The following is a 57671-nucleotide window of genomic DNA, read 5'->3' on the forward strand; positions in this document are numbered from 1 at the left end:
GCACCGCGCGCCGCGAGACGTTGCGCGTCATCTTCGGCGGCTTGCCGAGCAGCACCTTCATGTCCATGTCCACCGGCTTGTTGCCGAAGTGGCGATCGGACACGGTGAGGTGGCCATCGGCGGTGGCGGTGCCAAGCACCGCGAAGGGGCAGCGCTCGCGCTCGCAGAAGGCCTGGAACATCGGCAGGCTCTCGGGCGCGATCGCGAGCACGTAGCGCTCCTGCGATTCGTTCGACCAGATCTCGCGCGGACTCATGCCCGGCTCTTCGATGTGCACCTCGCGCAGCTCGAAGTGGGCGCCGAGGCCGGCGTGATCGGCGAGCTCGGGCATCGCGTTCGACAGGCCGCCGGCACCGACGTCGTGGATGGCGATGATCGGATTGTTCTCGCCCTGCTGCCAGCACGCGTCGATGACCTCCTGGCAGCGGCGCTGGATCTCGGGGTTGCCGCGCTGCACCGAGGCGAAGTCGAGGTCGGCGGTGTTGGTGCCGGTCGCCATCGACGAGGCCGCGCCGCCACCCAGGCCGATGAGCATGCCCGGGCCGCCAAGCTGGATCAGCAGCGTGCCCGGCGGGAAGGTGGGTTTCTCGGCCTGCCGAGCCTGGATGCTACCCAAGCCGCCGGCGATCATGATCGGCTTGTGGTAGCCGCGCACCTCACCCTGCACTGCCTGCTCGAAGGTGCGGAAGTAGCCGGCGAGGTTGGGGCGGCCGAACTCGTTGTTGAAGGCGGCGGCGCCGATCGGGCCCTCGATCATGATGTCGAGCGCGGAGGCAATGCGCTCGGGCTTGCCGTAGGGCTTCTCCCAGGGCTGGCCAAAGTCGGGGATGTTGAGGTTGGAAACCGTGAAGCCGGCCAGGCCGGCCTTGGGACGAGAGCCGCGGCCGGTCGCACCCTCGTCGCGGATCTCGCCGCCGGCGCCGGTGGCCGCGCCCGGGAAGGGCGAGATCGCGGTCGGGTGGTTGTGGGTCTCGACCTTCGCGAGGATGTGGGTGTCCTCGTCGTGGTAGCGGAACGCGCCGTCCGAGTCCGGGTACAGGCGGGCGATGCGCGCGCCCTCGATCACCGAGGCGTTGTCCGAGTAGGCCACCACCGTGCCCTCGGGGTGGGCCTTGTGCGTGTCCTTGATCATGCCGAACAGCGACTTCTCCATCGGCCGCGCGTCGATCACCCAGTCGGCGTTGAAGATCTTGTGCCGGCAGTGCTCGGAGTTGGCCTGGGCGAACATCATCAGCTCGACGTCGGTGGGGTTGCGCCCCATGCGGCTGAAGTTCTCCACCAGGTAGTCGATCTCGTCTTCGGACAGCGCGAGGCCGAGCTCGCCGTTGGCACGCTCGAGCGCGGCGCGACCACCGGCGAGGATGTCCACGGTCGTGAGCGGCTGCGGCTGGTAGTGGTGGAAGAGCGCCTCGGCCGCCTGCATGCTGTCGAGCACCGACTCGGTCATGCGGTCGTGCAGCAACGCCGCCAGCGCGGTGTTGCCGTCCACCCCGCGCGCGTCGATCGAATAGGCGATGCCGCGCTCGATGCGCACGATCTTATCGAAACCGCACTGGTGCGCGATGTCGGTGGCCTTGGACGACCACGGCGAGATCGTGCCCAAGCGCGGCACCACCAGGCGCAGCGTGCCGGTGGGGGCTGCCGTGCTTGCCGGCCCGGCGTCGAGCAGATCCACCAGACGCGCACGCTCCGCCTCGTCCAGCGCAGCCGAGACTTCGACGAAGTACCAGTGCTCCGCGGCCAGTCCGGCCAGCTTGGGCAACACCTCGCCGACGGCGCGGGAAAGACGTTCCAGACGGGAGGAGGATAGCGCCGGGGCGCCACGCAGCTTGAGGATCGAAGTCATGTTCTCGAGAACCGGGTCGGATACGGGCAGTGCGGAACAGGCGCCAGAACGGGCCACCGTGCCCCCCGATGGGGTGTCCGCGGGCAGGCCCGCATTATAACCGAGCCCCTTCGGCCGCCCCGGTCGTTGTAGACTCCGCGGCTCGATGGTCAAGAGGCCCGAAATGCCCGAAATCAACTACCTGTGGACGCCCCCGGCGCCCGTGTCCCTGCCCGTCCGCGGTACCGGCGCCCGCTTCCCGGTCAATCGCCTGTTCTTCGTCGGCCGCAACTACCAGGCCCACGCGATCGAGATGGGCAGCTCGGTCGACAAGGCCAGCATGCGCCCGGTGTACTTCACCAAGTCCTCCGCCAACCTCGCCCTCTCGGGCGGTACGGCGCCTTACCCACCCGAAACCCGCGACTACCATCACGAGATGGAACTCGTGGTTGCAATCGGCGAGCCCGGTTTCCGCGTCAGCGAATCCTCCGCCCGGCGCATGATCTACGGCTATGCCTGCGGCCTCGACATGACCCGGCGCGACCTGCAGGCCACGGCCAAGGCCAGGGGCAATCCCTGGGATCTCGCCAAGAACGTGGAGAGTGGGGCCGTGTGCGGCGAAATCCAGCCCGCCGCCGGCCAGGTCCTGCGCAACGGGGAGATCGTGCTAAGGGTCAATGGTGAAGTCCGCCAGCGTGCCGATCTATCCGACATGATCTGGAGCATCCCGGAGATCATCGCCGATCTGTCGTCCTACTACCACCTGCAGCCTGGCGATCTGATCTACACCGGCACACCGGAAGGCGTCGGCCCCGTCCGACCGGGAGATCGCCTGGAAGGCTCGGTGCAAGGGGCGGGCAAAATAGAGTTCGAGATCGGCCAGGCCGAATAAGCCACGGAGGAAGTCCGCCGTCACCTCGGCGCAGTCGTCATGCCATCACGGCCACATTCTTGCCTTGCGGCGGTCCTGCACCGTAACGTTTGCAGGCCGGCTTCGTTCGCAGCCCGGGTCGGCGCCCGGCGCTGGCGTCGCGGGCTGCCGTTGCGTTCTGCGTAGACGGCACGACGCCCCAGGCACGGATGTGTGCGTGGGGCGTTGTGTTGGTGTGGTTAGTCTGACGATGACCTACTTTCACGAGGGCGGACCTCACTATCATCGGCGCGTGTGCGTTTCACGGTCCTGTTCGGGAAGGGAAGGGGTGGTTCCACACAGCTATGGTCGTCAGACTTTGACTTGTTGCCTGCGTGGTTTGCAGGCCAAAGTTAGGAAGAAGTGTTGTGTGATTGTCTGGTTGCGTTGTTTTGGCAACCAGGGGGTTGAGTTCGTTTTGTTTTGAAGGTTATAGGATCAAGCCACACGGGCAATTAGTACCGGTTAGCTGAACGTGTTGCCACGCTTACACACCCGGCCTATCAACGTTGTGGTCTTCAACGACCCTTCAGGGGGCTCGAGGCCCCGGGGAAGTCTCATCTTGAGGCGAGTTTCCCGCTTAGATGCTTTCAGCGGTTATCTCTTCCGCACATAGCTACCCGGCGATGCGACTGGCGTCACAACCGGTACACCAGGGGTGCGTCCACTCCGGTCCTCTCGTACTAGGAGCAGGCCCTCTCAAACTTCCAGCGCCCACGGCAGATAGGGACCAAACTGTCTCACGACGTTTTAAACCCAGCTCACGTACCACTTTAAATGGCGAACAGCCATACCCTTGGGACCGGCTACAGCCCCAGGATGTGATGAGCCGACATCGAGGTGCCAAACTCCGCCGTCGATGTGAACTCTTGGGCGGAATCAGCCTGTTATCCCCAGAGTACCTTTTATCCGTTGAGCGATGGCCCTTCCATACAGAACCACCGGATCACTATGACCTGCTTTCGCACCTGCTCGACTTGTGGGTCTCGCAGTCAAGCCACCTTTTGCCATTGCACTATCAGTACGATGTCCGACCGTACCTAGGTGACCTTCGTACTCCTCCGTTACCTTTTGGGAGGAGACCGCCCCAGTCAAACTGCCCACCATGCACGGTCCCCGACCTGGATTCACAGGCCTGGGTTAGAACCTCGACGACACCAGGGTGGTATTTCAAGGTTGGCTCCACCGGAACTGGCGTCCCGGTTTCAAAGCCTCCCACCTATCCTACACAAGTCCCGTCAAAGTCCAATGCAAAGCTACAGTAAAGGTTCATGGGGTCTTTCCGTCTAGCCGCGGGGAGATTGCATCTTCACAAACATTTCAACTTCGCTGAGTCTCAGGAGGAGACAGTGTGGCCATCGTTACGCCATTCGTGCAGGTCGGAACTTACCCGACAAGGAATTTCGCTACCTTAGGACCGTTATAGTTACGGCCGCCGTTTACCGGGGCTTCGATCAAGAGCTTGCACCCCATCACTTAACCTTCCGGCACCGGGCAGGCGTCACACCCTATACGTCCACTTTCGTGTTTGCAGAGTGCTGTGTTTTTAATAAACAGTCGCAGCCACCGATTCTCTGCGACCCCGTTCCGCTCCGGCCGCGAGGGCCTTCACGTACCAGGGGCATACCTTCTCCCGAAGTTACGGTATCAATTTGCCGAGTTCCTTCTCCTGAGTTCTCTCAAGCGCCTTGGTATTCTCTACCAGCCCACCTGTGTCGGTTTGCGGTACGGTCACTCTTAGACTGAAGCTTAGAGGCTTTTCCTGGAAGCTGGGTATCACTCGCTTCGGATCCGAGGATCCTCGTCATCACGCCTCATCTAAGCCACGCGGATTTGCCTACGCGGCACGACTACACGCTTAAACCACCTATTCCAACAGATGGCCGAGCTAACCTTCTCCGTCCCCCCATCGCATCTAAGAGCGGTACAGGAATATTGACCTGTTTCCCATCGACTACGCATTTCTGCCTCGCCTTAGGGGCCGACTCACCCTGCGCCGATGAACGTTGCGCAGGAAACCTTGGGCTTACGGCGAGGGTGCTTTTCACACCCTTTATCGCTACTCATGTCAGCATTCGCACTTCCGATACCTCCAGCATCCCTTACGAGACACCTTCGCAGGCTTACGGAACGCTCCCCTACCACGTGTCAAAGACACATCCGCAGCTTCGGTTCATGGCTTGAGCCCCGTTACATCTTCCGCGCAGGACGACTCGACTAGTGAGCTATTACGCTTTCTTTAAAGGATGGCTGCTTCTAAGCCAACCTCCTAGCTGTCTATGCCTTCCCACCTCGTTTGCCACTTAGCCATGCATTTGGGACCTTAGCTGGCGGTCTGGGTTGTTTCCCTCTTGACACCGGACGTTAGCACCCGATGTCTGTCTGCCGTATATCACTTTGCGGTATTCGGAGTTTGCTATCGCGGGGTAGATCGCAATGACCCCCCCAACGATTACAGTGCTCTACCCCCGCAAGTGTCCGTACGACGCACTACCTAAATAGTTTTCGGGGAGAACCAGCTATTTCCGGATTTGTTTAGCCTTTCACCCCTATCCACAGCTCATCCCCTAACTTTTCAACGTTAGTGGGTTCGGACCTCCAGTACCTGTTACGGCACCTTCATCCTGGCCATGGATAGATCATCCGGTTTCGGGTCTACGCCCAGCTACTCTGACGCCCTTATCAGACTCGCTTTCGCTACGCCTCCCCTATTCGGTTAAGCTCGCAACTGAACGTAAGTCGCTGACCCATTATACAAAAGGTACGCAGTCACCCCTTTCGAGGCTCCCACTGTTTGTATGCATGCGGTTTCAGGATCTATTTCACTCCCCTCCCGGGGTTCTTTTCGCCTTTCCCTCACGGTACTGGTTCACTATCGGTCGATCACGAGTATTTAGCCTTGGAGGATGGTCCCCCCATCTTCAGACAGGATTTCTCGTGTCCCGCCCTACTTGTCGCACGCTCAGACCCGCCACCGGCTTTTCGCATACGGGACTATCACCCTGTATCGTCGGACTTTCCAGACCGTTTTGCTAAGCTGATGGTTTAGTCGTGCAGGCTCTTCCGTGTTCGCTCGCCACTACTTACGGAATCTCGGTTGATTTCTTTTCCTCGAGCTACTTAGATGTTTCAGTTCGCTCGGTTCGCCTCTACACACCTATGTATTCAGTGTGAGATGACCCTTGCGGGCCGGGTTTCCCCATTCGGACATCGTGGGATCAATGCTCTATTGCCAGCTCCCCCACGCTTTTCGCAGGCTTACACGTCCTTCATCGCCTGTGATCGCCAAGGCATCCACCACATGCACTTAGTCGCTTGATCCTATAACCTTGGACCCTCTTCGATGTTGCCATCCCGAAGGCCCGCGTACAGGAACGAACTCGTTTGTGCGATCCAGCCTGCGCTGACAAGCTCAGCCTGGATCGATGCAATCACACAACTTGCAGTACGCACCGGCTCGGTACGTACTACACTTCTTCCACTTTGTTAAAGAGCAAACCTCTACGCGCGACAGCCGAAGCTGCCGACCAAGAAGTAAGAGATGACGACGCCACGATCTTCGAGCGCCATCGACATCTCTTACTTCTCGAACCTGTTGCTTGGACAGTCCTGGTGGAGCTGGTCGGGATCGAACCGACGACCTACGGCTTGCAAAGCCGCCGCTCTCCCAGCTGAGCTACAGCCCCCCTGTCTCGAGCAACCCTTGATTGGTGGGTCTGGTTGGGTTCGAACCAACGACCCCCGCCTTATCAAGACGGTGCTCTAACCAGCTGAGCTACAGACCCTCATCCGAGGCTCTTCTCGCCTGAACAACCGATAAGTTGTGGATACTTGGCCATCATGGCCTGATCTCTTGAAAGGAGGTGATCCAGCCGCACCTTCCGATACGGCTACCTTGTTACGACTTCACCCCAGTCATGAATCTCACCGTGGTAAGCGCCCTCCCGAAGGTTAAGCTACCTACTTCTGGTGAAACCCACTCCCATGGTGTGACGGGCGGTGTGTACAAGACCCGGGAACGTATTCACCGCAGCATGCTGATCTGCGATTACTAGCGATTCCGACTTCACGTAGTCGAGTTGCAGACTACGATCCGGACTACGATCGGCTTTAAGGGATTGGCTCCACCTCGCGGCTTGGCAACCCTCTGTACCGACCATTGTATGACGTGTGAAGCCCTACCCATAAGGGCCATGAGGACTTGACGTCATCCCCACCTTCCTCCGGTTTGTCACCGGCAGTCTCACTAGAGTGCCCAACCAAATGATGGCAACTAGTGACAAGGGTTGCGCTCGTTGCGGGACTTAACCCAACATCTCACGACACGAGCTGACGACAGCCATGCAGCACCTGTGTTCTGGCTCCCGAAGGCACCCTCGCCTCTCAGCAAGGTTCCAGACATGTCAAGGGTAGGTAAGGTTTTTCGCGTTGCATCGAATTAATCCACATCATCCACCGCTTGTGCGGGTCCCCGTCAATTCCTTTGAGTTTTAACCTTGCGGCCGTACTCCCCAGGCGGTCGACTTCACGCGTTAGCTGCGTCACTCAGTGCATTGCTGCTCCGAACGACTAGTCGACATCGTTTAGGGCGTGGACTACCAGGGTATCTAATCCTGTTTGCTCCCCACGCTTTCGTGCATGAGCGTCAGTACAGGCCCAGGGGGCTGCCTTCGCCATCGGTGTTCCTCCTGATCTCTACGCATTTCACTGCTACACCAGGAATTCCACCCCCCTCTGCCGTACTCTAGCCTTGCAGTCACAAACGCAGTTCCCAGGTTAAGCCCGGGGATTTCACATCTGTCTTACAAAACCGCCTGCGCACGCTTTACGCCCAGTAATTCCGATTAACGCTCGCACCCTACGTATTACCGCGGCTGCTGGCACGTAGTTAGCCGGTGCTTCTTAGTCCGGTACCGTCATCCATGGCCTATGTTAGAGACCACGATTTCTTCCCGGCCGAAAGAGCTTTACAACCCGAAGGCCTTCTTCACTCACGCGGCATGGCTGGATCAGGCTTGCGCCCATTGTCCAAAATTCCCCACTGCTGCCTCCCGTAGGAGTCTGGGCCGTGTCTCAGTCCCAGTGTGGCGGATCATCCTCTCAGACCCGCTACGGATCGTCGCCTAGGTGAGCCTTTACCTCACCTACTAGCTAATCCGACATCGGCCGCTCCAATCGCGCGAGGTTCCGAAGAATCCCCCGCTTTCCCCCTCAGGGCGTATGCGGTATTAGCGTAGCTTTCGCTACGTTATCCCCCACGACATGGGCACGTTCCGATGCATTACTCACCCGTTCGCCACTCGCCGGCAGGCCGAAGCCCCCGCTGCCGTTCGACTTGCATGTGTAAAGCATGCCGCCAGCGTTCAATCTGAGCCAGGATCAAACTCTTAAGTTCAATCCAGCAAAGTACTCAAAATACTGACTTACATCAGCATGAGCACCAATCATTGTGATACCTATGCGACCAAAGTCGCCGACCACAACAACCAAGCACCCACACTTATCGGTTGTCCAAGTTTTTAAAGAATCGCTGCGCTGCCGCAGCGAAGAAGCGAGATTATGTAGAACCTACATCACCCTGTCAAGCATCTCGCGAATCTTTTTTTGCGCCGCCCCGCCAAAAACACGGAACAACAAGACCCGCAACACCCGACTGCCTCTCCCTTCCCGCCCCGCTGCGCCTGAACTCAAGCACCGCTGCGCTGGAAGAGGTGCGCATTATAGACAACCAAATCCTGAAGTCAAGAAAAAACAACAAAAAACCTCTCCGACCAATCCAGGAACACCCGCACCAGCACACCAGCCCCAAGCACCACGCCGCGCAAAACCACAGGCCATCCACGCCAAGCACACTCGACCTGCGTCGCCCTCGCACGACGCCAACCAAAGAAATCCCCGCCCCCCTTGCATCCGACAACCGCGAACGGCCGATCGGATCGGCACCACGCTCCAATGGCAATTGCGCTCCTAAGCCCGACTTGCGTCGTACCTGCATCGCGAGAGTTGCTTTGCAGCCCCCGGAGGTCGATGCCAGGCGCTCTAAGCTTCGCGACGATGGCGCGCGCGGACGCATCCGTCGCGGTTGCGGCACCGTGGGGCAAGTGATATCGTCCGCGCGACACGCGGGAGAGAACTCCTCGATGGAGTCGCCGAAGGCGCAACCCCCGGAACCGCTCAGGCAAAAGGACCGCGTGCGCAGCAAAAGTCTGGAGAGCGGTACGGGCGCAAGGCGCCGGCGTATCCACCGAAGGGGCACACCGTCGTCAGCCGTAACATCGCATACATATATGTCTGCAGATGCCACGCGATCACGGGAAAATCTCTCAGGTAAAAGGACAGATGGGGCGTGCTCGGTGACAAACCGTACCCGCCCCTTTCTCGTTCACCCTGACGGAGCGCCTTCGCGATGACTATCGCTGCCAAACAGACCCCCCTCCACGCCGCCCACGTCGCCGCCGGCGCACGCATGGTCGACTTCGCCGGCTGGGACATGCCGGTGAACTACGGTTCGCAGATCGAGGAGCATCACGCCGTGCGCCGCGACGCCGGCATGTTCGACGTCTCGCACATGCTCGCCCTCGACCTCGCCGGCCCCGACGCAACCACCTGGCTGCGCGGTCTGCTCGCCAACGACGTCGCCAAGCTCAAGGATAACGGCAAGGCGCTCTACTCCTGCATGCTCAACGAGCGCGGCGGCGTGATCGACGACCTGATCGTCTACCGCTTCAGCGATGCCGACTACCGCATCGTCGTAAACGCCGGCACCGCCGACAAGGACGTCGCCTGGATGCGCCAGCGCATCGCCGCGACCGGTGCCAACGTGACCCTGCAGGCGCGCCGCGACCTGGCGATGATTGCCGTCCAGGGTCCGCGCGCGATCGAGCGCGCCACCTTGGCCCTGCCGGAGCTCTCCACCGCCAACGGCGTGCCCGCCCCCTTCTTTGGCGCTCGCGTGGGCGACCTGCTGATCGCACGTACCGGCTACACCGGCGAGGACGGACTGGAGATCGCCGTCCCCGCGAGCCGCGCCGAGGCGATGTGGAATGCGCTCGCCGCCGCCGGTGTGCGTCCCTGCGGCCTGGGCGCGCGCGACACCCTACGGCTGGAAGCCGGCATGAACCTCTACGGCCAAGACATGGACGACCACGTTTCCCCCCTGAATGCCGGCCTGTCGTGGACGGTGGACATGAAGGACGAGGCGCGCGACTTCCTCGGTCGCGCCGCGCTGCAGGCCAACCCTGCCAGTCAGCGCCTGCTTGGCCTCATCCTCGAGGACAAGGGCGTGCTGCGCTCGCACATGAAGGTCTTCACCTCCGGCGGCGAAGGCGAGACCACCAGCGGAAGCTTCTCGCCCACGCTGGAAAAGTCGATCGCCTTCGCACGCGTCCCTCTCGCGACGCAGCCGGGCGAAGCCGTCGAGGTGGACATTCGCGGCAAGCGCCTGAAGGCACGCACCGTCAAGCTGCCCTTCGTACGTAACGGCAAGGCCCTCGTCTGACCCGATGTCCGAGGGCGGCCATCGAGCCGCCCTTCATGTCGCAGCCGCACATCACCGACGAGCCGGACGCAACACTGCATTTCTTCACCCGCACACCCCATCTTCCCGACCGGAGAGCACCATGAGCAACGTTCCCAGCACCCTCAAGTACACCAAGTCCCACGAATGGATCCGCGTCGAGGACGACGGCACCCTGACCATCGGCGTCACCGACCACGCCCAGGAGGCCCTCGGCGACATCGTCTTCCTCGAACTGCCGGAAGCCGGCCGCGCGCTGTCCGCCGGCGAAGCCTGCGCGGTGATCGAATCGGTCAAGGCTGCCTCCGACATCTACGCCCCCGTGGCAGGTGAAGTGATCGCCAACAATCAGGACGCGATCGACGCCCCCGAGAGCGTCAACGCCGACGCGTACTCCGCCTGGCTGTTCAAGCTCGCGCCGGCCAACGCCGCCGACGTCGCCGCGCTGATGGACGCCGCAGCCTACGAAGCGGAAATCGCCCAGGCCTGACCATGACCGACACCCTGCTCTCCGCCCCGCTCGCCCGCCTCGAGCAGCGCGACGCCTTCGTCCACCGCCACCTCGGCCCCGATGCGGGCGAGATCGGGCGCATGTGCGCGAGCATCGGCGTCGCCGACGTCGACGCCCTGATCGCGCAGACCGTGCCTGCCGGCATCCGCCTCGCGTCGCCGCTGCCGCTCGCCGGCGCGATGCCCGAGCACGAGGCGCTTGCCCGCCTGAAGGCCATCGCCGGCCGCAACGTGGTGAAGAAGTCCCTGATCGGTCAGGGCTACTACGGCACCCACGTCCCCGCGGTCGTGCTGCGCAACGTGCTCGAGAACCCGGGCTGGTACACCGCCTACACGCCCTACCAGGCCGAGATCTCCCAAGGCCGCCTCGAAGCCCTGCTGAACTACCAGCAGATGGTGATCGACCTCACCGGCCTGGAGCTCGCCAACGCCTCGCTGCTCGACGAGGCCACCGCCGCCGCCGAGGCGATGACGATGGCCCGGCGCGTATCGAAGTCGAAGTCGAACGTGTTCTTCATCGACGAGGCCTGCTTCGCGCAGACCATCGACGTGGTGCGCACCCGTGCGCACTACTTCGGCTACGAGCTGGTCTACGGCAAGGCTGCCGAGGCTGGCAGCCACGACTGCTTCGGCGCGCTGCTGCAGTACCCGAACGCACGCGGCGAGGTCGTCGACCTCACGGCCCCGATCGCAGAACTCAAGGCCAAGGGCGCCGTGGTCGCGGTCGCCAGCGATCTGATGGCCCTGGTGCTGCTCAAGAGCCCCGGCGCCATGGGCGCCGACATCGCGCTCGGTTCGGCGCAGCGCTTCGGCGTGCCGATGGGCTTCGGCGGCCCGCATGCCGCCTTCTTCGCGACCCGCGAAAGCTACGTGCGCTCAATGCCCGGCCGTATCATCGGCGTCTCCAAGGACGCGCGTGGCAAGACCGCGCTGCGCATGACGCTGCAGACCCGTGAGCAGCACATCCGCCGCGAAAAGGCGAACTCCAACATCTGCACCTCGCAGGTGCTGCTGGCCAACCTCTCCGGCTTCTACGCCGTCTATCACGGCCCGCAGGGCCTGCGCACCATCGCCGCGCGCATCCACCGCCTCGCCGCGGTGCTCGCCGCCGGCCTGCGCGAGGCCGGCTTCGGCCTGCACGACCGTGCCTTCTTCGACACCGTCGAGGTCGAGGTCGGCGCGCGCGCGCCCACCATCCTGCGCGCGGCCGAGGAAGCCGGCTTCAACCTGCGCAGCGTCTCCGGCACCACGCTCGGTCTGTCGGTGGATGAGACCACCACCCGCGAGGACATCGCCACGATCCTCGGCTGCTTCGGCGCCTCCACCGACGTCAGCGCGATCGACGCCCGCGTCGCGGCCGCAGGCGGCGCCCTGCCGGCGGAACTGCTGCGCAGCGACGCCGTGCTCGCGCACCCGGTGTTCAACACGCACCACACCGAGCACGAGATGCTGCGCTACCTCAAGAAGCTGCAGAACCGCGACCTCGCGCTCGACCACTCGATGATCTCGCTCGGCTCGTGCACGATGAAGCTGAACGCCACCAGCGAGATGATCCCGATCACCTGGCCGGAGTTCGCCAACCTGCACCCGTTCGCGCCGCGCGAGCAGGCCGCCGGCTACCTCGAGATGATCGAGGGCCTGGCCGACTACCTGCGCGCGGTCACCGGCTTCCCGGCGATCAGCATGCAGCCGAACTCGGGTGCGCAGGGCGAGTACGCCGGCCTGGTGGCGATCGCGCGCTACCACGCCAGCCGCGGCGAGGCCAACCGCAAGATCTGCCTGATCCCGAAGTCCGCCCACGGCACCAACCCGGCGACCGCTCAGATGTGCGGCATGCAGGTGGTGGTGGTCGAGTGCGACGACAACGGCAACGTCGACGTCGCCGACCTCAAGGCCAAGGCGGAGAAGCACGCCGCCGACCTGGCCGCACTGATGATCACCTACCCGTCCACCCACGGCGTGTTCGAGGAGTCGATCCGCGAGATCTGCACCATCGTCCACCAGTACGGAGGTCAGGTGTACATGGACGGCGCCAACCTCAACGCGCAGGTTGGCCTGACCTCGCCGGCGACGATCGGCGCCGACGTGTCGCACATGAACCTGCACAAGACCTTCTGCATCCCGCACGGCGGCGGCGGTCCGGGCATGGGGCCGATCGGCCTGGCGGCGCACCTCGCGCCCTTCATGGCCGACCACGTGATCCAGCCCACCGGCGGCGCCGGCCGGCCCAACCTGGGCCAGGGCGCAGTCTCGGCCGCGCCCTTCGGCTCAGCGAGCATCCTGCCGATCTCGTGGATGTACATCACGATGATGGGCGGCGAAGGCCTCAAGCAGGCGACCGAGGTGGCGATCCTCAACGCCAACTACCTGGCCGCACGCCTGAAGGATCACTACCCGGTGCTCTACACCGGCAGCAAGGGCCGGGTCGCGCACGAGTGCATCCTCGACATCCGTCCGATCAAGGCGACCACCGGCATCTCCGAGGTCGACATCGCCAAGCGCCTGATGGACTACGGCTTCCACGCGCCGACCATGTCGTTCCCGGTGGCAGGCACGATCATGGTCGAGCCGACCGAGTCGGAAGACCTCGGCGAGCTCGAGCGCTTCGTCGCCGCGATGATCGCGATCCGCGACGAGATCCGCCAGATCGAAGCCGGCAACTGGCCGGCCGAGGACAACCCGCTCAAGCACGCGCCGCACACCCAGGCCGACTTCCTCGGCGACTGGAAGCGGCCCTACTCGCGCGAGCAGGCGGTGTTCCCGTTGCCCTGGGTGGCCGAGAACAAGTTCTGGCCCAGCGTCAATCGCATCGACGACGTCTATGGCGACCGCAACCTGTTCTGCGCCTGCGTGCCGATGAGCGACTACGCCGAGTGAGCGCCGCCCGCAGCGGCGAACCACGCCCCGAGCGCTGGTAGAATCCGCCAGCCTCGGCAGCAAGAGCCACGCCCGCGGGTGTGGCTCTTTTTTTGCCGCCAGCCCTCCCCACCACCTACCCCCCCGAACCTGGAAGGAACCGGACACGGTGATCTTCGCTCCGCGCACCAACCGCAGCCAGCTCTGGCTCGCCCTGCTCATCGCCAGCACCACCATGCTCCTGCTGCTCGCCGCCATGCTGTGGCTGCAGACGCGCCCGGTGCGCATGCACGACCTGCACCTCGCCGAGGGCGAGAAGCTGCGCTGCGTGTCCTACGCCCCCTATCATCGCCCGGGGCAGACCCCGCTCCTCGAAGACACCCGCATCGAGCGCGAGCAGATCGCCGCCGACCTCGCCGCGCTGGCGAAGATCACCGACTGCGTGCGCCTGTACTCGATCGACCAGGGCCTCGAGCACGTCCCCGAGCTCGCCCGTCCGCTCGGTCTGAAAGTGCTGCTCGGCGCCTGGATCGGCTACGAGAAGACGAAGAACGCCCGCGAACTCGAGCGCGCGATCGCGCTCGCCAACGCCAACGCCGACGTCGTGCGTGCGCTCATCGTCGGCAACGAGGTCCTGCTGCGCCGCGAGCGCACCGAGGACGAGATGCGCGAACTCATCCGTCACGCCAAGGCGCATGCGAAGGTGCCGGTCACCTACGCCGACGTGTGGGAGTTCTGGACCCGCCACGACAGTCTCGCCAACGAGGTCGACTTCGTCACCGTGCACATCCTGCCCTTCTGGGAGGACGAACCGGTCGACATCGAGCTCGCGCTCCAGCACGTGGCCGAAACGCGGCGCCACGTCGGTGAGCACTTCGCCGGCAAGAAGATCCTCATCGGCGAGACCGGCTGGCCGAGCGCGGGCCGCCAGCGCGAGGAATCGAAGCCCTCCCGGGTCAACCAGGCGCGCTACATCCGCGAGTTCGTCCATCGCGCGCATGCCGAAGGCTGGGACTACAACCTCATCGAGGCCATCGACCAGCCCTGGAAGCGCCGCCTCGAAGGCACGGTGGGCGGCTTCTGGGGCATGCTCGACGCCGACAGCCTGGAGCCCAAGTTCCCGCTCGCCGGTGCGGTGGCCGAGCGCGAAGGCGTGGCCGGTCCGGTCGGCGGCGCTGCGGTCGGCGGCGTGCTCGCCTTCCTGCTCGCGACCACCGGCCGACGCACGCGCTGCCTGCGCGCAAGCGCGATCGCCGCCGCAGGCACACTCGGCGGAATGATCACGGTGCTGCACTGGGAACACGCCCACCTGGCCTACCGCGATGCGCTGGAGTGGAGCCTGCTCGGCGGTGTCGCCGCGCTCGGCGCCCTGCTGCCGCTCACGCTCGCGCGCTGGCATGGCGAGCCCGTGCCCGCCACCGGCCGCGCCGCGCGCATCCTGCGGCATGGCGAACCCCTGCGCGCCAAGGCCGGCGCGCTCGGCCTGCTGCGCGGCCTGCTGCTCTTCGCAGCCGCGGTGGCCGCGCTGCTGCTGTGGGTCGATCCGCGCTACCGCGACTTCCCCACCCTGCTCTACCTGGTGCCGGCGGTGGTGCTCGGTGTCGTCGGCTGGTGGCGCGCCGACACCACGCGCAGCGAGATCACCCTCGCGCTGGTCATCCTCATCGGCGTGGTCGCGCGCTGGTCAAGCGAGCCGGCCAACCCCCAGGCGGTCGCCTGGCTGCTCACCGGGCTCGCGCTGGCCCTGCCCGTGCTGCTGGTGCGCTCGCACCAGCACGAGCAGCGCGAGTAGGGCGCCGACCGCGGCCGGGTCGTAGCTGTACAGCACCAGGCCGGCCACTCCACACAGCCAGCCCGCCCAGGCCAGGCCGCGACTGGCACGCACAAAGGCGAGCACGCCCGCGACGAGGCTCACCCAGCCGATGCGCTGGTCGAGGAAGCTGTGCACGAAGGCCTGCTTGAACAGGCAGGCCAGCGCGGGCGCATCGGCGGCCGTGCAGTCGCGCGGCAGCACCCCGGCCTCGAGCACGCCGTGGCGCAACCAGAGCGCGAGTGCGGCGAGCGCGAGTCCGGCAAGGAGCGGACGGGCGACGCCATATTTGAGCAAATTAGTTGGCATTGGGATACGCTTTCCCTTCAAAATCAGCACACGCCGACAAGACGTGCAAAGTGTTGCAAATTGCCACCCCGAGCGGCTCGTAAGGGGCTGAAATGGCGAATAAAATGCGCGCCGTCGGTGTGAAGGGCGGACGCCCTGCCGGGCGCGCGCATTTTGTCACAGTGCGGCCGGGTCGGCGATCGTGGCGGCGCAGCGCCTTCATGGCCTGCCCGCCGCAGCCGCCCGGTGTCACCCCGACACGCGGCCCACGAGGCCCTCGCAATACATCCGCGCCGTACCTGCAGGACGGCGCCCAGGAACCACGATGAAGAACGCCGCCTCCTTCGCAATCCGCATCCTCACCGCAATCGCCATCGCCGCGGTGGTCGCCTTCGCGCAATACTGGATCTGGCAGCAGCTCAACCGCAGCACCGAGTTCATCGGCACCAACCAGAGCATCAAGGGCTTCGCCTACAACGGCTTCCAGCGCGACCAGAGCCCGCTCAAGGGGACCTACCCCACGCGCGCCGAACTCGCCTCCGACCTCGACCTGCTCGGACGCTACTCCGACGGCCTGCGCACCTACGGCGTCAACGACATGCCCGAGCTGCTCGATCTCGCCGGCGAGCGCGACATGCTGGTCACGGCCGGCGCCTGGATCGACGCCCGCCCCGAGTCCAACGCGCGCGAAGTCGCAGCCCTGATCGAGGCGGCACGCAAGATGCGCCACATCGAGCGCGTCATGGTCGGCAACGAGGCCATCCTGCGCGGCGACGTCACGGTCGACGAGCTCATCGTCTATCTCGACGAGGTGCGCAAGGCGATCCGCAAGCCGGTCTCGACCGCCGAGCCCTGGCACGTCTGGCTGCGCTATCCGGAACTCGCCAAGCACGTCGACTACATCACCGTGCACCTCCTGCCGTACCACGAGGGCCTGCCGGTGGACAAGGCGGTGGAGTACGCCTTCCAGCGCTACGACGAGGTCGCGCGCGCACACCCGCGCAAGAAGATCGTGGTCGGCGAAGTGGGCTGGCCGAGCCGCGGCCCGACCATCGACGCCGCCATCCCCTCGCTCGACAACCAGGCGCGCTTCGTGCGCGAGTTCCTCGCCCATCCGCGCACCGCACGCATCGACTACTTCCTGATGGAAGCGATCGACCAGCCGTGGAAGGTGGACGTCGAAGGCTGGGCCGGGCCCTACTGGGGCATGTTCAACGCCGACCGCGAGCCCAAGTACCAGCTCGAGGGCGTGGTCGAACGCGACCCGCACTGGTCGCACAAGGCCAGCAACGCCGCCGCACTCGCCTTCATCCCGATGATGCTGGCGGCCTTCTTCCTGCCCGGCTGGAGCATCGGCGGCCGCCTCTTCCTCGCCGCGCTGATCCAGGCCTGCATCTCGACGCTGATCATCGGCATCAACGTGCCGGTCGAGTACTACCTCACCCAGCGCGACCTCATCGGTCTGGTGCTGCTGATCGGTGCCACCTGCATGACCGCGGCGGTGCTGCTGTCGCACGGCTTCGAGTTCGGCGAGGTGCTCTTCAAGAAGAAATGGGCGCGCCGCTTCACCCCGCTGCCGCCGCACCCGCCCGAGCAGCAGCCCTTCGTGTCCATCCACCTGGCCTGCTACAACGAGCCGCCCGAGATGGTGATCGCCACCATCGACAGCCTGGCGCAGATGAATTACCAGAACTTCGAGGTCCTGATCCTCGACAACAACACCCGCGACGAGGCCCTGTGGAAGCCGCTCGAGCGCCGCTGCGCCGAGCTCGGTCCGCGCTTCCGCTTCTTCCACCTCGCCAACTGGCCCGGCTTCAAGGCCGGCGCGCTCAACTACGGCCTCAAGGTCACCGACCCGCGCGCCGAGGTGGTGGGTGTCGTCGACGCCGACTACGTGGTCGATCCCGACTGGCTGGCCTGCCTGGTGCCGCACTTCGACCAGCCCGAGGTCGCCGTCGTGCAGGCCCCGCAGGCCCACCGCGACTGGGAGGGCCAGCCCTTCAAGCGCATGTGCAACTGGGAGTTCGACGGCTTCTTCCGCATCGGCATGCACCACCGCAACGAGCGCAACGCGCTGATCCAGCACGGCACCATGACCATGGTGCGCCGGCGCGCACTCGAGGAGGTCGGCGGCTGGTCCGAGTGGTGCATCTGCGAGGACACCGAGCTCGGCCTGCGCCTGATCGAGAAGGGCTACGACACGCGTTACATCGACCATATCCTCGGCCGCGGCCTCACCCCCTCGGGCTTCGCCGCGATCAAGAGCCAGCGCTTCCGCTGGGCCTTCGGCGCGATGCAGATCCTCAAGGCCCACCTGCCCCACATGATCGGGCGCAGCACCCTCAACCTCGCCCAGCGCTACCACTTCCTCACCGGCTGGTTCGCCTGGCTGGGCGACGCGCTGCAGCTGGTGTTCGCCTTCGGCAGCCTGCTGTGGACCCTGGGCATCCTGCTCTTCCCCAAGGCCTTCGGCCTGCCGGTGGTGTCGCTCGCGCTGCCGATCTTCGGCTTCATGATCTTCAAGGCAGCGCTCGGCCCCATCCTCTATCGGCGCACGATGGACTGCCCGTGGAAGGACATCCTCGGCGCCTCAATCCTGTCGGTGGGCCTCGCCCACGCGATCGCGCGCGGCGTGTTCGCCGGCCTGGTGAAAAAGAAAGGCGTGTTCGTGGTGACGCCCAAGGGCTGGCGCGGCGGTGGCGCGCTGGCCTTCTTCAACCCCATCCGCGAGGAGATCGGCATGCTGGTCGCGCTGCTGATGGGCGCCGTCACCCTGGTCGCGCAGCGCGGCGCCAACAACCTCGAGACCCAGCTGTGGGTCGGCATCCTGTGCCTGCAGTGCATCCCCTACGTGGCCGCGATCCTGTGCCAGGTGGCGGCCTACATGCCGGAGCGTGGGGCCGCGGCCGGGGAAACGGCCGCGGCAGCGTGAGGAGTCGGGCGCCCGGTGTCGGGTGCAAAGTCGAAACCTCCCGCCGCTCGATCCTCGCCGGGCGGCGGGAAGGTCGGACGCCGTCCGGCCTTCTCCGCTCCAGACGCCTCACTCCTCACGCCACCGCAATCAACGCCGCCAGCACCAGCGCCGGATAGACCAGCACCGTCACCCCGGTTCCGCCCAGGATCATCACCCGCTGCGGCACGTGGCCGGTGCCGAAGACGATCGCGTTGGGCGGAGTGGCAACGGGGAGCATGAAGGCACACGAGGTGCCGACCGCGACCAGCACGGCGAGCGGCGCGCGCTCGACATGCGGGGCGAGACCGAGGAAGAGCGGGATCAGCAGGGCTGCACTCGCGGTGTTGCTGGTGACCTCGGTGAGCAGCAACGCGAACAGCACCATCAGCGCGATGCAGCCCCAGGCCGGCAGTGCGGCGAGCGGTCCACCGAGCTGGGTGGCGAGCCAGGCCGCCGCGCCGCTGGCCGCGAGCGCCTTGCTCAGCGTGAGCCCGCCGCCGAAGAGCAACAGCACGCCCCACTCGGTGCTGCGCTCCACGTCCTGCCAGCCCGCCAGCCGCAAGCCGTGCAGCAGCACGAGCGCGAACAGCGCCACCGCGGCGTCGTAGCCCTGGGCAAAGCCGAGCGCGGCGCCGAGGGGCGCGCCGAACACCCACAGCAGCACGGTGAAGCCGAAGAGTGCGAGCATCTTGCGCTGCGCCGGAGTCCATCCTCCGGGAGGCGGTGGCGGCGTCACCGCCACGTCGAGCCGCGGTCGCAGCACCAGGCGCAGACCGATCTCCATCAGCGGCATCATCACCAGCACCAGCGGCAGACCCCAGCTCATCCATTCGGCGAAATCCATGCCCACCGCTGCCGCGGCGATCGCGTTGGGCGGGCTGCCGACCAGGGTGCCGATGCCGCCGATGTTGGCGGAGAAGGCCACGCCGAGCAGCACGTACATCCAGGTGCGGCGATGTTCGTCGAGCGGCAGCGGGGCGAGCAGGCCAAGCGCCAGCGGCAGCATCATCGCCGCGGTCGCGGTGTTGCTGATCCACATCGACAGGAAGGCGGTCAACCAGAACAGCCAGCGCACCGCGCGCCCGAAGCTGGCCCCCGCGCGGCGCAGGACCTGGCCCGCCATCCAGCGGTCCAGCCCCTGGCGCTGCAGGCCGGCGGCGAGCGCGAAGCCGCCGAGGAAGAGGAAGACTACCGGGTCGGCGAATTGCAGCAAGGCCTCGGGAAAATCCAGCACTCCGCTCGCGGCGGCGAGCAGGGGCACCAGCAGCGCGGTCACGCTCACGTGCAGGGCTTCGGTCAGCCACAGCCAGGCGATCGTGGCGAGCAAAGCAAGCCCGGCTCCGGCGCGGTCCGGCAAACCCTCCAAGCCCCAGAGCAGGCCGAGGAAGAGTACGCCCGCGACGACTAGATTGAGGTTCCGCATCAATTGATCCACCCCTGCGCAGTGGCGCTATCGGCTCGAGCACACACCCGTACGTACGCGGCGTTGCACGCCGATCCGCGTCAGGCCTGCCACGCCGCCAGCCGGCGCGCCACCGGGGCCCAGTCCCAGCGCCCGTAGTCGGGCAGGCCGCCCGCCACCGGCGGCGGAATCTCGCCCTCGATCAGCGGACGCATGTAGTCGCAGGCCGCCGTGGTCACGTGCAGCCCGTCGGCGCGCACGAAACCGTCCGGCAGGCTGCGCTCGAGGTTGGCCACCGCGGCGGTGTCCACCGCGACCACATCCCAGCGGTAGGGCGCATCCTGCAGGCGGCGGATCGCGGGCATGGTCCCGCCCTGGCCGGCGAGCGCGTACTCCACCGCCACCCTTCCGACCGCTTCGGCCTGCGCGCGGTCGGTCGCCGACAGCCAGTGTCCGGCCGAGCGCTGCAGGTAGTCGGGGATCGCCCAGTGGAACTTGTAGCCGAGGCGCTCGTTGATCCGCCGCGCCACTGCCAGACCCGCGCCGCCGAGCTGGACGTAGCCGCGCGCATCGCGCGACTTCTCCATCAGCAGGCTGCCATCCGGTCGGCGGATGCCCTCCGCCACCGTCACCGCACAATAGCCCAGCCGTTCGACGATCTCGCGCACGCGGGCGAGGAAGGCCGCTTCGTCGAAGCGCGCCTCCGGTACCAGCACGATATGCGGGGCGCGGTCCGGGTCGCCCTGCGCGGCGAGCGCGGTGGCCGCGGCCAGCCAGCCGGTGTTGCGCCCCATCACCTCCATGACGAAGACGCTGCCCTTGCTGCCCACCATCGACGCGGTGTCCAGCCCCGCCTCCAGCATCGAAGTGGCGAGGTAGCGCGCGGCCGAGCCGAAGCCGGGACAGCAGTCGGTACCGACGATGTCGTTGTCCACCGTCTTGGGCACGCCCACGCACACCAGCGCATGGCCGCGCCGCGCGGCCTCGGCCTGGATGCGCGCGACCGCGTCCATCGAGCCGTTGCCGCCGTTGTAGAGCAGCCAGCCGATGTCGTGCGCGTCGAAAACCGCGAACAGCCGATCCATCGCCGCGCCGCCGTCGTCGTGCGGCAGATCGAAGCGGCAGGAGCCGAAGGCCCCGCCCGGGGTGCGCGCCAGGCGGACGAGCGCCGCCTCGTCCAGGCCGGCGGTATCGATCAGGGCCTCCTCGAGCACGCCGACGATGCCGCGCCACGCGGCGAACACCTTGCCGACCCGACCCGAGGCGCGCGCGGCCGCGACGACCGCCGCGGCGCTGGCGTTGATGACGGCGGTTACGCCACCGGAATGGGCATACAGAAGGTTCTGCTGGCGCATCGGCCGGGCCTCGTTCGAGCGTTGCCGCGCGCCGCGCCGGGCGGAGATTGCGGCGAGTTCAAAAGCACGCGCGGCCGTCGCCCCGTGGGGGGCGCGGCCGCGCCGGATGAGGCCGGGCATGCCCGGCCGGGGTGCTGCCTACTTCAGCGCCGCGAAGGCGTTCGCGGTGATCGCATCCACCGCGCCGAGGCCGGAGATCTTGCGCACCTTGGGCGCCTTGGCGTCGCCCGAGGCCGCCCACTTGCTGTAGTACTCGACCAGCGGCTTGGTCTGCGAGTGGTAGACGTCGAGGCGCTTCTTGACGGTTTCTTCCTTGTCGTCGTCGCGCTGCACCAGGTCTTCGCCGGTGACGTCGTCCTTGCCCGCGACCTTGGGCGGGTTGTACTTGACGTGGTAGGTGCGGCCCGAAGCCAGATGGGCGCGGCGCCCGCTCATGCGTTCGACGATTTCGGCGTCCGGCACGTCGATCTCGAGCACGAAGTCGATCGGCACGCCGGCGTCCTTCATCGCGTCGGCCTGCGGGATGGTGCGCGGGAAGCCGTCGAACATGTAGCCGGACTTGCAGTCTTCCTGCTGCAGGCGGTCCTTCACCAGGCCGATGATGATGTCGTCGGACACGAGGCCGCCGGCATCCATGACCTTCTTCGCCTCCAGGCCCAGCGGGGTGCCCGCCTTCACCGCGGCGCGCAGCATGTCGCCGGTGGAGATTTGCGGAATGCCGAACTTCTCCTTGATGAAGTTGGCTTGCGTACCCTTGCCGGCTCCCGGCGGTCCCAACAGAATCAGACGCATACTCCCTCCCGTGAATGGCCGGCCATCGAAAATGGCCGTTTCCTTATCGAATAAGCAGCCGAAACTTAACCGACGCGCGCCGGGTGGTCAAACCCCTCCGGCGGCGAAGATCGCGCGCACCCGCTCCAGGTCCTCCTGCGTGTCGACCCCGGCCGCCGGTGCCTGGGCGAGTTCGAGCACGCGGATGCGATAGCCGTGCCAGAGCGCGCGCAACTGCTCGAGCGCCTCCCAGTGCTCCAGCGGCGAGGGCGCGAGCGCCGCATAGCGGCGCAGGAAGCCGACGCGGTAGGCGTACAGGCCGACATGGCGCAGCACCGGCAGCCCTGCGGGCAGGTCGCGCGCACCGTCGCCCCAGGCGTCGCGGGCCCAGGGGATGGGCGCGCGCGAGAAGTACAGCGCGCGCCCGGCGGCATCGCACACCACCTTGACCACGTTGGGGTTGAAGACCTCGACGGGATCGTGGATGGCGTGCGCGGCGGTGGCGATGGCAGCCTCGCCGTCGGCGGCGAGCGCGCGCGCCACCGCAGCGACGATCTCCGGGTCGATCAGCGGCTCGTCGCCCTGCACATTCACCACGATATCCTCGTCGGCCCAGCCGCGCGCGAGCGCGACCTCGGCGAGGCGGTCGGTGCCGCTCGGATGGTCCGGGCGCGTCATCACCACGGCACCGCCCGCAGCCTGCACGACCTCGCGCACGCCCTCGTGGTCGGTGGCGACCCAAGTCTCGCTGGCGCCGGCATGCCGCACGCGCTCGAGCACACGCACGATCATCGGCTTGCCGCCGATGTCGGCGAGCGGCTTGGCGGGCAGCCGGGTCGAGGCGTAGCGCGCAGGGACGACGATGCGGAAGTCGGTGGACATGCCGCCGCTCATTTGCGCAGGGCGTCGACTTCCTCGGCGCTCATGGCGCGCGCCTCCTCGTCCAGCATCACCGGGATGCCGTCGCGGATCGGATAGGCGAGGCGGTCGGCCTTGCACACCAGTTCCTGCTTGTCCTTCAGATAGTCGAGCGGCCCCTTGCACAGCGGGCAGACGAGGATTTCAAGCAGACGTGCGTCCATCTTCGAGTTTCTCCAGGATGCGTTCGGCGGCGCCGGAACCGATCTGCGCCCGCACCGGGTATTCCCAGCAGTCGGCAGGCGCGAAAGCCCGGCATTTTACCGCATCCTTCGCGGTCATCAGGATCGGCGACGCGTCGCCGAAGACGAGATCGGCGGCGACGAAGCGATGATGATCGGGGAAGGCATGGGCGACCACCTCCAGGCCGGCGGCGGCGAGCTGGTCGAAGAAGCGCTGCGGCCGGCCGATCCCGGCCACCGCGTGCACCCGGCGACCACGCAGCGCCGCGAGCGGGAGGCGACACGCAGGGTCGGCGAGCGCGACCACCTCTTCGCCGAAGAGCCGCATCGGAAACACCGGCACGCCGCCGATCGCCGCGCGCAGCTCGGCATCCAGCTCGCCGTGGGCCAGCACCAGATCGACTTCGGCGAGGCGCGCGAGCGGCTCGCGCAGCGGCCCGGCGGGCAGCAGCAGGCGGTTGCCCAGCGTGGCCGCGTCCACCACGGCGATCTCCAGGTCTCTTGCGAGATGGTAGTGCTGCATGCCGTCGTCGGCGATGAGCACGTCGCACTCGGGATGCAGGCGCAGCAGCGCGCGCGCAGCGGCGGGACGGTCCTGCCCCACCACAAGCGGGCAACCGGTAAGACGGGCGAGCAGCACCGGCTCGTCGCCATAGCGGCCGGGGTCGCCGTCTGCGGGCACAAGGGCGAGCCCGCCCTGCGCACTCGCCGTACCGCCATGGCCGCGGCTGACGATGCCGGGGTGGTGGCCAGCGACACGCAGCACCCCGGCCAGCCAGTCGACCACCGGCGTCTTGCCACTGCCGCCGACCGCGACGTTGCCGACCACGATCACCGGCACCGGCAGGCGCTGCGGCTGCGTGAGCGCGCGGCGGCGGCGGGCGAGGAAACCGAACAGCAGGGAGAGCGGACGCAAGGCCTGCGCGAGCAGGCCGCGACGCTGCCAGAACGCTGGGGCCTGCGCAGCCACGTTCAGTCTCCGGGGCGGCGCGGGCCGGAGGACCTCACTGCGCCGACGACTGGGTGGCGAAGGTGATGTGCGGCAGCCCCGCGCGCTGCGCGGCCTGCATCACGTCCACCACGCTCTGGTGCGGGGTGCGCGCGTCGGCGTTGATCACCACCACCGGCGGCGTGTCGCCGTCGGCCGGGGCCGACTTGCCGAGCGCGGCGGCGATCGCCTCGACGCTGCGCTCACCCACTGCCTGGCGATTCACCAGGACCTCGCCGGCGGCGGTCACCGCGACCACGATCTCGCGCGCCTCGGTCTCGCTGCCCTCGGCCTCGGCGGTGGGCAGCTTGATCTCCAGCCCGGAGACCTTGGAGAACGTGGTGGTCAGCATCAGGAAGATGATGATCACCAACACCACGTCGATGAGCGGGATCAGGTTGATCTCGGGCTCGCCGTTGCGGCTGCCGCGACGGAAGTTCATCGCCCCTCCCTTACGCCCGGCGCTCGCCGTGGGAGACCTCGACGAGCTTGATCGCCTGCTGCTCCATGTCGATCACGAAGCTGTCGATCAGCGCGCGGAAGTGGCGCCAGAAAATCATCGCCGGAATGGCGATGATGAGGCCCAGCCCGGTGGTATACAGCGCGATCGAGATGCCCTGGGCGAGCTGGGCCGGGTTGGCGCCGCTCACGCCCTGCGAGGCGAAGATGTCGATCATGCCGATGATGGTGCCGAGCAGGCCCATCAGCGGGCTGATGGAGGCGATGGTGCCGAGCGTGGTGAGGAAGCGCTCGAGGTCGTGCACCACCGCGCGCCCGGTCTCCTCGATCGACTCCTTCATCACCTCGCGCGGGCTGTGCACGTTGCGCAGGCCGGCGGCGAGCACGCGGCCGAGCGGCGAGTGCGCCGCGACGCGCTCGGCCATCTCGGCCGAGGGCCCGATCTGGCGCAGATCGTCGAGGACCTTGTCGAGCAGCCCCGGTGGCACGATGCGCGAACGGCGCAGGGTGATCGAGCGCTCGATGATGAGCGCCACCGCGATGACCGACGCCAGAATCAGGGGCCAGATCGGCCAGCCAACGGCCTGGATGATCGCGAACACGCGGGCTCACCTCTCGATTGGAAAGGCGAGACTCTAGCGCCGCGCCCCCCGCCCGGCAAGCCGCATGCATCACGCTGCGCACGCGGGCACCGGGCATCTGCGGGCACGGGCATGGCCTGCGCACGAGGAGATCGGGAGCGCACGCGGCAATCCACAGAAGCTGTGGATAAGTTTGTGGACGATTTCGGAATCCTGCCCGCAAAGCCCGCAACGGCAGGCTTTCCCTCACTCCGATGCAAAATTGTGCAAGCCATCGAACCTTTACGAATCAATAACTTGCAGAATCACCCCTTATCGATCAAGGACTTGCAAACACACCCTTGACAAGGTCGAAAGCCTGTGGATTCCGCTACAATCCGGCCATGCCCGCGAACCCCCTCTTGCCCGCAAACGGCGCCGCGACGCCCGCCGCGCAGGTCCTCAGCGTCTCCGAACTCAACCGTATGGCGCGCGAGCTGCTCGAATCCGCGCTGCCCCTGATGTGGGTGGGCGGCGAGATCTCCAACCTCGTCCGCGCCGCCTCCGGCCATGTCTACTTCACCCTCAAGGACGCCTCCGCCCAGGTGCGCTGTGCGATGTGGCGCAACCGCGCGCAGCTGCTCGCCTTCCGCCCCGAGAATGGCATGCGCGTCGAGGCGCGCGCGCTCGTCACCCTGTACGAGGCGCGCGGCGACTACCAACTGAGCGTCGAGGCGCTGCGCCCGGCCGGTATCGGCAGCCTGTTCGAGGCCTTCAACCGGCTCAAGGCCAAGCTCGCCGCCGAAGGCCTCTTCGACGAGGCCGGCCGGCGCGCGCTGCCGCGCTACCCGCGCGCGCTCGGTATCGTCACCTCGCCGCAGGCCGCCGCGCTGCGCGACGTGCTGGTGACGCTGCGCCGGCGCGCGCCGCATCTGCCGGTGGTGCTCTACCCCGCGCCGGTGCAGGGCGCCGACGCTCCCGCGCGCCTGCTCGAGGCGGTCCGCTGCGCCGGCCGGCGCGCCGCCGAAGATGGCGTCGATGTGCTGCTGCTGGTGCGTGGCGGCGGCAGCATCGAGGACCTGTGGGCATTCAACGACGAAGCCCTGGCGCGTACCCTGCGCGCCTGCCCGCTGCCGGTGGTGTGCGGCGTGGGCCACGAGACCGACTTCACCATCGCCGACTTCGCCGCCGACCTGCGCGCACCCACGCCGAGCGGCGCCGCCGAGCTCGCCAGCGCCGGCTGGTACGCTGCGCGCGCCGAACTCGCAGTGCTCGAACCGCGCCTGCGCCGCGCCGTCGAGCGCCGCTTCGGCGAGCTCGCGCAGCGCCTGGACCGCGCCGCGCTGCGCCTGGTGCATCCGCGCGAACGCCTGCGTCGCGAGCGCGACACGCTGGCGCGCCTGGGCGAGCGCCTGCACCACGCCACCGCGCGTCGGCTCGAGGCCGCCGACCTGCGCGCCACCCGCGCCGGGCTCCGCCTGCGTGCCGCAGCGCCGCGCCCGCAAGCGCTCGCCGCGCGCGTCGACATGCTAGGTGGGCGCCTCGCGCGCGCAGCCACACGCCTGCTGGAAGCCCGCAGCCAGCGCCTCGACGCCCTCGCCGCCCACCTCCAGCATCTCGCGCCACAGGCGGTACTGGCGCGCGGCTATGCCATCGCCCGTGACAAGCAAGGCCGCGTCCTGCGCAGCACCGCCGGCATCCCCGAGGGCGCCGCGGTGAGCGTGCAGCTCGCGGACGGCCGCCTCGACACCCGGGTCATCGGCCACGGGAAGGCCTGAGCGCACGGGTTCCGCAAATCCCCCGCATGGGCTTACCATGCGGGAAGCAAGCTTGTTCGGGGTCTAAATCCAGACTAAAATGGTCCGGCTTCTACCCCCAACCCGAACACAGACAGACCAACAACGGAGATCACGCATGGAACACACCCTGCCCGCCCTGCCCTATGCCAAGGACGCCCTCGCCCCGCACATCTCGGCCGAGACCCTGGAGTTCCACTACGGCAAGCACCACCAGGCCTACGTCACCAACCTGAACAACCTGATCAAGGGCACCGAGTACGAGAACCTCGACCTCGAAGCCATCGTCAAGAAGGCCCCCGCCGGCGGCGTGTATAACAACTCCGCGCAGGTGTGGAACCACACCTTCTTCTGGAACAGCATGAAGCCCAACGGCGGCGGCGAGCCCAGCGGCGCGCTGGCCGACGCGATCAAGGCCAAGTGGGGCTCCTTCGACGACTTCAAGAAGGCCTTCCAGGCCTCCGCAGTCGGCAACTTCGGTTCCGCCTGGACCTGGCTGGTCAAGAAGGCCGACGGCTCGGTCGACATCGTCAACATGGGCGCCGCCGGCACCCCCCTGACCACCGGCGACAAGGCCCTGCTCTGTATCGACGTGTGGGAACACGCCTACTACATCGATTACCGCAACCGTCGTCCGGACTTCGTCGCCACCTTCCTCGACAAGCTGGCCAACTGGGACTTCGCGGCGAAGAACTTCGCCTGATTCCCGGAGCCGGCCCGCGGCCGGCCGAGCTGGATGCGAAAGCGACCCGCGTGGTCGCTTTCGTGCTTTATGGCCGGTACGAGCGTCGGCGCGCGCGCGCAGCCCCCTGCGCGTCGGCGAGGCGCCACCGACGAGACACGAGATGCTCGAGATCCTCTACCGCGACGACTGGCTGGTTGCGATCCACAAGCCCTCCGGCCTGCTCGTGCACCGCAGCCCGATTGCCGCGCACGAGGAACGCTTCGCGGTGCAGCTGCTGCGCGACCAGCTCGGCCGCCGCGTGTATCCCGCCCACCGGCTGGATCGCGGCACCTCGGGCGTGCTGCTGTTCGCGCTCGATCGCGAGGTGGCGCGCACGCTCGCGCAGCGTTTCGAGGCGCAGGCGGTCGACAAGCGCTACCTGGCGGTCGTGCGCGGGCATCCGCCCGAGCACGGCGTGATCGAGCACGCGCTGGTACGCCGACTCGATGCGGTCGAAGTGCGCAGCGGCAAGGGCGCCGGGGCCCGCGACGCGCTGCCCGAGGATGTCGACGACAGTGATTCGCCAGAGGCTGCCGAGCCGGTCGCCCAGCCCGCGCGCACCCGCTTCCGCCGCCTCGCCACGGTCGAGCTGCCGCACGCGGTGGACCGCTACCCCAGCAGCCGCTACGCGCTCGTCGAGCTCCTCCCCGAGACCGGCCGCCGCCATCAGCTGCGCCGCCACCTCAAGCACATCGCCCACCCGATCATCGGCGACGCCACCTACGGCAAGGGCCGCCATAACCGCCTGTTCCAGGCGCTCTTCGGCAGCCACCGCCTGCTGCTCGCGTGCACGCGGCTGGCGCTGGCGCATCCGGTGACGGAGCGCCCGCTGGAGATCGTGGCGCCGGTGGCGGAGGATTTTGCCGCGGTGCTCGCGGCGCTCGGCTGGCAGACGGCACAGCGCAGCACTTTCGAGGCAGAATCCAGGCTTTCCGCCGCCCGCGGGCCCGCGCCCGAGCGGCCCCGTTCCCACGACACTCCAGGTAGAACGATGAACCCGCTGCTCCAGGTACGCCAGCACGGCCAGCAGATCTGGCTTGACAACCTCTCCCGCACCCTGCTCGAGGAAGGCCACCTCGCCCGCTTCGTCGCCGACGACGGCGTCGCCGGCGTGACCACCAACCCGGCGATCTTCCACAAGGCGATTTCCGGCGGGCGTTATTACGAGGACGATCTCGCCGCGCTCAAGCAGCAGCCGCTGAGCGCCGAGGCGCGCTACGAGGCCCTGGTGATCCCCGACGTGCAGCGCGCCTGCGACCTGCTCGCACCCCTGCATCGGGACAGCGGCGGCAGCGCCGGCTACGTCAGCCTGGAAGTCTCGCCCGCGCTCGCCCACGACGCCGACGGTACCGTGGCCGCCGGCCTGCGCCTGAAGGCCGCGGTCGACCGCCCCAACCTGCTGATCAAGGTGCCCGCCACGCCGGCGGGCCTGGTCGCCATCGAGCGCCTGATCGGCGAGGGCGTCAGCGTCAACGTCACGCTGATGTTCTCGCTCGCGCACTGCGAGGGGGTGGCCGAGGCCTACCTGCGCGGGCTCGCGCGTCTGCGCGCGGCGGGCGGAGACGTCGCGGGCGTGATGTCGGTGGCGAGCCTGTTCCTGTCGCGGGTCGACACCCTGGTGGACAAGCTGCTGGAAGAGCGCGGCGGCGACCTGCCGGCGCTGCGCGGCCGCACCGCGGTGGCGATGGCACGGCTGGCCTACGAGGCCTACCAGGAGCGCTTCCACGGCGCCGGCTTCGAGGACCTGGCCGCGGCGGGCGCACGTCCGCAGTACATGTTGTGGGCAAGCACCGGCACCAAGAACCCGGCCTACAGCGACCTGCTCTACGTCGAGCCGCTGATCGGTGCCGAGACCATCAACACCCTGCCCGACGCCACGCTCGACGCCCTGCGCGACCACGGCCGCGTGGCCTCGACGCTGGAACAGGATGTCGAGCAGGCCGCCGCCCACTTCACCGCGCTCGCGGCCGCCGGCATCGACCTCGTGGCCGTGGGCGAGCGCCTGCAGCAGGAAGGCCTGGCGCAGTTCGAGCAGGCCTTCGCAGGGCTGCTCGAACTCACCGCCTGAGTTGCCACCTCGCTCGCCAGCCGAGCACGACCGGGGCGGCGGCTACGCCGCCTCGAACAGCGTCGAGCGCGACACGCTGCGCCGATCGCCGGCCGACTCGAGCAGCTCCTTCATGTCGAGGATCAGCACGATCTGGCCGTTGGCGAGCGTGGTCACCCCGGCCACGCCCTTCGGTCGGAAGACCTCGAGCGACTTGATCACCGCGTCCTCGCGCCCGGCGAAGCTGTCGATCGCGAGAATGAACACCGCGGCGCCCGACTGCATCACCACGCCATACTGCGGCACCGCCTCGCGCGGCCAGCCGAGCAGCGCGGACAGCGGCACGATCGGCAGCACCTCGCCGCGCACCACCATGGTGGCCTTGCCACCGACGTCCTGGATGCCGCCCGGCTCGATCGGCAGGATCTCGCGCACCATCGACAGCGGCACGGCGAAGGGCTGATCGCCGAGGCGCACCAGCAGCACCGGCAGGATCGCCAGGGTCAGCGGCAGGTGGATCAGCAGCGTGGTGCCCTTGCCGAGCTGGGACTGGATCTCGATGCTGCCGTTGAGTTTCTGGATGTTGGTGCGCACCACGTCCATGCCGACGCCGCGGCCGGACACGTCCGACACCTTCTCGGCGGTGGAAAACCCGGGCAGGAAGATGAGGTCGTAGCTCTGGCGCTCATCGAGCGTGCTCGCCTCCTCGGCGGTGATCACGCCTTGCGCGAGCGCCTTCGCGCGCAGCCTCTCGGGATCCATGCCGCGGCCGTCGTCGGCCACGGTGATCACGATGTGGTCGCCCTCCTGGCGCGCCTCCAGGCGCAGCACCGACTTGGCCGGCTTGCCGGCGGCGGCGCGCCGGGCGGGATCCTCGATGCCGTGATCCACCGCGTTGCGGATGAGGTGGATGATCGGGTCGGAGAGATCCTCGACCATGGTCTTGTCGATCTCGGTGTCCTCACCGACCAACGCCAGCTCGACCTCCTTGCCGAGGTTGCGCGCGAGATCGCGGGCGATGCGCGGGTACTTGTGGAAGAGCCGGCCGATCGGCTGCATGCGCGTCTTCATCACCGCGTTCTGCAGATCGGAGACGAGCAGGTCGAGCTGGCTCACCGCCAGGTCGAGCGCCTGCAGGGTCTCGGTGTCGGTGCGGCCGGCAAGGATGTCGCTGCGCAGCGCGTTGAGCCGGTTCTTGGTGAGGCCGATCTCGCCCGAGAGGTTGAGCACCTGATCGAGGCGGGCGGTGTCCACCCGGATCGAGTTGTCGCGCTGACGCTCGCCCTCGCGCCGACCGACCGGCGCGCCGGCACCGGGCACGTCGCTGGCGCGGCGGCCGAAGGCGGCGGCGACCACCGGGTCGGCAGCCGCCGCGGCGGCGGCGGGCACGAGCGCGGGAAGCGGCGCGGGCCGCGGGATCGCGGGCGCCGCGACGGGCGCTCCGGCCGGCGCGGTCGCGCCGGTGACCGCAGCATACAAGGCATCCCAGTCGGGCCCGCCCGGCCGCGGCAGGACCACCCCGGCGGGCCGCACCTCGGCGGCGGGCGCGACGGGTGCCCCCGCGGCGGCTGCCGCCGGTCGCCCGGCGCACGCGGCGCGCAGCGCCTCGAGCAGGTCGGGCGCAGCCGGCCCCGGACGGTTGCCGCGGCCCAGATCGACAAACATGTCGCGCACCGCGCCGGTCGCCGACAGGATCACGTCCATGCGCTCGGGGGTGACCTCGAGCTCGTGCTTGCGCAGGCGATCGAATAGGCTCTCGGTGAGGTGGCACAGGGTCACCAGCTCGGCCGCGCCGAGGAAGCCCGCGCCGCCCTTGATGGTGTGGAAGCCACGGAAGATGTCGTTGAGCAGGCCGGGGTCATCCGGGCTGTGCTCGAGTTCGACGAGCTTGTTGTCGACGTCGGACAGCAGGTCGCCGGCTTCGACGAGGAAGTCCTGCAGCAGATCCTCCATCCCGGCAAAATCACTCACGGCTTGCTCCTGGTTGCGGTGCGACCCCACGCGGGACGATCACCGGTTCGCGCGGGGTCCGGCCCCGCGGCTTGGTCAGAATCCGAGACGCTCGAGCAGCTCGTCGACCTGGGCCTGGTCCTGCACCACGTCGCTGCGCCCGGCCGGGTCGATCACCGGTCCGTTGAGCAGCCCGGCCGCCTGCTCGGGCTCGAGCACCTGCGCCGGCGCGGCCTCGATCAGCACCTGCAGCAGCTGGGTCTCGAGCGTGCGGGTGAGCTCGACCAGGCGCTTGATCACCTGTCCGGTGAGGTCTTGGAAGTCCTGCGCCATCATGATCTCGTGCAGCTGCGCGCCGGTGCTGCGCGCGCCGTCGCCCACCGTGCCGAGGAAGGCGCGCGTGTCGGCGGAGAGTTCGCGGAAGGCCTCGGGACTCAGGCGGCCGGCGTAGAGTTCGTCCCAGCGCGCGCACAGCGCATCGGCCCCGTTCGCGAGTTCCGTCTGGATCGGCCCTGCCACGTCGGTGGCGTTGAGCACCCGGCTGGCCGCCTGCTCGGTGGTGCGGGCGACGTAGGTGAGGCGCTGGCGCGCGTCGGGCACGGCCTCGGCCGCCCGGTGCAGCGTGGTGTCGAGGCCGAGCTCGCGCAGCGCGTCATGGACCTGGCGGGCGAGCTGGCCGAGACGGTTGTACACCACGCCCTCGCCAGCCGCCGCGCCGGCATTCTCGACCGTGCCGCCCGCAACCGGCGCCGCGGCGCCAGCCTGCTCGGCGACGGCGTCGAAGAGCGCCTGCAACTCGTCGTTATCCCCGGACTCGTCGACCGGCAGGATCGATGCCGCCGGCTCCGCACCCGCACCCGCCGCGGCGAAGGGGTCGGCGGCAATGCTGTCGAAGAGCGCCTGCAATTCGTCTGAATCGCCCATCGAGTCCACCTTGGACTTCTTGCTCATATCCATGCTCCGTCTGCGCTGCGGACGAGGTTCATGCCCGGCCGCGGCCCATCTTCTCGAAAATCTTCTCCAGCTTCTCGGCCAGCGTCGCCGCGGTGAAGGGCTTGACCACGTAGCCGCTGGCACCGGCCTGCGCGGCGGCGATGATGTTTTCCTTCTTGGCCTCGGCGGTGATCATCAGCACCGGCAGGTGCTTGAGCTCGGGCGTGCGGCGGATGCTCTGCAGCAGGGTCAGGCCGTCCATGTTGGGCATGTTCCAGTCGGTGACGACGAAGTCGTAGGGGCTGGACTTGAGCTTCTGCAGCGCCACCGCGCCGTCCTCGGCCTCGTCGACGTTGGCGAAGCCGAGCTCCTTCAACAGGTTGCGCACGATGCGGCGCATGGTCGAGAAATCGTCGACGACGAGGAAGCGGGTCTTGGGATCGGACATCAGATGTCTCCGGGTTCTTTGCCTGTTCGGTCAGGAAGTCCGACGCGCCCGTTGCAGCATCGGGCGGATGGTGTCGGCCAACACTTCGGCGTCGAATTTTGCCACGTAGGCGTCCACCCCGACCCGCGTGCCCATGGCGCGGTTGGCCTCGGACGACAGCGAGGAGTGCATGACCACCGGGATGCCGGCGAAGCGCGTGTCGCTCTTGATGCGGCGGGTGAGCACGTAGCCGTCCATCTCGGGCATCTCGGCGTCGAGCATGATGAGGTCGATCTCGTCGATCAGCCGGTGCCCGGTGTTCTCGGCGTGGGCGGCCAGGCTGTCGAGCCGCTTCCACGCCTCCATGCCGTTGGTCGCGTGCTTGTGGCGCACACCGAGGCGGTCGAGCACCTCGGTGATCTTGCGGCGCGCGACCATGGAGTCGTCGACGAAGAACACATTCACCTCGTGGCCGTTGCCGATCGGCGCGATGTCGCCGACCACCGCCTCGCCGAAGGTGTCGGCGAGGATGGACTCGACATCGAGGATCGACACCAGGCGGCCGTCGTCGAGCTCGGTGATCGCGGTGATGAAGCCCTGCGTGCCGGTCGACACGTTCTCGGGCGCACGCACGCGCTCCCAGTCCACGCGCACGATGCGGTCGACCGAATCGACCAGGAAACCGAGCGTGCGCTTGCTGTATTCGGTGACCATCATCGCCTCGCCGAGCGGCGCCCCCGCAGAGGTCAGCCCGAGGATGACGCCGAGCGAGAGCACCGGGATAACGTTTCCGCGCAGCGAGATCAGGCCCTCGACACCGCGCGGCATGTTGGGTGTGCGGGTGATGAAGGGCGTGCGCGAGACCTCGCGCACCTTGAAGACGTTGATGCCGAAATGCTCGCCGGTACCGAGCGAGAACAGCAGGATCTCCATGCGGTTCGAGCCGGCCAGCGTGGCGCGGCCATCGACCGCGTCGAACAGGGCGGATTCTTCGTGACGGTTGTGTTCCATGGCTCTTCCTCAGCGTCCGCTCGCGGCCTCGGCCATGCCGAGCAGCCGGGTCAGCACCTGGGACAGGCGCTGCGGTTCGAACTTGGACACGTATTCATCCACCCCGACAGAGAGGCCGAGCTGGTGGTTCGAGCTGCCCGACAGCGACGAGTGCATGATCACCGGGATGCCGGCGAAGCGGCGGTCGGCCTTGATCTGGCGGGTGAGCATGAAGCCATCCATCTCGGGCATCTCGACGTCGGTCAGCACCAGGCTGACGAAATCGGCGACCTTGCGACCATTGGCCTCGGCGCGCGCCGCGACCCGGGAGAGTTCCTCCCAGGCCTGGCGGCCGTTGACCGCGCCGACGTGGCGCAGGCCCATGGCATCCAGGGTCTGGGAGATCTGCTTGCGCGCCACCGAGGAGTCGTCGGCGAAATACACCACGTGGGCATCGGCACCCGGCAGCGGCGCGATGTCGCGGAACAGGAAGGCGTCGTCGTAGCGCGAGGTCTCGGAGAGCACGCGCTCGACGTCGAGCATCATCACCAGGCGGCCGTCGGCGAGCGAAGTCACCGCGGTCACCAGCCCGCCCAGGCGCGCGGTGAGCATCTCGGGCGGCACCCGCATCTGCGACCAGTCCAGGCGCAGGATGGTGTCGACACCCTCGACCAGGAAGCCCTGGGTGTGGCCGTTGTACTCGGTGACGATCATGATCTCGCGCGCAGCATCGTCACCGACCCCGACGTAGCGGCCGAGATCGACCACCGGGACGAGCGCGCCGCGCAGGCTCACCATGCCCTGCACCGCGTCGGGCATGTCGGGCGCGGCGGTGATGGTCGGCCGGCGCATCACCTCGCGCACCTTGAAGACGTTGATGCCGTAAGTCTCGCGGCAGCCGCTGCGCGCGTCCACGCCGAGCGTGAACAGCAGGATCTCGAGCTTGTTGGTGCCGGCGAGCCGGGTGCGGGCGTCGATGTTCTTCAGCAGTTCGGACATGGCTGCAGCCTTGGATTCAATTGGGCGCCGGGACAATCCCCGGGCTTCCCCTCATATCGGCCGGATTGCGCCCGACTTGAGCACCGCCCGGCGGCGGCGTGGCGCCGGGCGCCTGCTGGCTGCGCATCGCCTCCTCGGCCGCACGGTTGAGCACCACGATGCTGATGCGTCGGTTCGCGGGGTCGAGCGGATCGCCCGGATTCAGGTGCGCGGTGTCGGCAAGGCCAACCACGCGCAGCATCTTGCCCGCCTCCAGCCCGCCCGCCACGAGCTCGCGGCGCGCGGCGTTGGCGCGGTTGGAGGACAGCTCCCAGTTCGAGAAGCCGCGCTCGCCGCCTGCGTATTGGGCCGAGTCCGTGTGGCCGGACATGCTGACACGGTTGTCGACATCGTTGAGCGCAGCGGCGATCTCGCGCAGCAGCTCGCGCGTATAGGGGCGCAACTCGGCGCTCGCCGAGGTGAACATCGGCCGGTTCTGCGCGTCGACCAGCTGTATCCGCAAGCCCTCGCTGACGATGTCGATGAGGAGCTGGTTCTTGAACTGGCGCAGCGAGGGGTTGGCCTCGATGACCGCCTCGAGCTTGCCCTTGAGGTCGATCAGGCGCGCGCGTTCACGGCGCTCGGCGATCGCCTGCGCGGTGGCCTCGGCCTCGCTCTTGACGCGCGCGGGCGCGGCGTCGAGATTGATCGCGCGCGTGCTGGGGGTGTCGCCCCTGCGCACCTGGCCGACCTTGCGCGAGAGGTCCTCGCCACCGCCCTTGATGATGCTCGAGCTGTCGCCGGTGCCTTCGCCGCCCTGCATGGCGAGCTTGAGCGGGTTCTGGAAGTAGTCGGCGATGCCCTCGAGGTCGCCCTGCGCGGTCGAGCCGAGCAGCCACATCAGCAGGAAGAAGGCCATCATCGCGGTGACGAAGTCCGCGTAGGCGATCTTCCATGCACCGCCGTGGTGGCCGCCACCGCCCTTCTTGATGCGCTTGACGACGATCGGTTGCTGGGTATCGTCGCTCATCGCGCAACTCCGCACGCCGGCGCAGGGCGCGGCGCCTGGGGACGACGGGAGTCAGGGACGCGGGGGCTCATCGCGTTCAGCCCTTGCGGTTCTTGATTTCCTGCTCGAGCTCGGCGAAGCCCGGGCGGTCGGTCGAGTACAGCACCTTGCGGCCGAACTCCACCGCGACCTGCGGCGCATAGCCGTTCATGCTCGCCAGCAGCACCACCTTGATGACCTGGTAGATCTTGCCGCTCTCCTCGACCTTCTGCTCGAGCTGGCTGGCGATCGGCGCGACGAAACCATACGAGACCAGGATGCCGAGGAAGGTGCCGACCAGCGCGCCGCCGATCATCTTGCCCAGCACCGCGGGCGGCTGACCCACCGAGCCCATCACGTTCACCACGCCCATCACCGCCACCACGATGCCGAAGGCGGGCACCGCATCGGCGACCTTGGAGACCACGTGCGGCGCCTGGTGCGCCTCCTGGTGGTGGGTCTCGATCTCCATGTCCATCAGGTTCTCGATCTCGAAGGCGTTGAGGTTGCCGCCCACCATCATGCGCAGGTAGTCGGTCATGAACTCGACCGCGTGATGGTCGGCGGCGACGCTCGGGTACTTGGAGAAGATCGGGCTGGAGTCGGGGTTCTCGATGTCGTTCTCGATCGACATCAGGCCTTCCTTGCGCACCTTGGCGAGGATCTCGAACAGCAGCGCGAGCAGGTCGACATAGAGCGCCTTGTTGTACTTCGAGCCCTTCACCGCCAGCGACAGCGAGCCGAGCGTGCCCTTGATCGCCTTCGGGCCGTTGCCGGCGACGAAGCCACCGATCATCAGGCCGATGATCGCGAGGTACTCCATGGGCACCCACAGCGCGGCCAGGCTGCCATGCACCGCGTAGGTGCCCAGCGAGGCGGCGAGGATGATGACGTAGCCGATGATCAGGAACACGGGGAAACTCCGAAGCGTTTCGCTGCGCCGCGCACGGACCGGCACGGCTCTCGCAGGGGATAACGGCGGCGGCGGGAGGAACTTGAACGCGCCGGGGCGCGACGCCACGCCGTGCGCGGACGTGACATGGGCCGCCTGTTTCCAGCGCGGCCCATGTAGGAACCTGCATGCGGGCCGGAGGGCCCGCCGGGGTCAGGCGACGACCGCCTTGCGGCTGGCGGCCGTCGTCTTGTGCGTGGGCGCGACCGCCTTGCGGGTGGTGGTCTTGCGGCGCGCGGAGCCGGCGCGCGAGGGCATGTTGCACAGGCCGCACACGTAGTCGTGCACCGGATCGTGGGCGTGGGCGACGAACTCGCCGCCGCAGCGGGTACACGCGGCCATCTGCAGCAGGTCGGCGTCGAAGAAGCGCACCAGGGTCCACGCGCGCGTGAGGCTCAGCGCGGGCTCGATCACGCCGGTCTCGATGTGGTCGAGATAGAGGTGATAGGACTTGAGGATCGCGTCCAGGCCGTGCACGCCGGCCGGGCCGGTGAAGTAGCGGTACAGGTTCATGAACAGCGAGGAATGCACGTTCGGCTGCCAGGTCATGAACCAGTCGGTGGAGAACGGCAGCATGCCCTTGGGGGGCGAGGCACCGCGGACTTCCTTGTAGATCCTGAGCAGCTTCTCGCGGCTCAGCCTGGTCTCGACCTCGAGCATCTGCATGCGCGCACCGAGTTGCACCATCTCGACCGCACGACGCACGTCGTCGGCCTCTTCGATCACACTCTTGTTCTTCATTCGGCACTCCTCAGCGCGCATCGGCCGCCGCCTTGCCGGCGGCGAGGATCGCCGCGTGCAGGCCCGCGCTGGCGGCATCCCGCCCTTCGCCCGCCATGAGCCGGGCCAACTGGGCATCGTCGAAGCGGAAGCAGGGCAGCAGCGTCGGACTGGACGCCATCCTGACCAGCTTGGCCGCCGACATCGACTCGATCAGGTCCGCGAAGGCCTCGCCGATCCCGAGCCGGAACAGCGCGGTCGAGCGGTCGTCGCGCAGCATCTGCTGTGCCAGCATCAGGTAGGCGAGGTTGAGTTCGCGGATTTCTTCCTGGAAGTCGGGGCGATCCATGGTTTTCCATCCCGCACGGGGATCAACGTCTGCAAGTTAAAGTAGTTTCTCAGGAGCGGCAAGCCGCTCCCCCCGGCTCCGTGCCGCATTTCACGCACAAGGTGTCGCCCCCGAACAACACCTGCCGGCGGGGCGGCCGCGCCTTCCCGCCGGCATTCAGCCCGCGCCGGACTGGAGCTGGAGTGCGGCGATGCAGTTGCGGCCACGCTGCTTGGCACGATACACGCTGTCGTCGGCACACTTGATCAGTGCATCGACGCTGCCCATGGCGGGCACGCGCATGGCCACGCCGACGCTGGCAGTGAGGAAGATCTGCGGGCCGCCGGTCTCGACCGGACTGGCCTGCACGGCCACGCGCAGGCGCTCCGCGACCAGCATCGCCGCCTTCAGGTCGGTATCGGGGCATAGCACCAGGAACTCGTCGCCACCGGTACGGCAGATCAGGTCCTGGGCGCGCAGCGCGCCACGCAGGGTCGCCGCGGCCTGGCGCAGGGCCATGTCGCCGACGTCGTGCCCATGGGTGTCGTTGATGGTCTTGAAGCCGTCGAGGTCGACGATCATGACCGAGAAGGCGCGACCGTGACGCGTCGCCGTGGCCCACTCGGCCTCCATCGCCTCGATCGCCCGACGGCGGTTGGGCAGACCGGTGAGCGGGTCGGTCAGCGCGGCCTCCTGCAGGCGGCGGTTCGAGATCGACAGCTCGGCGGCGAAATTGCGCAGTTCCTCGCGCTCGTGCTCGAGTTCCTGCTGCAACACCAATGTGCGCACGCAGGCACGCAGGCGCACGGTCAGCGCCGCACGTCGCAGCGGACGGACGAGGAAGTCGTCAACCCCGGCGCCGGAGGCGGCCAGCAGGCGCGCCTCGTCGTCGCTGCCGAGCATGCAGATCACGTACACGCCGCGTCCGAGGCGCATGTCGCGCAGGCCGCGCACCACCCGTTCCCCCTCCTCCGACCAGTCCGCGACCAGCAGTTGCGGCTGGACGTCGAGCGCGGCCTCGAGCGCGGCGTCCGCGCCCGCAGCGGTGAACGGGACGATCCCCGCGGCTTCGAGCTCGCCGCGCAGCAGCTCGCGGTCCTCGCGCGCGCCGGCCACGACCAACGCACGCATCGGCTGCGGACCAGCGGCCTCGGCGGCCACCTTGGGCGCCTCGCCAACCGCATCCACCGCCGCGCTGCCCACCTCGGCGAAGCGGGGCGCGTCCTCGGTGCGGATCTGCAGCAGCTTGCCCCACTCCGCCCAGTCGCGCCCGACGCGCTCGCACAGCGAGACGAACTCGCCGCGCCCGAGGCCGAGGCGGCCCGCCAGGCGCAGCATCGGCGCCATCAGACGCACGTGTTCGGAATCGGGCGCGAGGCACAGCTGCGCCACCGCGCGCGCCAGCACGAGGCACTGCACGATCCCGGCCTCGCGCGAATCCTCCGCGTAGCCGGCCAGCTCGGGCTGTTCGTGGAAGCGCACCGGTTGCACCAGCGCGTCCGGCACCCCCCAGTCGGCAAGCATGGCGGCACCGAGCTCGCGGTGGTTCATCGCGAAGGCCTGGTCCTCGAGCACCACCTGCTGCAGGGCGGGATCGCGCTTGAGTTCCGCGAGCAGGCGGGAGAAGGCCTCGGGATAGAGGGTCGCGAGCGAGAGCTCGCCCACGCGCGCGAGCAGGCCGAGGCTGAACGCCTCGTCGGGTGCGACCACCCGCACGCGCTGGGTGAGCGCCTGCATCGAGATCGCCATCAGCAGCGCGGAGGACCAGAAACGCGGGTAGTCGAAGCCCTGGCAGGTACCCTTGCGGTAGGTCGACAGCAGCGAGAAGCCCAGCGCCAGCGTGCGCACGGCGGGCAGGCCGAGCACCATCAGCGCTTCCTGCACCGACACGATCGCGCGCCGGTTCTCCGCGATGAGGCCATTGGCCGCCTTGATCAGGCGCCCGACGAAGGCGGGATCGCCCTTGATCACGCGGCCGAGCTCGGCCAGCGAGACGTCGGGCGCCTGCGTGAGCCGGATGATCGCGAGCGCCACGCCGCGCGGCGAAGGCAGGTCTCCCGCCGCCTTGAGCTGCGCATATCGCTTCATGTCGATCGGTTGCGGCATCCCTTTACACTCCCTCGCTCGCTGTCGCCGGCCGATTCTGGCACAGAGCCCGCTTCATCGGCCGACTGGCGTCATTCTTTAGGCCGTGCTGCCGGCAGACGGGTCAAAGCAGGCTAGAATCGCCGAAAACCATTGTCCGCGACCATGAAATACTGCTCGAATTGCGGCGCCACCGTCGCCTTCCGCATCCCGCCCGGGGACACCCTTCCCCGCCACGTCTGCGAGCAGTGCGGCACCATCCACTACCAGAACCCCAAGTTGGTGGTGGGCGCGCTGGCCGAGTGGGAAGACCGCGTGCTGCTGTGCCGGCGTGCGATCGAGCCGCGCCACGGCATGTGGACGCTGCCGGCCGGCTTCATGGAGAACGAGGAAACCACCGCCCAGGCCGCCGCCCGCGAGACCCTGGAGGAGGCCTGCGCGCGCATCGAGGTGGGCGAGCTGTACACGCTGATCGACGTGCCGCACATCAGCCAGGTCCACATCATCTACCGCGCCCGCCTGCTCGACCTCGACTTCCGCCCCGGCGAGGAGTCGCTCGAGGTCGCGCTGCTGCGCGAGGACGAAATCCCCTGGGAGCGGATCGCCTTCCGTTCGATCGCGATCAGCCTGCGCCACTTCTTCGACGACCGTCGCAGCGGCCGCTGGCAGCTGCACACCGCCAGCCTCGCCCCGCCGCCACCGGATTGGCGCTGAGGCCCGGAGGCCCGGCCGATACATGCTCCCGCATCAGGGTTGATGCGGGACTCGGGCGCGGAGGATAATCCCGCAATTCCCTTCCGCGCGCGGATCATGACCAGCTACATCTTCGTCGTCATCGGCGCCGTCCTGGTGAACAACGTCGTACTCGTCCGCATCCTCGGGCTGTGCCCGTTCATGGGCGTGTCGAAAAAGCTCGAGACCGCCATCGGCATGGGCGCGGCCACGACCTTCGTGCTCACCGTCGGCGCCGGCACCAGTTACCTGATCGACCACTACCTGCTGCAGCCCTTCGATCTCGGCTACCTGCGCACGCTGGCCTTCATCGTCGTGATCGCGGCGATCGTCCAACTCACCGAGCTGATCATCCAGAAGACCAGCCCGCTGCTGCACCAGGTGCTGGGGATCTACCTGCCGCTGATCACCACCAACTGCGCCGTGCTCGGCGTGCCCCTGCTCAACGTCGGCTTGAAGCACGACCTGCTCGAATCCCTGTTGTTCGGCTTCGGCTCCTCGCTCGGTTTCACCCTCGCGCTCGTGCTGTTCGCCGGCATCCGCGAGCGCCTGGACGGCGCCGACGTGCCGATCGCCTTCAAGGGCACCGCGATCGCGATGATCACCGCCGGTTTCATGAGCCTCGCGTTCATGGGCTTCGCCGGCCTCGACCGCTTCCACTGAGGCCCGCTCCACCATGATCACCGCGATTCTCGTGATGGCCGGCATCGCCATCGTGCTCGGCCTCACCCTGGGCTACGCCGCGATCCGCTTCAAGGTCGAGGGCGACCCGCTGGTCGAGAAGATCGACGCCATCCTGCCGCAGACCCAGTGCGGCCAGTGCGGCTTCCCCGGCTGCAAGCCCTACGCCGAGGCGATCGCCAACGGCGAGGCCGACATCAACCAGTGTCCGCCCGGCGGCGAGGAGGGCGTGCGCAAGCTCGCCGACCTGCTCGGACGCGAGTTCAAGCCGCTCTCCGAAGAGCACGGTGTCGAGAAGCCGAAGTCGGTCGCGGTCATCGACGAGCAGGTCTGCATCGGCTGCACGCTGTGCATCCAGGCCTGTCCGGTGGATGCGATCGTGGGCGCGGCCAAGCAGATGCACACCGTGGTCGAGCCGCTGTGCACCGGCTGCGAGCTGTGCGTGGCGCCCTGCCCGGTCGATTGCATCGCGATGGTGCCGCTGGCCGAGACCGTGCACACATGGAAATGGAAATACCCGGTGGTCGAGATGCGGAGGGTCGCCTGATGCTGCGTGAGCTTTTTCGCTTCCATGGCGGCGTGAAGCCCGCAACCAACAAGAGCGCCTCGACGACCTCGCCGATCGCTAAGGCCCCCATCCCCGCGCGGCTGGTCGTCCCCCTGCACCAGAGCCTGGGCAGCCCCGCCATCGCCCTGGTCGAGCCCGGCCAGCGCGTGCTCAAGGGGGAACGCATCGGCGCGGCGGGCGGACGCCTGTCCGCCGCGATCCACGCACCCACCTCCGGCGTGGTGCGTGCGGTCGAGCCGGCGCTGGTCCCGCACGCCTCGGGCCTGCGCGAACCCGCGGTGATCATCGAGAGCGACGGCGAGGACCGCTGGGCCGAGCCCGAACACATCAACTACCGCATCACCCCGCCCGACGAGGTGCGCGACTTCGTGCGCGATGCCGGCGTGGTCGGCCTCGGCGGCGCGGTGTTCCCCACCCACCAGAAGATGCGCCCCGGCAGCGGCGGCAAGACCCGCACGCTGGTGCTCAACGGCGCCGAGTGCGAGCCCTTCATCACCTGCGACGACATGCTGATGCGCGAGCGCGCCGACGGCATCGTCTCCGGGGCCGCGATCCTGCGCCACATGCTGCAGGCCGAGGAAGTCCTGATCGGCATCGAGGACAACAAGCCCGAGGCGATCGCGGCGATGCGGCAGGCGGTCGCGGCGGCGGGCGAGCACATGGAAGTGGTCGCCGTCCCCACCCGCTATCCCGCCGGGGGCGCCAAGCAGCTGATCCGCGTGCTCACCGGCATCGAGGTGCCGCACGGCGAGCGCTCCACCGACTACGGGGTGCAGTGCTTCAACGTCGGCACCGCCTACAGCGTCCACGAGGCGCTCGAGCTCGGCCGCCCGCTGGTGTCGCGCATCGTCACGGTCGCGGGCAACGTCGAGCGCCCGGGCAACTACGAGGTCCTCATCGGCACGCCGATGGACGAGCTGGTGCGCCTGTGCGGCCCGCGTGCGGACACCCGCTTCCTCGTCATGGGCGGACCGATGATGGGCGTGCGCATGCCCGCCTTCGACGTGCCGGTGGTGAAGGCGACGAACTGCGTGCTCGCGGCCAACGACAAGCTTTTCCCGCCGGCTCCGCCCGAGCAACCCTGCATCCGCTGCACCGAGTGCGCCAAGGCCTGCCCGGTCGAGTTGCAGCCCTTCGAGCTGTACTGGTTCAGCCGCTCGAAGAATTTCGGCAAGGCACAGGAATACCACCTCTTCGACTGCATCGAGTGCGGCTGCTGCGCCTACGTGTGCCCCTCGCACATCCCGCTGGTCGACTACTACCGCTTCTCCAAGGGCGAGATCTGGGCGCGCGAGCGCGAGAAGGCGGCCGCGGACCAGGCACGCGAGCGCTTCGAGTTCCGCAACTTCCGCCAGGAGCGCGAGAAGGCCGAGAAGGCCGCCAAGCTCGCCGCCAAGGCGGCCGAGACGCGCGCCAAGCTGGCCGAGGCCGGCACGGCCGAAGCGCCGGCGGCGGCCGAGGCCCCCGCCGCGGAAGATCCCAAGAAGGCCCTGATCGCCGCCGCGCTCGCCCGTGCCAAGGCCCAGAAGGCCGAGATCCAGCCGCAGAACACCGACAACCTCAGCCCGCAGACGCAAGCCGAGATCGCCGACATCGAGGCCCGCCGCAAGGCGCTCGAGGCGGCCGCGGTCCCGGCTTCGACCGCACCCGCGCCGCAAGCCGCCGACGCGACGGACCTCCCCGACGAGCCTCGCCCCTGAGCCCCGCATGATCCACTCTCCCTACGTCCGCAAGGCGGTCAGCGTGCAGCGCACGATGGGCCTCGTGCTCCTCGCGCTGATCCCCGGAATCGTCGCCCACGCACTGCTCATCGGCCCCGGCGTGCTGGTGAACCTGGCGATCTCCACGATCACGGCGGTGGGCGCGGAGGCGCTGATGCTGCATCTGCGCAAGCGCCCGGTGGCGATCGCGGTGGGCGACCTCTCGGCCGTCGTCACCGCCTGGCTGGTCACCTTGTGCTTCCCGCCGATCGTGCCGTGGTGGCTCACGGTGTGCGGCGCCCTGGTGGCGATCGTGGCCGTCAAGCACCTCTATGGCGGCCTCGGCCAGAACCCGTTCAACCCGGCGATGATCGCCTACTGCTCGATGATCGTCGCCTTCCCGGCGCTGATGTCGCAGTGGCCGCCGGCCGGCCAGCTGTCCTTCGACACCCAGCTTGCGCTGATCCTCGGCGGAGCGCGCGACATCGACGGCATCACCGGCGCCACCGCGCTCGACGCCCTGCGCACCGGGCTGCGCTCGGGAACCCAGACCGTCGATGCGGTGCTGCAGGGCTCGGCCTTCGGCGCGCTCGGCGGGCGCGGCTGGGAGTGGATCTCGGTCGGCTATGTCGCCGGCGGCCTCTTCCTGCTCGCCAAGCGCATCATCACCTGGCACATGCCGCTCGCCTTCATCGGCGTGCTCGCCGGCATCTCGACCCTGTTCTGGCTGCTCGATCCGGGCCGCTTCGCCTCGCCGCTGTTCCATCTCGCCAGCGGCGGCGCGATGCTGGCGGCCTTCTTCATCGTCACCGACCCGGTCTCGGGTGCGACCACCCCGCGCGGCAAGCTGCTCTTCGCCGGCGGCATCGCGTTGATCGCCTGGCTGATCCGCAACTTCGGCGCCTACCCGGAGGGCATCGCCTTCGGGGTGCTGCTGATGAACATGTGCGTACCCCTGCTCGACATGAAGACCCAGCCGCCCGTCTTCGGTCACCACAAGGACGCGAAGGGAGGCGGCAAATGAGCGCGCGCTATTCCGCGACCCGCACCGCCCTGCGCACCGGGGCGATCATGGTGGTGTTCACGCTGGTGTTCACCGCCTTGATGGCCGCCACCCACCGTGTCACCCAGCCCGCGATCGAGGCCTCGGCACAGGATGCCCAGCGCCGCCTGATCGACGAGGTGCTGCCGCCCGGCAGCTACGACAACGACCTGCTCGCCGACGTGGTGCGCTTCGGTCCGGCGCCGCAGATCGGCATGGACGAAGGCGGGCGGGTGTGGCGCGCGCGCAAGGGTGGCGAGCCGGTGGCGCTGATCGCCGAGGGCGCGGCCACCGACGGCTACTCCGGACGCATCGCGCTGCTGGTGGCGGTCAATACCAACGGCCTGCTGTCGGGCGTGCGCGTCACCCAGCACAAGGAAACCCCGGGCCTGGGCGACTACATCGACCCGAAGAAGGACCGCCGCAAGGACATGCCCTGGATCGGCCAGTTCGCGATCGCCACCTGGAAGGACGTGAACACCGCCGCATGGACCGTGCGCAAGGACGGCGGCACCTTCGGCTACCGCACCGGCGCCACCATCAGCGCCCGCGCCGTGGTGCGCGCGGCTGGACGCAGCACGGCGTTCGTGGTCGAACGCATGGACGCGCTCTTCGCCGCCCCCTCCGGCGGCGTGCTGGGAGAATGAGCATGAGCCCGCAACAATTCCGCGAGATCGCCTGGAACGGCCTGTGGAAGCAGAACACCGGCCTGGCGCAGCTGCTCGGCCTGTGCCCGATCCTCGCGATCAGCACCAGCATGGTCAATGCGGTCAGCCTCGGGCTGGCCACCATCCTCGTGATGGCGATGTCCAACCTCGCCGTGTCGGCGCTGCGCAACTTCATCCCCTACGAGATCCGCATCCCGGTCTTCGTCCTGATCATCGCCGCGCTGGTCACCGTGGTGGATCTCTCCTTCAACGCCTTCTTCCACGACCTCTACCTGGTGCTCGGCATCTTCATCCCGCTGATCGTCACCAACTGCATCGTGCTCGCGCGCGTCGAGGCCTATGCGGCCAAGAACGACCCGCTCACCTCGACGGTGGACGGCATCATGATGGGCATCGGCCTGGTGTGGGTGCTCGCGGTGCTCGGCGGCATGCGCGAGCTGCTCGGCGCCGGCACGCTGTTCTCGGGCATCGAGATGATCCTCCCCGGCGCCTCGGCGTGGAACGTGTTCGGCGACGGCTACCCCGGTTTCCTGATCGCCATCCTGCCGCCCGGCGCATTCTTCGCGCTCGGCGTGCTGATCGCCGCATTCAACGCCATCAACGTGCGCCTGGCGGCGCGCGCGCGGCGCAATCCGCCACCCGCGCCGACACAGACAGCCGAGCCGAAAGAAGACGCTGCCGAGCCGGCCGCCGCGGGCTGAGGACGCGCATGGCAGCGATGAAGCGCGAGGCGATCCGCGAGTTTTTCCGCCGCCTGCACGAGGCCGAACCGCACCCGCAGACCGAACTCGAGTACGCGTCGCCCTATCAGTTGCTGGTCGCGGTGGTGCTGTCCGCCCAGGCCACCGATCGCAGCGTCAATCTGGCCACGCGCAAGCTGTTCGCGCTCGCCCCCACGCCCGAGGCCATGGTCTCGCTCGGCGAGGAAGGCATCGCCGAGTGCATCAAGAGCATCGGCCTGTTCCGCAACAAGGCGAAGAACACCCTCGCGCTGTCGCGCCTGCTGCTCGAACGCCACGGCGGCGAGGTGCCGGCGGTGCGCGAGGCGCTCGAAGCCCTGCCCGGCGTCGGCCGCAAGACCGCCAACGTGGTGCTCAACACCGTCTTCCGCCAGCCGGCGATGGCGGTCGACACCCACATCTTCCGCCTCGCCAACCGCACCGGGCTGGCCCCGGGCAAGGATGTGCTGGAGGTCGAGAAGGCGCTGCTGCGGCGCGTGCCGAAGGACTACCTGCTCGACGCCCACCACTGGCTGATCCTGCATGGCCGCTACGTGTGCACCGCGCGCAAGCCCAAGTGCGGCGAGTGCGGCGTGCGCGACCTGTGCCTGTGCCGCGACAAGACCGACTGAAACCCGACGCGGACGCCCGCCGGCGCGCACTGCGCCCGCACCGCACCCGCGCCCGAACACCCCGCGCCCGAGTGCGCAAGAGAACCGAGGACCCGACATGTTCAACCCCAGCCGCGACCAGGTGCGCAGCTTCTTCATCGACACCTGGCGCAAGGCGCGCGCCAAGGAAGTGCTGACGCCGATGGAGACCATCGCCGCCGACATCATCGCGCTCCACCCCGAGTACCACGCCGTGGTCGAGGACCCGGAGGCGGTGCACCGCGACTTTCCGCCCGAGGCCGGGCAGATCAACCCCTTCCTGCACCTGTCGCTGCACCTGGCCATCGAGGAGCAGCTTTCGATCGACCAGCCGCCCGGCATCCGCGCCGCCTTCGAGGCCGCCTGCCAGCACCGCGGCGACCGTCACGACGCCATGCACGACGCGCTCGAGTGCCTCGGCGAGATGCTCTTCGACGCCCAGCGCAAGGGCACCCCGCCCGACGGCGCGGCCTACGTCGGCGCGCTGCGCAAGCGCGCCGGGCTGGCGCTCTGAACGCAGCCCGATCGGACGCCGTTCGCCCTCCGCGCCTCGCCCTGCACGCGGGCGAGGCGCTAGAATGATCGCTTTCGGACGAATGGATCGGGCCCGCCTCGACGAGGCCCGGGGCCGATCCCGGCCCACGCCCCGCCCACCTCATTCCCGCCCCCCTTCTTCCTCGAAGAATCCCCGCTCCCCAGGAGGTCTCCATGCCCGGTCTGCTCACCCACGTCGATCCCGATGGCCTGCTCGAATACTCGGTGGTCTATACCGACCGCTCGCTCAACCACATGTCGCAGGCCTTCCAGGGCGTCATGCGCGAGCTCTCGGCGACGCTGAAGAAGGTCTACCACGCCCACGCCGTCGCCATCGTCCCCGGCAGCGGCACCTTCGGCATGGAAGCGGTCGCGCGCCAGTTCGCCACCGGCCGGAAGACCCTGGTGATCCGCAACGGCTGGTTCAGCTACCGGTGGACGCAGATCTTCGAGATGGGCGACATCCCCGCCGAATCCGTGGTGCTCAAGGCCCGCCAGGTGCGCGACGAGGCGCAGGCGCCCTTCGTCCCGGCGCCGATCGACGAGGTCGTTGCGGCGATCCGCCAGCACCGCCCCGACGTGGTGTTCGCCCCGCACGTCGAGACCTCGGCCGGCATGATGCTTCCCGACGACTACCTGCGCGCGGTGGCCGACGCCACCCACGCGGTCGGCGGCCTCTTCGTGCTCGACTGCATCGCCTCGGGCACGATCTGGGTGGACATGGACGCCACCGGCGTCGACGTGCTGGTGAGCGCGCCGCAGAAGGGCTGGAGCGCCTCGCCGTGCTGCGCGATGGTCATGCTGAGCGCCGCCGCGCGCGAGCGCATCGAGGGCACCACCAGCACCAGCTTCGCCTGCGACCTCAAGAAGTGGCTGCAGATCATGGAAGCCTACGAGGGCGGCGCCCACGCCTACCACGCCACCATGCCCACCGACGGCCTGGTCACGCTGCGCAACGTGATGCGCGAGACCGAGGCCTACGGCTTCGACAAGGTCAAGGCCGAGCAGGTGGAACTCGGCGCTGGCGTGCGTGCGCTGCTCGAGGCGCGCGGCTTCCCGAGCGTGGCCGCCGCGGGCTTCCAGGCCCCGGGCGTGGTGGTGAGCTTCACCACCGACGACGGCATCAAGACCGGCGCCAAGTTCGCCGCCGCCGGCCTGCAGGTCGCCGCCGGCGTGCCGCTCGCCTGCGACGAGCGTCCCGACTACAAGAGCTTCCGCGTCGGCCTGTTCGGGCTCGACAAGCTGCACAACGTCGCGCGCACCGTCGCCACGCTGGAGAAGGCGCTCGATCAGGTCGGCTGATCGGGCTCGCCCCACCCGACCGGGGGGCCACTCGCCCGAGACCCGACGCCGCATGCGCGCCAGTCCGGGCGCATCAGCTCACCGGCAAACGCCACCCTTGCGGTGGCGTTTGCGCGTCAGCGTGTCAGGGCACATTGCGCGCGCAGTCGTTCGACGGTGTCGGGCTCGCCGCGCAGCCTGAAGACCGCCCCTTCGTCCTCCGCCCTTTCCTCCAGCACCTCGCAGTTGGCGTAGATCTCCTTGCGCAGCTGCTGCGCCGACCACGGCAAGAGCAGCTCCGCCTCGACCAGATCCTGCTGGAAGAACGCCACGATCGTCTGCCGCAGCCTGGCCACCTCGTCCGGCCGGCGCGCGCTCATGACGATGCAGCCGGGGTATTTCGCGCGCAGCGCGGCCTCGCATTCGGCCTGCGCCGCAGCGTCGCCGACGTGGTCGATCTTGTTGAAGACACGGATGCGCGGCAGCTCGTCGGCGCCGATTTCCTGCAGGACGCTGTCGGTGACCTCGAGCTGGCGCTCGAAGCCGGGATCGCTGGCGTCGATAACGTGCAGCAGCAGGCCGGCGTCCAGCGCTTCGTCCAGGGTGGACTTGAACGAGGCCACCAGGCCGTGCGGCAGGTTCTTGATGAAGCCGACGGTGTCGCTGACCAGCACGCGCGGCACGCTCTCGGGGTAGAGCGTGCGCACGGTGGTGTCGAGCGTGGCGAAGAGCTTGTTGGCGACCAGCACCTCGCTGCCCGTGAGCGCGCGCATCAGCGTGGATTTGCCCGCATTGGTGTAGCCGACCAGCGCCACGCTGGCCGGGCTCTGGCGACCCTGGCGGCGCGCGCGCTGGGTCTTGCGCTCGGCCTCCATCGCGACGATCTCCAGTTGCAGCTCGGCGATGCGGTCGCGAATCTTGCGGCGATCGAGCTCGGTATGCGACTCGCCCGCACCGCGACCGCCCACGCCGCTGCGCTGCCGTCCCTGCGGCCCGGCGAGCTTGGCGGCTTCGCGCAGGCGCGGCGCCATGTAGCCCAGGCGGGCGATCTCCACCTGCGCCTTGGCCGCGCGCGAGCGCGCGTTGCGGTGGAAGATCTCGAGGATGACCATGGTCCGGTCCATCACCTCGCAGCCGGTCTCGAGCTCGAGGTTGCGCGCCTGCGAGGGCGAGATCTCGTGGTCGACCAGCAGGGCCTCGATCGCGCCGGTGCGCGGCACGGTGTCCGTCGGCGCCGCGTCGAAGCCGGCCTGCGCGGCCACGAACTCGCGGACCTCCTGACGCTTGCCGACCCCCAGATAGCCGGTGGTGTCGAAACCCGCACGCTTCTGGGTGAAGGTGTGGACCACCCGGTAGCCGAGGGTTTTCGCCAGTTCGCGCAACTCGGCGAGCGAAGCTTCGAACTCGGCATCGCTGACGTTGGGGCGTTGCACCGAGGCGACGATGGCCTTCCGGGGTTCGTCGGCGAGGTCTGTTTGCATTCAGGGCGCTTCTATCGAGGGATGAGGGGTGCGATGGTAACCCGCCGCGCCACTGCCCTGCGACGATCGCCGCCCCATCCCCGCGCCGCTCAGCGCCCGCCGCCCGCATCCAGGTCGGTGAGGATGGGGCAATCCGGGCGTGCGTCACCATGGCAATGCGCCGCAAGGGTGCGCAGCGTATCCACCATCCCCTGCAGCTCGGCGATCTTGCGTTCGAGCGCGGCGACGTGCCCGAGCGCGATGCGCTTGACGTCCGCGCTCGCCCGCCCCTGGTCGCGCCACAGCGCGAGCAGGTCGCCGATATCCGCCAGCGAGAAGCCCAGATCGCGCGCACGGCGGATGAAGCGCAGCACGTGCACGTCCTCGCCGGTGTAAGCGCGGTAGCCCACGTCGGTCCGCCGCGCCGCCGCCACCAGGCCGATCGACTCGTAGTAGCGGATCATCTTCGCCGACACGCCGGAGGCGGCGGCCGCCTTGCCGATATTCATGCTGTTCTCCATGTGCCGCTCGCGCCTCCCAGTCGCCGGCATCCAAGCGGAGTGCCCGGCCATGCGATGCACCGACGCCCTGCGCATGCCGCGTAGGAGCGACGCAAGTCGCGATTGCAGCGGCGGAAACACCGCGGCGCGGAGAGGAGCGCCGGATCGCGACTCGCGTCGCTCCTACCCAAACCACCGTGCATCCAAAGCACTGCGACTTCCCGCACGCAGCTTGATGCGCGGCTCGCCGCGGCCCGTGGCCTGCACTCACCCGGCCGTCTGCGGCGCGTCGGCGGCGAAGCGGCGCAGGCGCAGGGCGTTGCCGAGCACGAACACGCTCGACATCGACATCGCCGCCGCGGCGAACACCGGCGACAGCAGCGCGCCGAAGGCCGGGTAGAACACCCCCGCGGCGAGCGGGATCAGCGCGCTGTTGTAGGCGAAGGCCCAGAACAGGTTCTGGCCGATGTTGCGCATGGTCGCGCGCGACAGCGCGATCGCGCGCGGCACGCCCGTCAGGTCGCCCGACATCAGCACCACGTCGGCGCTCTCGATCGCCACGTCGGTGCCGGTGCCGATCGCGATGCCCACGTCGGCCTCGGCCAGCGCCGGCGCGTCGTTGATGCCGTCGCCGACGAAGGCGACGCGACGGCCCGCCGCCTCCCCGTCACCAGCGCGGCCCGCCAGCCTGCGCAGCGCAGCCACCTTGCCGTCGGGCAGCACCTCCGCGACAACCTCGTCGATCCCCGCCTGGCGGGCGATCGCGCGCGCAGTGCGCGCGTTGTCGCCGGTGATCATCGCGACCTTCAGCCCCATGTCGTGGAGCGCCCTCACCGCCGCGACCGAGCTCGGCTTGAGCGGGTCGGCCACTGCAAGGATGGCGGCGAGGCGGCCGTCGATCGCGGCATAGAGCGGCGACTTGCCCTCGTCGGCGAGGCGAGACGCGGTGTCGGCGAACACGCCCGGCTCCAGCCCCAGCCGGCGCATCAGGCGGTCGGCGCCGACCTCGACGCGCTCCCCGCCCACCCGTGCGCGCACACCGTAGCCGGGCTCGGCCCCGAAGCCCTCCGCGGCGGCGATCTCCAGCCCTTCCGCACGCGCCGCGACGACGATGGCCTCGGCGATCGGATGCTCCGAGGCACGCTCGACCGCCGCCACGCATGCGAGCACGTCGGCACGCGCAAAGCCCTCGGCAACCACCAGGTCGGTGAGCTGCGGCTTGCCGACGGTGAGCGTGCCGGTCTTGTCCAGCGCCACCACGGCCGCGTCTCGCAGCAGCTGCAGCGCGTCGCCCTTGCGGAACAGCACGCCCATCTGCGCCGCGCGCCCGGTGGCGACCATGATCGAGGTCGGCGTCGCCAGCCCCATCGCGCACGGGCAGGCGACGATCAGCACCGCCACCGCATTCACCAGCGCGAAGGTGAGCACCGGCACATCCGCCGGAAGCCAGGCGGCCCCGAACAACAGCCAGGCGAGGAAGGTCAGCGCCGCCACCCCCATCACCACCGGCACGAACACCATCGTCACCTTGTCGACCAGGGCCTGGATCGGCAACTTGGCGCCCTGCGCCGCCTCGACCATGCGGATGATCTGCGCGAGCACGGTGTCCGCCCCCACCCGGGTGGCGCGGAAGGCGAAGGCGCCGCGGGTGTTGAGCGTGCCGCCGACCACGGTCGCACCGGCGCCCTTCTCCACCGGCACCGGCTCGCCGGTGATCATCGACTCGTCCACGAAGGACGCACCCTCGACCACCTCGCCATCGACCGCCACCTTCTCGCCCGGGCGCACCTCCACCACGTCGCCCACCGCGACCTCGGCGATCGGCAACTCCACCACCCCGGCGTCGCGCCGCACGCGCGCGGTGCGCGGCTGGATACGCATCAGGCGGCGGATCGCGTCGCTGGTGCGGCCGCGCGCGCGCGCCTCGAGCAGGCGCCCGAGCAGGATCAGGGTGATGATCACCGCCGCGGCCTCGAAATACACATTGACCGTACCCGCCGGCAGCAGCGCGGGCGCGAACAAGGCCACCACCGAGTAGCCCCAGGCCGCCGAGGTGCCCACCGCCACCAGCGCGTTCATGTCCGGCGCGCCGCGCAGCAGCGCGGGCACGCCCTTGCGGAAGAAGCGCAGCCCGGGCCCGAACATCACCGCGCTGGTCAGTACGAACTGCAGCAGCCAGCTCTCGCGGTGGCCGATCGTGGCCATGACCCAGTCGTGCATGCCGGGGATCAGGTGCGCGCCCATCTCGAGCACGAACACCGGCAGGGTGAGCGCGAGCGCGATCCACACCGCACGTCGCAGCGCCGCCTCCTCGGCCGCGGCGTCGGCCTCGCGCACCCCCTCGCCCACCTCCGCCGCCGGACGCGCGCCGAAGCCCGCCTTCTGCACTGCCTCCACCAGGGCCGCGGTCGGCACGCCGCCGGCGAGCTCGACGTGGGCGCGGCGCGCGGCCAGGTTCACATTGGCCGTCACCACCCCGGGCACGCGCTGCAGCACCTTCTCGACGCGGCCCACGCAGGCCGCGCAGCTCATGCCCTCGATGTCGAGCTCGAGGGTGTCGCGCCGCACCTCGTAGCCGGCCTTATCGACCGCGGCGATCAGCGCCGACAGCGGCACCGCCGCCGGAGCCGTCACGGTGGCGGTCTCGGTGGCCAGGTTGACGCTGGCGGCCTGCACGCCCTCGACCTTCAGCAAGGCCTTCTCGACGTGGGCGACACAGGAGGCGCAGTTCATGCCGGCGATGGCGAGGGTGCGCACCGCAGCGGCGGGCGAGACAGTCCGGGGGGTGTTCATGGTGTCCATCCAGTACGGAACCGGGATAGTCCGCACTGTAGACCTTGCCAACGTGGGAAGGTCAACCCGACCTCCGCGGTCGCCACGCCAAGCGGGCTCGTGCCCGTGAAAGCCTGCGCCACCTCGGCCGGCGCCGCAGGTGCGGAGCCCGAGCGAAGTCGCAATCGACCCCGCGCGCCCCTCTTCGCATGCGTCCCGGCGCGTGTAGAGGCCATAATTCACGGCTTGTTCACGCCTTCCCGGGCACAATGCGGGGCAACATTCCGCCCGCTTAGGCCTCGTTCCCATCCAGATGAGTACATCGAACTCGATTCGCAGCGGCATCAAGTGGCTCGTCACCGGCAGCCTCGGCGGTCAGGTGCTTCAGTTCGCCTTCGGCATCGTGCTCGCGCGCCTGCTCGTCCCGGAGGATTTCGGCTTCATCGTCACCATCCAGATCTTCACGGGTTTCGTCGGCCTGATCAGCGGCGGCGGCATGGGGCAGGCGCTGGTGCAGTCCAAAGACGCGCAAGCGCGCGATTTCGACGTGGTGTTCACGGCGCAGTTGCTGATCGGCCTCCTGATCTTCGCCGGCTTCTACGTCGCTGCGCCCTGGTTCGCGCACACCTTCGGCGATGCGCTCTACGCCGACCTCGTCCGCGTCTCGGCGATCAGCTTCCTCCTGCGCCCCTTCGTGAACACGCGTGCGAGTGCGCTGCACCGCGACATGCGCTTCAAGGAGCGCTCCGTGATCGGGCTCGCCGTAGCGGTCCTCACCGGCCTCGCCAGCATCGCGCTCGCGGTGGTGGGCGCCGGCCCGTGGAGCCTGATCCTGTCGGGCATCCTGGGCAGCCTGATCACCCTCGCCATGCTCGACCGCGTGAGCGACCGCCGCCCGCAGCTGTGCCTGGACCTCGAGGTGGCACGACGCTTCGGCGCCTACGGGGTCAAGGTTTCGCTCAACGACCTCGCCGCCTATTTCACCAAGCAGGCCAGCAACGCAATCATCAGCCGGGTTGCGGGGCCCTCGGCGGTCGGTCTCTTCAACAAGGGCGAGAGCCTTGCCTGGCTGCCCTTCTCGACCGTGAGCGCTGCGGTCTACGACGCGGTCTTCCGCGCGATGGCGAAGGCGCAGGACCGCCCCGACGAGGTCAAGTATCTCTTCTATCGCATGATCGGCCTGATGGTCGTCTACACGCTGCCGATCTATATCGGCCTGGCGTGGATGGCGGAGCCCTTCATGCTCTTCGTCTATGGCGCGAAATGGGTTCCGTCCGCCGATCCGCTGCGCATCGTCTCGCTCGCCGGCCTGCTGATCTGCATCGGCCACCCCTGCGGCGCGGTACTCGCGGCGATGAACCGCCTCGGCCGCGAAGTGTGGATTCACATCGCGCAGGGCGTGCTGGTATCCGTCGCGTGCTACTACGGCCTGAAGCACTCGGGCATCAGCGGAGCCGCATGGGGCGTCTTCGCCGGCATCGCCTTCTCCACCCCGGTGATGTACTACCTCGCGACGCGCTGCTTCCCGAGCCGTCTCGGCGACCTGTGGCGCGCGCTCGCGCCCGGCCTCGGCCTCAACCTCATCCTGCTGGCGGTGCTGGCACTCGCCGATGCGGCACTCCCGGCGGACTGGCGTGAAATCCGTCCCGCCCTGTACATGCTGGTCACGGGCGGGTGCGCCGCGATCGCCTACGCCGCCGCCTTCCTTTTCCTTCCGCTCGCCACACTCGCGGACGAGAGCCTGCGCTGGCGCCGTACGCTCCGGCTCGCCCGCTGACGAACCATGAAGCACCTCGACCTCCTGGAGCACTTTTCGGCCGCCGACGGCGGCATCGCCATGCAGTTGCGGGGCGCGCAGCGGCGCCTCGGGTCGCATGACGGCGTCGACATCGTGCGCGACGATTTCGCCGACGAGGCCGCGAGCGCGCTCTTCCTGCGCGTCCAGCGGACCGCCACCGCGGAATCGGTCCGCCTGCGGCTCGCCGGCAACCACTTGTTGAAACGCTGCGCCATCGGCGGCTGGATGTTCGAGCCGACGACACCTGGCGAGGCCGTCTTCTGGGTGCCGCGCCTGCCGGTATGCCGGACCCTGGATGCCGTCGGCCGCATCCGCGCGGAATCACCGGCAACGCTGGCGAACATGGAGATCGGCGGCGGCGAGGTGGCGGCCACGTTCGAGCTCGCACCCGACCAGGTGCTCGATTGTGTCGTCTGGCGGCTGGAGTCCGAGGCGTCGGGCACGGACGGGAGCCGCGCCGCAGACGAGCTGATGACGGCAAGCGCACTCGAGTCCCAAGCTTTCTTCGCATACGCCTCCCATACCGCGACGCGATGCGCGGCGGATTTCTACACGCACATCGTGCACGGCCAGGTCTACGGCGCCTGCTGGGCCTGGCCCAAGAAGCTGAAGATCTGCGACGAGCTCGACGCGCTCGCCCTGCACATGGTCGCCAGCGCCCTCGGCCACAGCACCGGCAAGCGCGTCTACCGCCTGTTGCGCCGCCAGATCGTGCTGGCCGTCCTCTGCCGCCAGGACGCCGACGGCGGTTTCCGGCACGGCGAATGGACCGACGAGTACGAGAGCCACAACCGCCTCATCAATGGCGCGATGCAGTTGCTGGCCACCGAGTTCGCCGCCGCGCCCGAGCCGGCCCTGGAGGGCGCGCTTCGCCGGATCGCGCGCTATCTCGCCGAGCAGGTCGACCACACCGATGCCGGGGCCTGGTTCCTGCACGATTCGCTGGAGCGCTCCGAGGAAGGCATGCGCCACTACCCGCTGGCGTGGGAACGCGGACGCTGGCTGGGCAAGTCGCCGACGAACCTCCTCATCCTCAACACCCACCTCGACTGCATGCTGGCACTCGCCCGCGAGCGCGCGGTGTGCGGCGACGACACCCACGACGGACTGCTGCGCTCCGCCGAGGCCTGCCTGCGCACGGTGATGTCCGCGCGTCCGGCCGACTGGCTGTTCCGCCCGCTGCTCGCGGTGATCGCCCTCTCCTTGCTGCCGAAGGCGGAGCAGGAACAACTGCCGTTCGCGCGCCGCGCCTTGAAGCGGCTCGGCTGGAAATACCTGATTCCGCGCTGGCACCTGATCCGCCGACGCTTTCCACGCCTGCTGATGCCCGCCGGCTACATCGAACGCAGCCTCGGCCAAGCCGATTTCGTGCACCGCTACCACGGGGTGCACCTGATGGATTTCGAACGCCTGCTCGCGTGCGGCGCCGTCGACCCGAAAGACCCTCGGTGGACGTCCATCAGCGACGGCCTGGTCGACTTCGGCGTAAATAGCCGCGTCACCCGACTCTGGAAGGAGACCGCGGCCAGCCGGGACTCGCTCGCATTCTGGGCCGAGGGCTTGTACCGCCGCTGCCTGCGCACGCGCGCGCAGCGCGACCGCGAGCTGCTGGCGACCGCGGTGCTCGACCTGCACGATGCCGGTCTCGGCCTGCCGCCCTCGCTGCTCGGCGCCAACGGCGAGATCGTGCCCGCACAATCGGCCGCGCCCACGCCGTCTGCCGCGGATGCACGCCTCAGGGTGATCAACCTGGGCGCACGCAAGACCCCCTGCCTCCTCGTGGTCAACACCGCCACGACGGACCTGCCGCTTGCCTTCGAGCCGCCGCTCACAGCCGCCCACCCCGGGTGGATGGACGCTACGCGGAGCGTGCCGGCGCGCGGCTGGATCCTGTTGCAGCCCGGCCCGTCCGACGCAGAGCCCGGCCCGGCCTCCTCCTCTCACGCATTCCTGCCTGCACGGCCCCGGTAACGATGAGCAACGCCCGCGCGATCGCCTTCCACCTGCCCCAATACCACCCCACCCCCGAGAACGACGAGTGGTGGGGCAAGGGCTTCACCGAGTGGACCAACACCACCCGGGCGAAGCCCCTCTACCCGGGCCACTATCAGCCGCACCTGCCGGCCGACCTGGGTTACTACGACCTGCGCCTGCCCGAGGCCCGCCACGCGCAGGCCGAGCTCGCCCGCGCATACGGCATCGAGGGCTTCTGCTACTACCACTACTGGTTCGGCGGACGGCGCATCCTCGAGCGCCCGGTCAACGAGATCCTCGCCAGCGGCGAG

The 57671-nt window shown here is 68.3% G+C and carries 45 protein-coding genes, 2 tRNA genes, 3 rRNA genes, 1 pseudogene and 1 riboswitch (2 of these 52 cut by a window edge); of the genes and pseudogenes, 23 read left to right on the plus strand and 28 right to left on the minus strand.

Annotated features, from left to right (window positions below; translation table 11 throughout):
• Positions 1–1846, minus strand: partial view of a phosphoribosylformylglycinamidine synthase gene (gene purL / locus TMZ1T_RS15390; RefSeq protein ID WP_012585865.1) — the 5' end (the start) only. 2090 nt of this gene lie to the left of the window's left edge; only the first 1846 of its 3936 coding nucleotides appear in the window; its start codon is at positions 1844–1846; its stop codon lies beyond the left edge, outside the window.
• Between the two features lie 163 nt (positions 1847–2009).
• Here purL and TMZ1T_RS15395 point away from each other — a divergent pair, with 163 nt between their 5' ends.
• On the plus strand, positions 2010–2717 hold the full coding sequence (locus TMZ1T_RS15395; RefSeq protein WP_004317838.1) for a fumarylacetoacetate hydrolase family protein: 708 nt from the start codon (positions 2010–2012) through the stop codon (positions 2715–2717).
• A 221-nt stretch (positions 2718–2938) separates the two neighbouring features.
• Here the strand turns inward: TMZ1T_RS15395 and rrf are convergent.
• The 5 genes from rrf to TMZ1T_RS15420 all read right to left on the minus strand — a co-directional run bounded on the left by rrf (position 2939) and on the right by TMZ1T_RS15420 (position 8130).
• Positions 2939–3052 (minus strand): 5S ribosomal RNA (gene rrf, locus TMZ1T_RS15400).
• Positions 3053–3169: 117 nt separating this feature from the next.
• Positions 3170–6056 (minus strand): 23S ribosomal RNA (locus TMZ1T_RS15405).
• Positions 6057–6345: 289 nt separating this feature from the next.
• Positions 6346–6421 (minus strand) — tRNA-Ala (locus TMZ1T_RS15410).
• A gap of 22 nt (positions 6422–6443) precedes the next feature.
• Positions 6444–6520: transfer RNA gene (locus TMZ1T_RS15415), tRNA-Ile, on the minus strand.
• 71 nt (positions 6521–6591) lie between these two features.
• Positions 6592–8130, minus strand: a 16S ribosomal RNA gene (locus TMZ1T_RS15420).
• The 16S, 23S and 5S rRNA genes sit together here with 2 tRNA genes alongside, the layout of an rRNA operon.
• A gap of 718 nt (positions 8131–8848) precedes the next feature.
• A riboswitch (glycine riboswitch) is annotated at positions 8849–8935 on the plus strand.
• Positions 8936–9141: 206 nt separating this feature from the next.
• Here TMZ1T_RS15420 and gcvT point away from each other — a divergent pair.
• The 4 genes from gcvT (at position 9142) to TMZ1T_RS15440 (ending at position 15409) form a co-directional block, all read left to right on the plus strand.
• Positions 9142–10233, plus strand: coding sequence for a glycine cleavage system aminomethyltransferase GcvT (gcvT, locus tag TMZ1T_RS15425; protein ID WP_004312585.1), 1092 nt, complete (start codon positions 9142–9144; stop codon positions 10231–10233).
• Between the two features lie 121 nt (positions 10234–10354).
• A complete protein-coding gene (gene gcvH, locus TMZ1T_RS15430) occupies positions 10355–10741 on the plus strand; it encodes a glycine cleavage system protein GcvH (protein ID WP_004312587.1) in 387 nt (128 codons plus the stop codon).
• Between the two features lie 2 nt (positions 10742–10743).
• A complete protein-coding gene (gene gcvP, locus TMZ1T_RS15435) occupies positions 10744–13638 on the plus strand; it encodes an aminomethyl-transferring glycine dehydrogenase (protein WP_004312589.1) in 2895 nt (964 codons plus the stop codon).
• Between the two features lie 148 nt (positions 13639–13786).
• Entirely contained in the window at positions 13787–15409 is a 1623-nt protein-coding gene (locus TMZ1T_RS15440; RefSeq protein ID WP_004312591.1) for a glycoside hydrolase family 17 protein, read from the plus strand.
• Here TMZ1T_RS15440 and TMZ1T_RS20660 read toward each other — a convergent pair.
• Positions 15302–15736, minus strand: coding sequence for a hypothetical protein (locus tag TMZ1T_RS20660; protein ID WP_138861269.1), 435 nt, complete (start codon positions 15734–15736; stop codon positions 15302–15304). The two genes, TMZ1T_RS15440 and TMZ1T_RS20660, sit on opposite strands and share 108 nt — an antisense overlap.
• A 304-nt stretch (positions 15737–16040) precedes the next feature.
• Here TMZ1T_RS20660 and TMZ1T_RS15445 point away from each other — a divergent pair, with 304 nt between their 5' ends.
• Entirely contained in the window at positions 16041–18647 is a 2607-nt protein-coding gene (locus TMZ1T_RS15445) for a glycosyltransferase family 2 protein (RefSeq protein WP_004312594.1), read from the plus strand.
• A 115-nt stretch (positions 18648–18762) separates the two neighbouring features.
• On the opposite strand, the gene TMZ1T_RS15450 is transcribed toward TMZ1T_RS15445, so the two are convergent.
• The 8 genes from TMZ1T_RS15450 to TMZ1T_RS15485 all read right to left on the minus strand — a co-directional run bounded on the left by TMZ1T_RS15450 (position 18763) and on the right by TMZ1T_RS15485 (position 25345).
• Complete coding sequence (locus tag TMZ1T_RS15450; protein ID WP_004312596.1) at positions 18763–20091, minus strand: SLC13 family permease; 1329 nt, start codon at positions 20089–20091, stop codon at positions 18763–18765.
• A gap of 80 nt (positions 20092–20171) precedes the next feature.
• Positions 20172–21425, minus strand: coding sequence for a 6-phosphofructokinase (locus TMZ1T_RS15455; protein ID WP_004312599.1), 1254 nt, complete (start codon positions 21423–21425; stop codon positions 20172–20174).
• 138 nt (positions 21426–21563) lie between these two features.
• Positions 21564–22217, minus strand: a complete 654-nt coding sequence (gene adk / locus TMZ1T_RS15460; RefSeq protein WP_004312600.1) for an adenylate kinase — start codon at positions 22215–22217, stop codon at positions 21564–21566.
• An 87-nt stretch (positions 22218–22304) separates the two neighbouring features.
• Positions 22305–23090 carry a 3-deoxy-manno-octulosonate cytidylyltransferase gene (gene kdsB / locus TMZ1T_RS15465; protein ID WP_004312603.1) on the minus strand — a complete coding sequence of 262 codons (786 nt, stop codon included), beginning with the start codon at positions 23088–23090 and terminating at the stop codon, positions 22305–22307.
• A complete protein-coding gene (locus tag TMZ1T_RS15470) occupies positions 23087–23278 on the minus strand; it encodes a Trm112 family protein (protein ID WP_004312605.1) in 192 nt (63 codons plus the stop codon). Before TMZ1T_RS15470 ends, kdsB begins: the two co-directional genes overlap by 4 nt.
• Entirely contained in the window at positions 23259–24266 is a 1008-nt protein-coding gene (gene lpxK, locus TMZ1T_RS15475) for a tetraacyldisaccharide 4'-kinase (RefSeq protein ID WP_004312607.1), read from the minus strand. Before lpxK ends, TMZ1T_RS15470 begins: the two co-directional genes overlap by 20 nt.
• A gap of 34 nt (positions 24267–24300) precedes the next feature.
• A complete protein-coding gene (locus tag TMZ1T_RS15480) occupies positions 24301–24726 on the minus strand; it encodes an ExbD/TolR family protein (RefSeq protein WP_004312609.1) in 426 nt (141 codons plus the stop codon).
• 10 nt (positions 24727–24736) lie between these two features.
• Positions 24737–25345 carry a MotA/TolQ/ExbB proton channel family protein gene (locus tag TMZ1T_RS15485; protein ID WP_004312611.1) on the minus strand — a complete coding sequence of 203 codons (609 nt, stop codon included), beginning with the start codon at positions 25343–25345 and terminating at the stop codon, positions 24737–24739.
• Positions 25346–25707: 362 nt separating this feature from the next.
• Between TMZ1T_RS15485 and xseA the strand changes: the two genes are divergently transcribed.
• The 4 genes and pseudogenes from xseA to tal all read left to right on the plus strand — a co-directional run bounded on the left by xseA (position 25708) and on the right by tal (position 29891).
• Positions 25708–27081, plus strand: a complete 1374-nt coding sequence (xseA, locus tag TMZ1T_RS15490; RefSeq protein WP_012585867.1) for an exodeoxyribonuclease VII large subunit — start codon at positions 25708–25710, stop codon at positions 27079–27081.
• A 136-nt stretch (positions 27082–27217) separates the two neighbouring features.
• A complete protein-coding gene (locus TMZ1T_RS15495) occupies positions 27218–27802 on the plus strand; it encodes a superoxide dismutase (protein ID WP_004326425.1) in 585 nt (194 codons plus the stop codon).
• 142 nt (positions 27803–27944) lie between these two features.
• A pseudogene (locus TMZ1T_RS21615) lies at positions 27945–28502 on the plus strand (pseudouridine synthase); the annotation flags it as partial.
• A gap of 312 nt (positions 28503–28814) precedes the next feature.
• The gene (gene tal / locus TMZ1T_RS21620) at positions 28815–29891 is read left to right on the plus strand and encodes a transaldolase (protein ID WP_040829698.1); all 1077 of its coding nucleotides are present in this window, start codon (positions 28815–28817) and stop codon (positions 29889–29891) included.
• A 42-nt stretch (positions 29892–29933) separates the two neighbouring features.
• Here tal and TMZ1T_RS15505 read toward each other — a convergent pair whose 3' ends face one another.
• The 10 genes from TMZ1T_RS15505 to TMZ1T_RS15550 form a co-directional block, all read right to left on the minus strand.
• On the minus strand, positions 29934–31841 hold the full coding sequence (locus TMZ1T_RS15505; protein WP_012585868.1) for a chemotaxis protein CheA: 1908 nt from the start codon (positions 31839–31841) through the stop codon (positions 29934–29936).
• A gap of 75 nt (positions 31842–31916) precedes the next feature.
• Positions 31917–32771, minus strand: a complete 855-nt coding sequence (gene cheZ / locus TMZ1T_RS15510; RefSeq protein ID WP_004309319.1) for a protein phosphatase CheZ — start codon at positions 32769–32771, stop codon at positions 31917–31919.
• A 31-nt stretch (positions 32772–32802) separates the two neighbouring features.
• A complete protein-coding gene (gene cheY, locus TMZ1T_RS15515) occupies positions 32803–33201 on the minus strand; it encodes a chemotaxis response regulator CheY (protein WP_004309318.1) in 399 nt (132 codons plus the stop codon).
• A 30-nt stretch (positions 33202–33231) separates the two neighbouring features.
• On the minus strand, positions 33232–34191 hold the full coding sequence (locus TMZ1T_RS15520) for a chemotaxis protein (RefSeq protein WP_004309317.1): 960 nt from the start codon (positions 34189–34191) through the stop codon (positions 33232–33234).
• A 9-nt stretch (positions 34192–34200) separates the two neighbouring features.
• A complete protein-coding gene (locus TMZ1T_RS15525) occupies positions 34201–35169 on the minus strand; it encodes a chemotaxis protein (protein WP_004309316.1) in 969 nt (322 codons plus the stop codon).
• Between the two features lie 16 nt (positions 35170–35185).
• Positions 35186–36178 carry a flagellar motor protein MotB gene (gene motB, locus TMZ1T_RS15530; protein WP_004309315.1) on the minus strand — a complete coding sequence of 331 codons (993 nt, stop codon included), beginning with the start codon at positions 36176–36178 and terminating at the stop codon, positions 35186–35188.
• A gap of 76 nt (positions 36179–36254) precedes the next feature.
• Positions 36255–37109, minus strand: coding sequence for a flagellar motor stator protein MotA (motA, locus tag TMZ1T_RS15535; protein WP_004309314.1), 855 nt, complete (start codon positions 37107–37109; stop codon positions 36255–36257).
• Between the two features lie 192 nt (positions 37110–37301).
• Positions 37302–37889, minus strand: a complete 588-nt coding sequence (gene flhC / locus TMZ1T_RS15540; RefSeq protein WP_004309313.1) for a flagellar transcriptional regulator FlhC — start codon at positions 37887–37889, stop codon at positions 37302–37304.
• A 10-nt stretch (positions 37890–37899) separates the two neighbouring features.
• Positions 37900–38217 (minus strand): flagellar transcriptional regulator FlhD, encoded by a 318-nt coding sequence (gene flhD, locus TMZ1T_RS15545; protein WP_012585869.1) that lies wholly within the window; start codon positions 38215–38217, stop codon positions 37900–37902.
• A gap of 156 nt (positions 38218–38373) precedes the next feature.
• Positions 38374–40302, minus strand: a complete 1929-nt coding sequence (locus TMZ1T_RS15550; protein WP_012585870.1) for a diguanylate cyclase — start codon at positions 40300–40302, stop codon at positions 38374–38376.
• Positions 40303–40446: 144 nt separating this feature from the next.
• On the opposite strand from TMZ1T_RS15550, the gene TMZ1T_RS15555 reads away from it, so the two are divergent.
• The 10 genes from TMZ1T_RS15555 to TMZ1T_RS15600 all read left to right on the plus strand — a co-directional run bounded on the left by TMZ1T_RS15555 (position 40447) and on the right by TMZ1T_RS15600 (position 48877).
• Positions 40447–40995 carry an NUDIX hydrolase gene (locus tag TMZ1T_RS15555; protein ID WP_004309310.1) on the plus strand — a complete coding sequence of 183 codons (549 nt, stop codon included), beginning with the start codon at positions 40447–40449 and terminating at the stop codon, positions 40993–40995.
• Between the two features lie 96 nt (positions 40996–41091).
• Entirely contained in the window at positions 41092–41676 is a 585-nt protein-coding gene (gene rsxA / locus TMZ1T_RS15560; RefSeq protein WP_004309308.1) for an electron transport complex subunit RsxA, read from the plus strand.
• 13 nt (positions 41677–41689) lie between these two features.
• On the plus strand, positions 41690–42241 hold the full coding sequence (gene rsxB / locus TMZ1T_RS15565) for an electron transport complex subunit RsxB (RefSeq protein ID WP_004309306.1): 552 nt from the start codon (positions 41690–41692) through the stop codon (positions 42239–42241).
• On the plus strand, positions 42241–43962 hold the full coding sequence (gene rsxC, locus TMZ1T_RS15570) for an electron transport complex subunit RsxC (RefSeq protein ID WP_012585871.1): 1722 nt from the start codon (positions 42241–42243) through the stop codon (positions 43960–43962). The genes rsxB and rsxC overlap by 1 nt, the downstream gene beginning before the upstream one ends.
• Positions 43963–43969: 7 nt before the next feature.
• Positions 43970–44986 (plus strand): RnfABCDGE type electron transport complex subunit D, encoded by a 1017-nt coding sequence (locus tag TMZ1T_RS15575; RefSeq protein WP_004309303.1) that lies wholly within the window; start codon positions 43970–43972, stop codon positions 44984–44986.
• A complete protein-coding gene (locus TMZ1T_RS15580) occupies positions 44983–45651 on the plus strand; it encodes an RnfABCDGE type electron transport complex subunit G (RefSeq protein ID WP_004309301.1) in 669 nt (222 codons plus the stop codon). The genes TMZ1T_RS15575 and TMZ1T_RS15580 overlap by 4 nt, the downstream gene beginning before the upstream one ends.
• A gap of 2 nt (positions 45652–45653) precedes the next feature.
• Entirely contained in the window at positions 45654–46373 is a 720-nt protein-coding gene (locus TMZ1T_RS15585; RefSeq protein ID WP_012585872.1) for an electron transport complex subunit E, read from the plus strand.
• A gap of 17 nt (positions 46374–46390) precedes the next feature.
• Positions 46391–47023: an endonuclease III gene (gene nth / locus TMZ1T_RS15590; RefSeq protein WP_004309297.1), complete on the plus strand. Its 633-nt coding sequence runs from the start codon at positions 46391–46393 to the stop codon at positions 47021–47023.
• A gap of 97 nt (positions 47024–47120) precedes the next feature.
• Positions 47121–47555: a DUF1841 family protein gene (locus TMZ1T_RS15595; protein WP_004309293.1), complete on the plus strand. Its 435-nt coding sequence runs from the start codon at positions 47121–47123 to the stop codon at positions 47553–47555.
• Positions 47556–47749: 194 nt separating this feature from the next.
• The gene (locus tag TMZ1T_RS15600) at positions 47750–48877 is read left to right on the plus strand and encodes an aminotransferase class V-fold PLP-dependent enzyme (protein WP_004309292.1); all 1128 of its coding nucleotides are present in this window, start codon (positions 47750–47752) and stop codon (positions 48875–48877) included.
• Between the two features lie 116 nt (positions 48878–48993).
• Here the strand turns inward: TMZ1T_RS15600 and hflX are convergent, their stop codons facing one another.
• The 3 genes from hflX to TMZ1T_RS15615 all read right to left on the minus strand — a co-directional run bounded on the left by hflX (position 48994) and on the right by TMZ1T_RS15615 (position 53609).
• Positions 48994–50337, minus strand: coding sequence for a GTPase HflX (gene hflX / locus TMZ1T_RS15605; protein ID WP_004309290.1), 1344 nt, complete (start codon positions 50335–50337; stop codon positions 48994–48996).
• Between the two features lie 89 nt (positions 50338–50426).
• Complete coding sequence (cueR, locus tag TMZ1T_RS15610) at positions 50427–50825, minus strand: Cu(I)-responsive transcriptional regulator (protein WP_004309288.1); 399 nt, start codon at positions 50823–50825, stop codon at positions 50427–50429.
• Positions 50826–51083: 258 nt separating this feature from the next.
• On the minus strand, positions 51084–53609 hold the full coding sequence (locus TMZ1T_RS15615) for a heavy metal translocating P-type ATPase (protein ID WP_012585874.1): 2526 nt from the start codon (positions 53607–53609) through the stop codon (positions 51084–51086).
• A gap of 292 nt (positions 53610–53901) precedes the next feature.
• Between TMZ1T_RS15615 and TMZ1T_RS15620 the strand changes: the two genes are divergently transcribed.
• The 3 genes in view from TMZ1T_RS15620 to TMZ1T_RS15630 are tightly spaced (at most 6 nt apart) and all read left to right on the plus strand, a layout consistent with a single transcriptional unit that may run on beyond the window.
• On the plus strand, positions 53902–55365 hold the full coding sequence (locus TMZ1T_RS15620) for a lipopolysaccharide biosynthesis protein (protein WP_004324858.1): 1464 nt from the start codon (positions 53902–53904) through the stop codon (positions 55363–55365).
• A gap of 6 nt (positions 55366–55371) precedes the next feature.
• The gene (locus TMZ1T_RS15625; RefSeq protein ID WP_012585875.1) at positions 55372–57357 is read left to right on the plus strand and encodes a hypothetical protein; all 1986 of its coding nucleotides are present in this window, start codon (positions 55372–55374) and stop codon (positions 57355–57357) included.
• Between the two features lie 2 nt (positions 57358–57359).
• A protein-coding gene (locus tag TMZ1T_RS15630) for a glycosyltransferase WbsX family protein (protein ID WP_004324855.1) crosses the window boundary here: on the plus strand, positions 57360–57671 show its start. 765 nt of this gene lie beyond the right edge of the window; 312 of the gene's 1077 nt are visible here — the first part of the coding sequence; it begins with the start codon at positions 57360–57362; the stop codon falls past the right edge of the window.

The organism is Thauera aminoaromatica, from assembly GCF_000021765.1.
GTDB classification, from domain to species: Bacteria; Pseudomonadota; Gammaproteobacteria; order Burkholderiales; family Rhodocyclaceae; genus Thauera; species Thauera aminoaromatica.

Excerpts from the sequence above, each read along its gene's own strand:
- xseA (WP_012585867.1), top strand. The coding sequence starts at position 25,708 with ATGCCCGCGAACCCCCTCTTGCCCGCAAACGGCGCCGCGACGCCCGCC.
- flhC (WP_004309313.1), bottom strand. The coding sequence starts at position 37,889 with ATGAAGAACAAGAGTGTGATCGAAGAGGCCGACGACGTGCGTCGTGCG.
- TMZ1T_RS15555 (WP_004309310.1), top strand. The coding sequence starts at position 40,447 with ATGAAATACTGCTCGAATTGCGGCGCCACCGTCGCCTTCCGCATCCCG.
- hflX (WP_004309290.1), bottom strand. The coding sequence starts at position 50,337 with ATGCAAACAGACCTCGCCGACGAACCCCGGAAGGCCATCGTCGCCTCG.
- gcvT (WP_004312585.1), top strand. The coding sequence starts at position 9,142 with ATGACTATCGCTGCCAAACAGACCCCCCTCCACGCCGCCCACGTCGCC.
- TMZ1T_RS15585 (WP_012585872.1), top strand. The coding sequence starts at position 45,654 with ATGAGCCCGCAACAATTCCGCGAGATCGCCTGGAACGGCCTGTGGAAG.
- TMZ1T_RS15595 (WP_004309293.1), top strand. The coding sequence starts at position 47,121 with ATGTTCAACCCCAGCCGCGACCAGGTGCGCAGCTTCTTCATCGACACC.
- TMZ1T_RS15575 (WP_004309303.1), top strand. The coding sequence starts at position 43,970 with ATGATCCACTCTCCCTACGTCCGCAAGGCGGTCAGCGTGCAGCGCACG.
- TMZ1T_RS15395 (WP_004317838.1), top strand. The coding sequence starts at position 2,010 with ATGCCCGAAATCAACTACCTGTGGACGCCCCCGGCGCCCGTGTCCCTG.
- cheZ (WP_004309319.1), bottom strand. The coding sequence starts at position 32,771 with ATGAGCAAGAAGTCCAAGGTGGACTCGATGGGCGATTCAGACGAATTG.
- gcvH (WP_004312587.1), top strand. The coding sequence starts at position 10,355 with ATGAGCAACGTTCCCAGCACCCTCAAGTACACCAAGTCCCACGAATGG.
- kdsB (WP_004312603.1), bottom strand. The coding sequence starts at position 23,090 with ATGAGCGGCGGCATGTCCACCGACTTCCGCATCGTCGTCCCTGCGCGC.
- rsxB (WP_004309306.1), top strand. The coding sequence starts at position 41,690 with ATGATCACCGCGATTCTCGTGATGGCCGGCATCGCCATCGTGCTCGGC.
- TMZ1T_RS15625 (WP_012585875.1), top strand. The coding sequence starts at position 55,372 with ATGAAGCACCTCGACCTCCTGGAGCACTTTTCGGCCGCCGACGGCGGC.
- nth (WP_004309297.1), top strand. The coding sequence starts at position 46,391 with ATGAAGCGCGAGGCGATCCGCGAGTTTTTCCGCCGCCTGCACGAGGCC.
- adk (WP_004312600.1), bottom strand. The coding sequence starts at position 22,217 with ATGCGTCTGATTCTGTTGGGACCGCCGGGAGCCGGCAAGGGTACGCAA.
- TMZ1T_RS15615 (WP_012585874.1), bottom strand. The coding sequence starts at position 53,609 with ATGAACACCCCCCGGACTGTCTCGCCCGCCGCTGCGGTGCGCACCCTC.
- TMZ1T_RS15620 (WP_004324858.1), top strand. The coding sequence starts at position 53,902 with ATGAGTACATCGAACTCGATTCGCAGCGGCATCAAGTGGCTCGTCACC.
- TMZ1T_RS20660 (WP_138861269.1), bottom strand. The coding sequence starts at position 15,736 with ATGCCAACTAATTTGCTCAAATATGGCGTCGCCCGTCCGCTCCTTGCC.
- tal (WP_040829698.1), top strand. The coding sequence starts at position 28,815 with ATGAACCCGCTGCTCCAGGTACGCCAGCACGGCCAGCAGATCTGGCTT.
- TMZ1T_RS15455 (WP_004312599.1), bottom strand. The coding sequence starts at position 21,425 with ATGCGCCAGCAGAACCTTCTGTATGCCCATTCCGGTGGCGTAACCGCC.
- TMZ1T_RS15470 (WP_004312605.1), bottom strand. The coding sequence starts at position 23,278 with ATGGACGCACGTCTGCTTGAAATCCTCGTCTGCCCGCTGTGCAAGGGG.
- cheY (WP_004309318.1), bottom strand. The coding sequence starts at position 33,201 with ATGTCCGATCCCAAGACCCGCTTCCTCGTCGTCGACGATTTCTCGACC.
- rsxA (WP_004309308.1), top strand. The coding sequence starts at position 41,092 with ATGACCAGCTACATCTTCGTCGTCATCGGCGCCGTCCTGGTGAACAAC.
- TMZ1T_RS15495 (WP_004326425.1), top strand. The coding sequence starts at position 27,218 with ATGGAACACACCCTGCCCGCCCTGCCCTATGCCAAGGACGCCCTCGCC.
- rsxC (WP_012585871.1), top strand. The coding sequence starts at position 42,241 with ATGCTGCGTGAGCTTTTTCGCTTCCATGGCGGCGTGAAGCCCGCAACC.
- motB (WP_004309315.1), bottom strand. The coding sequence starts at position 36,178 with ATGAGCGACGATACCCAGCAACCGATCGTCGTCAAGCGCATCAAGAAG.
- TMZ1T_RS15550 (WP_012585870.1), bottom strand. The coding sequence starts at position 40,302 with ATGCCGCAACCGATCGACATGAAGCGATATGCGCAGCTCAAGGCGGCG.
- TMZ1T_RS15445 (WP_004312594.1), top strand. The coding sequence starts at position 16,041 with ATGAAGAACGCCGCCTCCTTCGCAATCCGCATCCTCACCGCAATCGCC.
- cueR (WP_004309288.1), bottom strand. The coding sequence starts at position 50,825 with ATGAATATCGGCAAGGCGGCCGCCGCCTCCGGCGTGTCGGCGAAGATG.
- TMZ1T_RS15520 (WP_004309317.1), bottom strand. The coding sequence starts at position 34,191 with ATGGAACACAACCGTCACGAAGAATCCGCCCTGTTCGACGCGGTCGAT.
- flhD (WP_012585869.1), bottom strand. The coding sequence starts at position 38,217 with ATGGATCGCCCCGACTTCCAGGAAGAAATCCGCGAACTCAACCTCGCC.
- TMZ1T_RS15580 (WP_004309301.1), top strand. The coding sequence starts at position 44,983 with ATGAGCGCGCGCTATTCCGCGACCCGCACCGCCCTGCGCACCGGGGCG.
- TMZ1T_RS15600 (WP_004309292.1), top strand. The coding sequence starts at position 47,750 with ATGCCCGGTCTGCTCACCCACGTCGATCCCGATGGCCTGCTCGAATAC.
- TMZ1T_RS15525 (WP_004309316.1), bottom strand. The coding sequence starts at position 35,169 with ATGTCCGAACTGCTGAAGAACATCGACGCCCGCACCCGGCTCGCCGGC.
- TMZ1T_RS15450 (WP_004312596.1), bottom strand. The coding sequence starts at position 20,091 with ATGCGGAACCTCAATCTAGTCGTCGCGGGCGTACTCTTCCTCGGCCTG.
- gcvP (WP_004312589.1), top strand. The coding sequence starts at position 10,744 with ATGACCGACACCCTGCTCTCCGCCCCGCTCGCCCGCCTCGAGCAGCGC.
- TMZ1T_RS15480 (WP_004312609.1), bottom strand. The coding sequence starts at position 24,726 with ATGAACTTCCGTCGCGGCAGCCGCAACGGCGAGCCCGAGATCAACCTG.